Annotated in this window: 29 protein-coding genes, 1 tRNA gene and 1 pseudogene; 25 read left to right on the forward strand and 6 right to left on the reverse strand. The window is 43.7% G+C overall.

Going from position 1 to position 57,671, the window contains the following annotated elements:
- Positions 1–47: 47 nt before the first annotated feature.
- A pseudogene (locus BUE76_RS07795) lies at positions 48–937 on the reverse strand (IS3 family transposase); the annotation flags it as partial.
- A 1,407-nt stretch (positions 938–2,344) separates the two neighbouring features.
- Here BUE76_RS07795 and BUE76_RS07805 point away from each other — a divergent pair.
- The 7 genes from BUE76_RS07805 (at position 2,345) to BUE76_RS07835 (ending at position 17,666) form a co-directional block, all read left to right on the forward strand.
- On the forward strand, positions 2,345–2,986 hold the full coding sequence (locus tag BUE76_RS07805) for a peptidoglycan-binding domain-containing protein (protein ID WP_073043752.1): 642 nt from the start codon (positions 2,345–2,347) through the stop codon (positions 2,984–2,986).
- A gap of 29 nt (positions 2,987–3,015) precedes the next feature.
- Complete coding sequence (locus BUE76_RS07810) at positions 3,016–4,143, forward strand: hypothetical protein (protein ID WP_073043754.1); 1,128 nt, start codon at positions 3,016–3,018, stop codon at positions 4,141–4,143.
- Positions 4,134–4,206: transfer RNA gene (locus BUE76_RS07815), tRNA-OTHER, on the forward strand. The genes BUE76_RS07810 and BUE76_RS07815 overlap by 10 nt, the downstream gene beginning before the upstream one ends.
- Before the next feature lie 110 nt (positions 4,207–4,316).
- On the forward strand, positions 4,317–5,696 hold the full coding sequence (locus tag BUE76_RS07820; protein WP_073043756.1) for a hypothetical protein: 1,380 nt from the start codon (positions 4,317–4,319) through the stop codon (positions 5,694–5,696).
- Entirely contained in the window at positions 5,693–15,049 is a 9,357-nt protein-coding gene (locus BUE76_RS07825) for a hypothetical protein (protein ID WP_073043758.1), read from the forward strand. Before BUE76_RS07820 ends, BUE76_RS07825 begins: the two co-directional genes overlap by 4 nt.
- Positions 15,000–16,037: a hypothetical protein gene (locus BUE76_RS07830; RefSeq protein WP_143157315.1), complete on the forward strand. Its 1,038-nt coding sequence runs from the start codon at positions 15,000–15,002 to the stop codon at positions 16,035–16,037. The genes BUE76_RS07825 and BUE76_RS07830 overlap by 50 nt, the downstream gene beginning before the upstream one ends.
- Before the next feature lie 21 nt (positions 16,038–16,058).
- A complete protein-coding gene (locus tag BUE76_RS07835) occupies positions 16,059–17,666 on the forward strand; it encodes a M35 family metallo-endopeptidase (RefSeq protein WP_073043762.1) in 1,608 nt (535 codons plus the stop codon).
- Positions 17,667–17,937: 271 nt separating this feature from the next.
- Here the strand turns inward: BUE76_RS07835 and BUE76_RS07840 are convergent, their stop codons facing one another.
- Complete coding sequence (locus BUE76_RS07840) at positions 17,938–18,192, reverse strand: hypothetical protein (protein WP_073043764.1); 255 nt, start codon at positions 18,190–18,192, stop codon at positions 17,938–17,940.
- A gap of 451 nt (positions 18,193–18,643) precedes the next feature.
- Between BUE76_RS07840 and BUE76_RS07845 the strand changes: the two genes are divergently transcribed.
- The 6 genes from BUE76_RS07845 to BUE76_RS07870 all read left to right on the forward strand — a co-directional run bounded on the left by BUE76_RS07845 (position 18,644) and on the right by BUE76_RS07870 (position 28,141).
- On the forward strand, positions 18,644–18,922 hold the full coding sequence (locus BUE76_RS07845; protein WP_073043765.1) for a hypothetical protein: 279 nt from the start codon (positions 18,644–18,646) through the stop codon (positions 18,920–18,922).
- 488 nt (positions 18,923–19,410) lie between these two features.
- Positions 19,411–20,964: a M36 family metallopeptidase gene (locus tag BUE76_RS07850; RefSeq protein ID WP_073043767.1), complete on the forward strand. Its 1,554-nt coding sequence runs from the start codon at positions 19,411–19,413 to the stop codon at positions 20,962–20,964.
- 684 nt (positions 20,965–21,648) lie between these two features.
- Positions 21,649–23,016 carry a glycoside hydrolase family 75 protein gene (locus BUE76_RS07855; protein ID WP_083596535.1) on the forward strand — a complete coding sequence of 456 codons (1,368 nt, stop codon included), beginning with the start codon at positions 21,649–21,651 and terminating at the stop codon, positions 23,014–23,016.
- Positions 23,017–23,678: 662 nt separating this feature from the next.
- The gene (locus tag BUE76_RS07860; protein WP_158069939.1) at positions 23,679–24,905 is read left to right on the forward strand and encodes an FAD-dependent oxidoreductase; all 1,227 of its coding nucleotides are present in this window, start codon (positions 23,679–23,681) and stop codon (positions 24,903–24,905) included.
- An 8-nt stretch (positions 24,906–24,913) separates the two neighbouring features.
- Complete coding sequence (locus tag BUE76_RS07865; RefSeq protein ID WP_073043773.1) at positions 24,914–26,650, forward strand: flavin monoamine oxidase family protein; 1,737 nt, start codon at positions 24,914–24,916, stop codon at positions 26,648–26,650.
- A 66-nt stretch (positions 26,651–26,716) separates the two neighbouring features.
- The gene (locus BUE76_RS07870; RefSeq protein ID WP_073043776.1) at positions 26,717–28,141 is read left to right on the forward strand and encodes a M28 family metallopeptidase; all 1,425 of its coding nucleotides are present in this window, start codon (positions 26,717–26,719) and stop codon (positions 28,139–28,141) included.
- Between the two features lie 110 nt (positions 28,142–28,251).
- On the opposite strand, the gene BUE76_RS07875 is transcribed toward BUE76_RS07870, so the two are convergent.
- The 3 genes from BUE76_RS07875 to BUE76_RS07885 all read right to left on the reverse strand — a co-directional run bounded on the left by BUE76_RS07875 (position 28,252) and on the right by BUE76_RS07885 (position 35,672).
- A complete protein-coding gene (locus BUE76_RS07875) occupies positions 28,252–30,147 on the reverse strand; it encodes an AAA family ATPase (RefSeq protein ID WP_073043778.1) in 1,896 nt (631 codons plus the stop codon).
- Positions 30,148–30,169: 22 nt separating this feature from the next.
- Entirely contained in the window at positions 30,170–33,274 is a 3,105-nt protein-coding gene (locus BUE76_RS07880; protein ID WP_073043780.1) for a GmrSD restriction endonuclease domain-containing protein, read from the reverse strand.
- A 1,546-nt stretch (positions 33,275–34,820) separates the two neighbouring features.
- Complete coding sequence (locus BUE76_RS07885) at positions 34,821–35,672, reverse strand: helix-turn-helix transcriptional regulator (protein ID WP_073043782.1); 852 nt, start codon at positions 35,670–35,672, stop codon at positions 34,821–34,823.
- Positions 35,673–35,756: 84 nt separating this feature from the next.
- Between BUE76_RS07885 and BUE76_RS07890 the strand changes: the two genes are divergently transcribed.
- On the forward strand, positions 35,757–36,923 hold the full coding sequence (locus BUE76_RS07890; protein ID WP_073043784.1) for a 3-keto-disaccharide hydrolase: 1,167 nt from the start codon (positions 35,757–35,759) through the stop codon (positions 36,921–36,923).
- A gap of 600 nt (positions 36,924–37,523) precedes the next feature.
- Here the strand turns inward: BUE76_RS07890 and BUE76_RS07895 are convergent.
- Positions 37,524–38,252 (reverse strand): GntR family transcriptional regulator, encoded by a 729-nt coding sequence (locus BUE76_RS07895; RefSeq protein ID WP_073043786.1) that lies wholly within the window; start codon positions 38,250–38,252, stop codon positions 37,524–37,526.
- Between the two features lie 254 nt (positions 38,253–38,506).
- Between BUE76_RS07895 and BUE76_RS07900 the strand changes: the two genes are divergently transcribed.
- The 11 genes from BUE76_RS07900 to BUE76_RS24460 all read left to right on the forward strand — a co-directional run bounded on the left by BUE76_RS07900 (position 38,507) and on the right by BUE76_RS24460 (position 56,877).
- On the forward strand, positions 38,507–40,327 hold the full coding sequence (locus BUE76_RS07900) for a class I mannose-6-phosphate isomerase (protein WP_073043788.1): 1,821 nt from the start codon (positions 38,507–38,509) through the stop codon (positions 40,325–40,327).
- 203 nt (positions 40,328–40,530) lie between these two features.
- Positions 40,531–41,982, forward strand: coding sequence for a sugar porter family MFS transporter (locus BUE76_RS07905; RefSeq protein WP_073043789.1), 1,452 nt, complete (start codon positions 40,531–40,533; stop codon positions 41,980–41,982).
- Between the two features lie 94 nt (positions 41,983–42,076).
- Positions 42,077–45,238 (forward strand): SusC/RagA family TonB-linked outer membrane protein, encoded by a 3,162-nt coding sequence (locus BUE76_RS07910; RefSeq protein ID WP_216820640.1) that lies wholly within the window; start codon positions 42,077–42,079, stop codon positions 45,236–45,238.
- 22 nt (positions 45,239–45,260) lie between these two features.
- A complete protein-coding gene (locus BUE76_RS07915) occupies positions 45,261–46,877 on the forward strand; it encodes a RagB/SusD family nutrient uptake outer membrane protein (protein ID WP_073043793.1) in 1,617 nt (538 codons plus the stop codon).
- 26 nt (positions 46,878–46,903) lie between these two features.
- Positions 46,904–48,028, forward strand: a complete 1,125-nt coding sequence (locus BUE76_RS07920; RefSeq protein WP_073043794.1) for a SusE domain-containing protein — start codon at positions 46,904–46,906, stop codon at positions 48,026–48,028.
- A 45-nt stretch (positions 48,029–48,073) separates the two neighbouring features.
- A complete protein-coding gene (locus BUE76_RS07925; RefSeq protein ID WP_073043796.1) occupies positions 48,074–49,273 on the forward strand; it encodes a glycoside hydrolase family 76 protein in 1,200 nt (399 codons plus the stop codon).
- A gap of 137 nt (positions 49,274–49,410) precedes the next feature.
- Positions 49,411–51,765, forward strand: a complete 2,355-nt coding sequence (locus tag BUE76_RS07930) for a GH92 family glycosyl hydrolase (RefSeq protein WP_073043798.1) — start codon at positions 49,411–49,413, stop codon at positions 51,763–51,765.
- Positions 51,766–51,906: 141 nt separating this feature from the next.
- A complete protein-coding gene (locus tag BUE76_RS07935) occupies positions 51,907–53,091 on the forward strand; it encodes a glycoside hydrolase family 76 protein (protein ID WP_073043800.1) in 1,185 nt (394 codons plus the stop codon).
- 125 nt (positions 53,092–53,216) lie between these two features.
- Positions 53,217–55,385, forward strand: coding sequence for a GH92 family glycosyl hydrolase (locus tag BUE76_RS07940; protein WP_073043802.1), 2,169 nt, complete (start codon positions 53,217–53,219; stop codon positions 55,383–55,385).
- A 3-nt stretch (positions 55,386–55,388) separates the two neighbouring features.
- Positions 55,389–56,252 carry an ROK family protein gene (locus BUE76_RS07945; protein ID WP_073043804.1) on the forward strand — a complete coding sequence of 288 codons (864 nt, stop codon included), beginning with the start codon at positions 55,389–55,391 and terminating at the stop codon, positions 56,250–56,252.
- A 454-nt stretch (positions 56,253–56,706) separates the two neighbouring features.
- Positions 56,707–56,877, forward strand: a complete 171-nt coding sequence (locus BUE76_RS24460) for a hypothetical protein (RefSeq protein ID WP_158069940.1) — start codon at positions 56,707–56,709, stop codon at positions 56,875–56,877.
- The last annotated feature ends 794 nt before the right edge of the window (positions 56,878–57,671 follow it).

Below are 57,671 nucleotides of genomic sequence, written 5' to 3' on the forward strand. Positions count from 1 at the left end.
GTTTGAAGTTACGAAAACCCCAACTGACACACTTTATGTAATACTCTCGGCTTACCTGGCTGGATGTATTGGATGGTGATGCCTCTTTCTTGTGCCCATAGTTCAAAGTCATTGGAGGTAAACTCCGGTCCATTATCAACTCTTACGGCTGCAGGTTTTCCATGCATGTCGATGGTTCTGTTCAGCGTTCTGATGATGCGCTTTGAGGAAAGTGAGGTGTCCACTTCAATGGCCAGCGCTTCCCTGGAGCAATCATCGATAACATTGAAGGTTCTGAACTTTCTGCCGCCTACCATACTATCGCTCATGAAATCCATAGACCAACTTCTATTAACGGCTGTTTGCTGTTGCAAAGGCTGTTTTACACGTGCCGGTAGTCTTCTTTTTCCTTTCCGCCTCTTGTTTAGCTTCAGCAGCTTATAAACCCTGTACACCTTCTTGTGGTTCCAAGTCTTGCCTGACCTGCGCATATAAGCAAAAAGTTTCCGAAAGCCGTACGTGGGGTGCTGAAAGGCAAGCTCCTGCAAGGCTTCTATGACCTGCCGATCATCTTTTGCCGATTGGTAGTAGAACTGGCTGCGTGGCAGCGAAACAAGCTTACAGGCCCTGCTCACAGGTATTTTCCGTTCGCGCACAATCTCTACACTCAGTTGCCTTTTGGTGGCAGGGCCCAACCTTTTTTTGTGAACAGGTCCTGGAGGATCTCATTATCCATTGCCAGGTTAGCGTACATCCGCTTCAGCCTTCCATTTTCTTCTTCCAACTCCTTGAGCCGCTTCACATCCGAGGCTTCCATGCCGCCGTACCTGCTCTTCCAGTTGTAAAAGGTGGCCTCTGAGATGGAGTGCTCCCGGCAAACCTCTTTGGTGGTGCGGCCCCCTTCCTGTTGCTTCAAAAAAGCAACAATCTGTGTTTCGGTAAATCGTGTTTGTTTCATGATAACAGTTTCTGAATTTAAGTAGAAAACTCTAATTCTAAACTGTCCGCTTTTTAGGGGTACTTACAAATGAACTATGTTACGCCGTCGAGAAGCGACATCCAACTGATACTAAATGGTACTTGTTTAAGTGCAACTTTTTTGGTTATACAGATGATTGCAAACCAATCATCAAGATGATATTTCTGTCTAGGTAGAAGTTTAACTGAGCATGTTCTTAATGTGTTTAGTTTGAAGCTTAGATGTTTGATTTAAACTAAGGATGGATGTTTCAAATTAGTCTGACAATTATCTGTAAAAAAGGGATGAGCTTCATGTCGTTCTTCTCTTGATCAAATTCGTTTGATCCAAGTATCTCAGTTGGACTCCTAATCACTCAATTTTGACAATAATGCGAGGCACAATATTGGGAGTGCGTAAATATTTCTTTGAATTTTTCATGCATAGGTTGATCAAATAGAAATTGCCTGAATTGGCCTGTAAACTCTGTTTATATAGTTTTCAATGGGTGCTATTTGATAAGGTGATAGGCAGTTATCAGCGGAAGAATCTCCATAAATGGAAAGAATAGTAAACACAGTCATCTGCTACAAAAACCTTGTTTTCTTTGCCTTCTTCCAAAGGAACTTTTTTGCAAAAACAAAATATCCAATTTGGGGTATTGCAAGTTTTGCTAATTATGCTTTATTTCAAGCTACCAATTGAGTAGAGCACTTGGTTAAAGGTCAACTCTCTCAGTTATTTTAGAGTCTTAGAAAGACAACCGACGGAAAATTCTAAGCAATCGTGAGAACAAACATTTTGCTTCTGTTACCTTACCAAAACAACCTTCCTGCCTTGCCTTTCTAATAAAAGATAGGCAAGTCCTACTGATACACCATTTTTTGTCATGTGTGACTAATGTGGCCTGCAAAACTGATTGGCAGCAGACCAAAGACATCGCTGTTTGGATCGCGTTTGCTAAATCGTCCCTTAGAATGCAGAGGACCCTAGGTTGGTTTACTCGCATTTCTTAACAGGTAGTTGCCAAAAATAGTCCCAAGAAAACAATTAAACGACTAACAGTTATATGCCTGAAATTTTGCCTTTTTCTGTCCTCTTTGCGTTACCTCCCTCCATAGGGAAAATCCGTTTCAGCTGAATCGAGGAAATGCTTATGAAGTGGTGTTAGGTGGAACAGACGAACACTTAGTTTGCTTATCGAAATAATAAGCAAGGAGTGGAAAAAGAATAAATCATTGTGCAAATGCACATTTTAACGCCTCAGGACAGGAAGGAAACTTATAAAAAATCCTACAAAATTATTTCCCCAACTATTAAATCACAAAAGTGCCAACTCCAACCGAACTCTTAACGTACGCAAAAACACACTTAGGTGAAAAATATGATCTCGGTGCAAAAGTGCCAATGGAAAACGCCAATTGGAAAGGCCCCTGGGATTGTGCTGAATTTGTCACCTATTGTGTTAATCGCATCACCGGTAAACTCTACGGTTACCGGGGGATGGAGGGCGGAGGCGCCTATACAGGGTACTGGTATGAAGACGCCCGCAACGGCATCGTTAAAAGCGTTAGTCTTGCAGATGCACTGAAAATTGAAGGTGCGATCCTGTTACGGAAGCCGAAAGTGGTAAATGAGCGGAAGCTAATTGGGCATATCGCCTTTACAGACGGGAAAGGAAAAACTGTCGAAGCAAGAGGAGCGCAGTATGGTGTGATGGAATACGAAGTTGGTCGCGCCAACGAACGCAAATGGGATATCGGCATTCTGGTTCCAGAAATCAGCTGCGTGGCTGGCGCTGAAGGTATCCGAAAACTGAATTTGCATGGGAGTCCCACCTTTGACCGGAGCATTCAAAACAGTTTTTCGGTGGCAAGCCTTCAAAAACTCAAAATTCGACTCTCAGAACTAAACCTTTATCAGGCTGACGATGAAAGTTCAAACGCCGAGCGACTGGAGCTTGCACTATATAACTTTCAGGTCGCTAAGGGACTGGAGCCCTCCGGGATACTAGACAGAGACACCGAAAAGGCCTTGTTTGCCGATTAATTTTTAACCAAATCTAACTCCTCAAGCCAATGAACATTTATCAGGCCCTCTGGTCTGCTGACGAAAACAGATTTTCTGTATCTGGAAAAAATGGTGACAATGGGTTTACAAATCCGGCTGCCGACATCCTGTTGGACGAACAAGTAAGAGCGTCTGGAAAACGAGAGACCGACCTAGCTGCCAACCCTCTATTTGCCAAAGTCAACCTCAAAAAACTCCAAACACCACTCAACGAAGCGTTTATAAAACTGCTCAATAACTATGTTGTCAACTACCGGGCAGAAGAAGCCTATACAACGGAAGAAACCGCAGAAATCTTCGCGTACCTAGAAGCAGTCCAAGAAACAAAAGTTTGGCAACTGGCGATTGATTACATCGAAGGAGAATTAAAAGAGCCGCTCCGTGATGGCTTTACTGAAAAAATGTTCGACCTCTGGTTCCGACTTTACACTAACTGGTACAAGGGAAAGGCCTCACCATACTGCTCCGGCTTTGAGCATGTTTTTGTGGGAGAAGGTAAATATGAAGCACGCAGCAACGGTGACAAAACTTTGGGGGAGGTCGCTGGGTACCACAATTGGATAAAATTCCTACTCGATGAACAAACAGGTCGAGTTAATTTCCTCGGTTATAATTATGGATTAAGCAACAACATGGGTTTTAACAACCTAACGGTAGTAACCCTTCAAATGATGTGGACTCACACGGATCTAAACGGAGATCTCAAAACGTTTTTGTTTAAACCAAAGGGTGGCTTTTTTGTAGGCAGTAGTCCTGAATGTGAGCTTGCCATGGGAACTGTCGCCTTTTTTGAAACCAAAAAAGGTTTGTTTCAAAATGACAGAAGAAAAATTACAATAGATGATGACACGCTGAATTTAGTATTATTCCAGAACGTTACTAAGGAGGGACAAAGAGGTGATCAAATTCGGTCTTTTTTCCCTGAATACGTAAGTGCAGCAACCTTTGCGGCCTCATTGTTAGAAGATGTTACTTCAAAGCCAGTAGTAGTAGAGGACCTTCTTCGTTTAAACAACGCTCTATTTCCGGACTTAGTTTACCAACACTCGCCAACTGCCACAAAACGCAGCATTTTTTCACTGAAGGAAAGCTGGTCTTTTAGTACAAAAAATTGGAAAATGATGGAGGCATCTTAGCTCAGTTGGGAGAGCAACAGAGGTTTACCTCTGGAGACATGGGTTCGACACCCATAGATGCCCAAAATCATAACGATCAATCCTTCTCTTTTGAAAAATTCTAATCACCTTATGGGGATCCTAAAGAAACTTATTAAATCATCAATAACTGACATAATCTTAGAAGCTAGCGTATGATACGAATAAAAATGCTTATTACTGCTCGCCTATTCATCTACTTTCTGCTGACCGCTTGCTATATAGCATTCTTGGTGTATCCACTCAACGCACAAAAGCAATACCGGTTACAGGCCGTGAACATAACGCTAGCAAAAGGAAAGTCCTACACGGCAGAGTTCATGATGCCGCCTCATTCCCGCCTAGGCAAAAAAAATCAAAGATCAATAAACTTCAATCCAAAGTTCAAATACCACCGCGTATTGATCAAAGGTTTAGGCACTGGGTACTTTGCCAACCTTGCCAGTTTAAACAATGCTGTTTATGAATGGGATGACAGGGCTATTCCCCGTGAACGGCTGGACCGCTCTTATTCAATCAACAATGCTGATAAGATTTATGCGGATGTTGATAGCGCAGTGATCATTTATTACAATGCAAAAGATTTTTCAAGCATAGTGATAGAGCTGAATTATCCAAAGCTGTTTGAAGGAACTACTTCAGAGCAAGATCTGACCGAAAAATTTGAGAACCTGCACGCGGATGTGATAATAAAGCTAAGCGGGTTAGAAAACAATGCCGCAAGCGGCTCCTGGGCAAAAACTACTGCCGCAGAAATAAACAAAAAATTAAATGAACTAATGCCTGGGCCGCACAAGGCAGTTATGGGAAGATTTGGATCTAAAACATCAGGCGCCCATTCATTCATAATGTTGAGCCCTGACATGAAATTGAAAGTAGATGCAGTTGAAAAAATTACGGAGGCGGGCAAGTGGGGCTACCGCCTTAAGGGCACGTTTGATATTTCTATCCTCCGTTCCGATGCAGGCCTGGTGGTGCAGAGCCCTTTCATAAAATTCAGTTCAGGCACAATGCCCACGAATTATACAAACAGTGTAAAAGACAGGTCGCTGCAGGCATCCACCGGCGATATTCAATTATCAGAAGCCACCAAAGCTTCCAATTACATTTTTCTCTACCAGGAACAGTTCAAGAGAAATAACAGTGACCCTACAGCCGGCCCCGATCCATGCTTTGCAACCGCTGATGCAGACATAATTCAATGCAATGCTTTTCTTGTTCATACCAATGAACCTGTAAATGTGTACCCCCATTTAGATGGCGGTGATATTGAGAGTCAAACAGCAATAGTAAAATCAGCTTTCGGAACGCGAAACCTCATCTCACCTTACATAACCGTTAAAGTAAACGGGCAAGATGCAGAGCTGATGCTGGCCACTACATTAGCACAATTCGCTCAAAAATATTCGCTGCCGCGAAAATATAATTTAATGAGGTTATACAACGGCCGGTATCGCTCTGTGAAATACAAAGACATTAACCCAAATCAAAGCCCGCTGATACTACCAGGCGATATCATAATCTATAAGCCATGAAATTAACGCAACATCCCACTCTAAAGAATTTTTACCACAATGCAGGTACAAAGCTCGCCGTGTTTTCTGCAAACACCGCTGCAGCCGAGTTTGACCTTGCTACTGCTTTTGATTCAACGGCATTTGATTTCATTGTTTTCTTCTTTAGGACCGATACGCCTGATTTCGATAAAGTGAGGGTTGAATTTTCCAGCGTAGTGGCCGCGGGCATACGAAAAATACTTTGGCTGGACGAGTTTACCTCCGCCGGTGCACGCAATGCTCAGGCAATTAATGTCATGAGTAAGTCGAATGTAGTACAGGGTTATGCCGTGGTATTTGGAAGCACTGACAACCAGGTAGCTATTTCAAGGAATGACAACAAAGCAACCATTAAATTCCTAGACGGCAACTTAAACGTACTCGTTGCCGGTGGTAAAGAACATACTTTCCTTGCGCACAACACAACAGCGCTTGAATCAATGGCCGTTTTCACCAGCGCCGTCATCCCATTATCAAACCTTGCAAAGATCAGCGGCACTAAAACCAGCATCGCGAACAATTTCGGCTCATTATGCTTTACAGCCGCCAAGCCAAAGAACGGCACGCTGGTACAACCCACTATTCCTTTTATACAGGATGATAAGGGAGAAATGAAACTTCGCTCCTATCATTTCTTTGATCATGAAGATTATGGCAAAGATTCACAACTGGTGGTAACACTGTTCCCGTACGATTCGGTTTCCAATGAAAAAGATGATTACTCCAGTTTTATGGAAACCGTGCGTTCCACCCACGTCACCACCAACATACCAAATGAATTTGCACAAAAAACAAAGACAAGCTTTAAAGATGGAAACTTTGTTTCGAGGCTTAGCTTTACCGAGGTGCTTGCCGGCGATAAAAGCACGCGGAACTTCTTTTTCATTCCGGAGGATGCCCAACAATTGCAGATGGCCAATGAAGGTAAAAATACCCTGCTCGGCTTTTCGGGTACTGAACGGGTGGATAACAAGATGATCATCCAGTTCAGGGAATCTGAGAATGTACGGTATGATGATCGCGAAATACAATTTATGCCGCATGGAAATTCCAGGACAGTATTCACAACGCTGGTAAATAGAACAGATTACCATACCGACAGTGAAAAATCTCCGCTGTTTGACAACGTGGAAAAAACCGGCGACTCTCCTACCCTCGAAGTTGCGTACAGCGCCATCCCCGTTAAAAACCTAGAAAATATAGAGCTGCCATTCATTCCCACATTCACTTTCACCGGCCGCCGGGACTTGCTGGAACTGGAAAAAGCATTTTCAAAATACCGGATCAAAAAAGTAAAAGCTGCTGCTTTGCGTCCAGGCCCACGAGAAATTGACACAAAACAATTCGTAACCCCGCAAGGCTTCCTGCGCAATGCAGGAAAGCTTGATTTTATTAAGGGACCCAAAAAGGAGGACGGACTAAAAGCAAAGGATAGAACTGAAGCTAATGACATTCCATTCCAGTTTTCTGTTGACGGGGTAACAGCCACTTCAGACTTCAACCTTTCACTGTGCCGTGAAGACGTGTTCTTTGTGCTGACGCCCCGCATGCTTAAAGGCCAACTGGAAAAAATAATTGTATTTTTTGAACTGAAGAAGTTTAAGATCGACCTGGATGTTTTTACCGCCGCCGCCGACACTGAAGATACCATTATCATTTTCAAATTCAGCAAACGCTCCTTTATTGATCTGCTGAACGACCGTGAAAGCTGGAGCAATTTCGGGAATTATAAACCAGCAGATTATCAAAGGCTGATAGATAGTATTACATCCAAATCAGAGTTTCCAAATACGCCGGATTATGCCTACTTCAATAATACAATTAAGGTAGATCCAAAGTGGAATGGCGTTATTGTGCTCAACATACCATTGAACAATAAGCAGCTTCCAACCATATTTGATGGCCTTTCAGCATCGCAGGTGCTGCAGTCAAGCACCGGAACTGCAAAGCCTGGTGATCAACTGCAATTCAAAACAGGCCTTCGTTTCCAGTACATTGCATTCCCGGTGAACAAAACAGGTATTGAAGATGGCAGCGTTGCCATTCGTTCAACTTCCTTTTATGGCATCATTGATTATGACCTGCTCAATAAACCCGATGGCTCGGTATCTGAAGATTATAAAACCGCATCAAAGCATTTTGAGGATGACAGGGCAAAAATAAAAACCCATAAATTCCTGCTCACCAAATTGCTGGTGCGCTTTGAAAATTCAGAGATCAGGAATTTCAAATCCTTTGCATTCCTGCAGGTGCCAAACCTGTTTGAAAATGATGTGGAATTTGACAAGATAAAGTTTGAGCATGAGATCCCTGCCAGTGATGTGAAGCCCAACCTTATAAGGCTTGAAGGGCAATACCAAAAGAACAGCGCCGGCAACGATGAATTTAATTTTTCCGCAAAGCAGAACCTGGTCATAAAGTTCCGTGATGGCAATTTGCTGGACAACATCACCGTAACAAAAATATCTTTCAGCTTTTCAGAAGGCACCAAAGAATACCGTTTTGATATCGATGCCAAGGCAGGCCTGGGCGCATGGTCAAGAATGGACCTTTTTTCAGTAGATGACCTGCATTTCCAAAACATCGGTTTAAAGTTCTCGCTTGATGGATTAAAGCTGCCATCAATAAAATTTGATCTTTCACGGTTGCTGGTATTTCCTAAAATATCCTTCAACGGCAAGGGCTTGCTGAGCAGCTTTCCTATCAGGTTCAGCCATTTTGAAATATTCAAGCTGAGAAGGAAAAGCAAGAAGGAAATAGAGATCGATTATGACTATTTCACCTTCCCTGACTTTGAAGTGCCCGACATAGATATCGGTTGCTTTGCCAGCATGTTCTCATTCATTTTTGATTTTGATCTCGGCACGCTTGGCAACCTGGGAGCATTGAAAGCGCTGAAAGGAAAATTCTGCCTTGGCTGGACGCTGAAAAAAGGATTTGCAATAGGCATTAAGCTGGATGGTCCCAGCTCAGACGGGCTTCACCTGGACCTGTTTGGCGCATTGAAGCTGGATATTAAGAAGCTGGAGTTCTGCAAGGCAGGTGAGCAATTCCTCATCAGGATATTAGATGCACGCTTAAAAATATTCAGCATAGACCTTCCGCCGGAAGATAAAACTTTCAGCGCCGTGATTTTTGCCCATCCGGGAGAGAAGATAGCCTGGCTTATGTCTTATGTAAAAGGAACAGATCCAAATCCCACCAATAACAAATTGCTGCTGGGCATAGGCCAGCGTGTTGGCCTTGACGGAGTGGAAAATATGCGCCTGGTGAAAGACGGCATAGAGCAGATAAAAAATGTGTTTAATCCTGAGATCAAAGTGTGCGGCCAGGGCGTTCCCCCGGTCTACCGCCCTGAGCGCAACTGGCTCATTGGCTCCGAAGCATTGCTTCCGGAGAAATGGCCGTTGGAACTGCAATTTATCTTCAACGATCCGGTGCTGTATGGCATTCATTTAGGTTTTAAGAACGGCCTGCTGGCCGGCTTCAATATTGATATTCTTTATAAAAAACTTTCCGAGAACCTGGGCGTGTATTCTACCGAAATACAATTGCCAGATGCCATCAGGTCGCACGACACCGGCGGCGCTTATTTCAGGCTGCCCAATATTGGCATCGATATTTATACCAATGGTGATTGGAAAACAGACATTGGCTTTCCACGCACCAGCGATGACTGGTCGCGTTCAGGCTTTTTGCAACTGCGCACCGTTCCACCATTTGTAGGCTGGTTTGGTTTTTATCTCATGCGTTCGCGGACTGCTTCGCTTACACTGTTCAAAGGTTTTATTGATGATGCCTATTCAAGGAAGCATCTCAATATTATCCAGGCAGGCTTTGCCATGCGTGTAGGCTTAGGCGCTTACATTGACGGCGGAATATTTTATGTAGGTGCTTCCATTACCGTGTATGGCATTTTAGAAGGCGCATTTGCATTTGAGAACCAAACAGGACTTGCAACAATGTTCCCTGACCATTTTGCTATCATGGGCAGGGTAGGCGCCATTGCGGAGCTGGTAGGATACGTGGATTTCTTCATCATCAAAGCTTCCATTCGTATTTCATTGCGCGCAGAATTTGGGATGCTGCTGGTCTATTTGAGCAAGCCGGGTAACGTGCTAAATCCTTCAAAGCCAGGCCAGGGCAAGGGCATACAGCCTGTAAAAGTTTACATTGAAGGAGAAGTGAAAGTGCGGGTGTCCATTAAAATAGGTTGTGTAAAAATTCACTTGTCGTTCCGCGCATTTGTAAGATTTGAATATACCATTGGCGGTGGCGGATCATCGCAAAAGCTGGCGCGTAAACAGGCCAACAGGTTCCTGCCTGAAACAAGCGCTTCGCCAATAGAAGTAACGATCAATGGCATTACAGACGTGCCCATGATCTACATGCCCGCATTCTCTAAGATAAATGAAAGCGGCAGTGTGGAACAGTTGCTCATGCTGCATAGTTTTTCCATTCCTTTTTTCGGCCTGAAAAAAGATGGGGATCGCATAGTTTTCTCAAAAAAGAATTTTATCAAGAACAAAGTGCTGCAACCATTCTTCAATAACCTCGTCACGGGTTTGAGTGCACAATCAATTGCAGGCGCAAATACTTATGAAACGCTGCGCGCAGTTCTTATTGGCAACGACGTGAAAGGCACTGCCGGGGCAGACGTCAGAATAAATATCAAGCTTCCTAATTACAGGCCCGTATTTATTAAAGGGATCAATTCAACGGATAAAGCAACTGTTGTGAATATCCTTAAGAATTATTTCCTGCTGGATGACACCGAAATTGATCTTGGCCCCGGCCCTACCTGCAAACCCATAGTAGACAGTTTTGTACATGCACTCATTCCTGCCCCGGTAGTTTGTAAAATAAAAATAGCCGATGCCAATGGAATTTCTATTCATGAAACAACAGAAAAATTCGGGCTTACTGTAAAAGGACTGGTAAGCGGTGATGTGACAAGCACCATCAGGCCCATCATGAAAAAAGAAAGCGACCTGCAGTATATGGAAGCGTTTTATGATGATTACAAAACCCAGTTCCTTGACCGCACCAATAACATAGCAAAGCTGGCAGATCCTGAGCACGATATACGTGAAAATGTAATGGTGCCGGAATTCTTTACACTGGCGGCTCTGCTTACATTGGAAACCTTTTTTAACCAGGTGAATCCCAAACAAAAAAATGGCGAGGCCGTTAACCCTGCAATCAGCATTGATAATGGCGGCATCTTCCATTATGAGTACCAGATCAAGGATGAAAATAGTGAAGAGCAAACAGTGACAGGTACCTGGGACCCGAAAGATTCATTGGAAGACATTATAGGCCAGCTGAATTATTTTTATAACAGCGGCCTGCGCCTGCCTGAAGTAGCTCAGGCGATTGCGACAAAAGCTATTTATGCCGTTCTTGAACAGCAGGAAACTATCACGCCTTTGGCTGCCGGTCCTGATCCCGCAACTGTTAGCATATTGCTGGATGACCAGGATATTACCAATGAAGTATTTGGTGAATCGCCCGCAAGCAGAAGAGACAATATCAGTGATATGGGGAAATTCATTTCCGGGTTTGAAACTGCTGGTTTCCTGGAAAAATTGCGTGACGAGTTTGATGCAGCCGGTCCCAAATTCACCAGTCCATTCTCCTTATTGCCGGTAACGATCGGCGTGCAAACAGGCCGGCTGAACATAGAAAGCAGTGGTGTTGTTGAAGGAAGGTTTTTTGAATTGCCGGCCAGGCTTTCGCAGCACGGCACACTTTCTTCACTTTATTCCTACGCCGTAAAATTTGCAGACGTTAAGCAAACAACCGACGCCGGCGCTGTTACGCTGAACGTTTTCAACTGCCTGAATGTTGAAGTAAAAATAAAGCGCCATACCAACCGCGTAGTAGAAATAGTGAATGTGTATGCAGATGAGCTGAACCTTATATACACGCTGCACCGCGAGCAGTTTGACATAGACGGCATTGACCTGTACTACAAGCCGGTGGAAAATGACCCGAAACAACCTGTGCGCCTGCTGCGGCTTATTAATACGGTTGGCACCATTCTTAAAACCAATTTATCGCCCCGCACCTCACCACCTTTGTTTGAAACGCTGGCCAAGGCGCGCAAAGAAGATGAAAACAACCGCAATTTCTGGGAAGATTCAAACAAAGACCGTAAACATTTCATAAAGCTGTTGTGGGAAGCAGTAACCACCAATACCGGAGGCTACTTTATTGTACTTGACAAGGATTTTGATGCAATGCTGCCTGAAGGAAGCACTGAAGAAACAATGATCGTTTCTTTTTCAACCACCAGCGCCGAAGTGCCGCGCAACTTCAATTGCTTCCGGTTGCCATTCAACCAAACAGTGTTTGACGGGCTGGACCAAAAAACGCACTACCTGTACCTGGACAAAATCCTGCTTGATAAGAAAGCTGTACAGGAATACCATCCCGTTATTCCCGCACACAGCTTGGGCTTTGAAGTGTTCCGCGACCGCACAAAGAACCCAAAGAGCAATTACCTGCAATACCTGCCGCTGGAATTCAATTTACAGGAAAGCGGTGGCAAAGTGATACTGGACAAGCAGCGCATATTGCCCATTATGCCAACGAGTGTATTGGATAAAGATGGCAACCCGGTAACCGATCAATATAAATACGAGCACATTTCTCCATTGAATGTAATGGACCGCACCATAACCGGAGATGATCTGCCGGCATTTTATGCAGAGCTAAACAATGTGAAGCGTTATGAAACAGTAGGAAAGAAATACAAGCTGGAGTATGACATCCGGGATGTGCATGGATACAGGATTGCCGCAAAGGGTGAAAAGCCTATTGGCGCTGCCACGTACACGCATTTCTATTTTGATAAGTTGGTGCCCGTGGAATCGTGGCCGCTTACAAAATTGGGCTATTGGTTTGACAACTGGGAAAAGGAGAAAAATATCCTGTCCTGGAAAGTTTCCTGCAATAGTGATATCCGTGAAGTACTGGACCTGGCGGCGATAGAGCGTACAGGCAAGGATTTCAAATACAAGCTTGGCGATGAAATTGAACGCGAGGATGTTGAAAAGCTGAAGTTGATAATTCCTGGCGTATTAAATAACCTGTACACCATACTGGCGCAGCTTACAGATGCAAGAACAATTGTTACACTCAGCAATTACAAAGGCACAAAAACGGTAAAAGAAGAATTAAGAAAGAAGATAGAAAGCATTACACTGCTGTTGCAAAGCATTATTGAAACCAAACACATGCCTACGGAAAATGTTGTGGCAATTGATGCATTTTCAGTTGAAACAAACCCGGCAGACAGTGTAAAGAACCTGCATGCAATAAGCATCAGCATCAGCAGGCCCCTGGAAAACACATTGGCCGCCAAAGAAGCTGCCGAACTATTTGGCTACGACGAAAAAATAATCAGCGATCCCGACCAGACCTGGGACTTTGCCACCACGCATTCCTGCGAATCTGAAATTGCGCATCTCAATCCCGCAGACAATGCAAGATCATCCGTTCACGATCTAAATGATGCCATAAGGCTGGGTACAAAGCTGAAGTTTGACACAACACATCCCGACGATCCGCAAAAAGTGCAAATGGCCGCATGGTCATTAGGCATCAGCTCCAACAATATTACCCAAAAGCGGGTGTTGTTCGTAATAAATGAAGCGGGGCTTTCACAGTTAAGGGCGGAAAATACAGATGCAGACGGAGCATTCGATGAAAATAAATGCTATTTCGGTATCAGGCCATTCTCCAACAAGTTATTCTCCGGCGAATATTCACCGCGGGTGGCGGGTTTGCCTTCGGAAGTGTTTACCAATATCGATCTTGACAAATCGCTGCGCATAGTGCTGAACAAAATGGATGAGCTGTTGCAGGCCAACTTTATTTCGGCACAGGTGAAAACAGGGCAGGATGCTGAAAAGGATCTTTTTGAACAGTTGATAGCTGTAAAAAGAAAGCTGGCCAAAACCCAACTGAGGGAAAAACTGGATTGGGTAATGCAGGAGCAGGAAGTGGGGGATGCAATTAAAACAGAATTCGGGAACCTGTTGCTGGAGCGGCTGAATAATTTTTATGATTATGATGGGGTCATCAGCACCGCCATCACTACGCCGGTCGATCTCTCAGGCAACCGCCTTACACTTAGCCTAGATACGCAAGCGGGCTACAAGCTGGTATCGTCTAAAATAGATGAGAGTAAGAAATGGTCCGTATTGTTTGACCAGCGGGAGCCAACTGATATCAGCTTTGATGTGCTTCCACGTGTAACTCATATTGAATTTGATATTACCCCTACAACCGGCAGCGAAGAGATAGAGCATTCCACCTGGATACAATTGATAAGGCCGGCGCAATTTGAAAACAGTTATAAGGTAACTGGCTGGCACCGCATCATTCGTGAGTTTCCTGATAAGCCGGTGATATTGCAGCATTCAGCCGATCAGAAGTTCACAGATGGCCAGCCGCAAGCTGCGGAATGGGACATTGAAGCCCTGGGCAAGTGGATCTATCAACTGGAAATAAAGGATACTTATCAAAAGGGCGACCGCATCAAAGGAAATATAACGCTGGCCACCCAAGTTGCAAAATTCCTAATGGCTGCGGCGGGTATTGAAAACTTTATTGCTTACTGGTCTGCCCGTATCATTTCACAGGGAGCAGCGTTTGACTGGAAACCATTTGTAACTGATCTGCACCTGCAATTTTCAACGCTTGCATTTGAAAGTAAGGAAGCTGCAACCAAAACCGCGCAGCATTCATTTGAATTGAGAAAAGTTGCAGCGGCAGAATGGAGCATAGCAGATGAGCATAGCATTCCCGGCGCCACCATCACATTCCATGACGGTGCAGGCAAGCCACACATACAGGTTGGAGATTTCAATGTGTTCAAGGCTGGAGAGAACATCATATCTGTACAGGTGGATGTAAGGGTGGTGAGAAATTCTGATGTGAAAAACGAAGAATTTCTTTACGAAACTGAAAAAGTGGAACCTGCCAGCCCGGCCACTCCACACATCAGGTATTTCAATCGCATTTTGCTGCGCGAAAAAACTTTTGCCGAAAAAGTGTTTACTGATGAGGTGATTGCCAACCCGTACAAATCCACCGCACGATATTATATGGCCACCGGCGATGTGGCTGACCAGGATATGCCTTTGCCTTCACTGCCCCTGCAACAGATTGAATGCACGCAGGGTTCGCGGCCTGCGGTGATAGATGATCTTTTCAAAAAACATAGCAATGGACACGCTTCATTTTCATTAACTGTTTATAATAAATCAACTGATGAAACAGAACTCCCGGTTTTTTATGCCGATACTATCTATAAAAAATAGTTACCGGCGCACAGCAATACTGTTTTTGCTGATGATGGCGATGCTGCAATCATTTTCGCAGCGTGTGTCGTCAGTAGAAATTGATGGAAAGCAAAAGAAGGATTGGCATTTTTACCCTGGCCGCACCAGCTTTGTGACGGTGAAGCTTGACAGTGCTGTGCCGGCTGGAGCGCAATTGTTCGTGATCTATGTTGACAACATCCCTGTCAGGAAAATATATCCTATCGGCCCGGTGGCCGGTACTTCACTAAATTATCGATTCGATTTTTCCACGCAGGCCCAGTTGATGGAATGGAAATCCTTTTTTCACGCAAACGACGGAGCAAACCAGTTAGATGGCAAAATTATCACTGTAGGATTAGAAACTGGCATACTGTTGAATTCGGCGGTTAAAGTTGATGTGCAATTGGTCAAAACCAATGCAACTGGTTGGGCATGGGGTATTGGCTTGATCTTGCTCGCAGCATTTGTGTACGCTCTTTTTTGGACAGAAATATTCAGGGAACCGACCACTATTCCGGGCACTCCCAAGACCAAGTTCAGTTTATCCCGTGTACAATTTGGTGTATGGAACATACTTATTCTTTTCAGCGCCGCATTTATTTATCTCTATACCGGCAGGCTGCTGGCAATTCCGCCTCAGCTGTTAGGATTAATAGGCATCAGCGGTGGCCAGTTTATACTGGGTTGGGCGCTGGCAAGAACACCTTCAGGCGAAACGCTGGCCAAAGAATCTTCCGGTAACGTGGTGGAAGACATTGGTGAAGGCGTGCACCGCTTCCAGAATTTGCTGTGGTCTATTGCGCTGTGGATCTATTTTATCCAGGCGCTGCTGGTAACAGTAGATTATCCGGCAATTGATGCAAACTTATTAATACTAACAGGCTTTACGGTTGGATTATATGCGTTCGGCAAAGCAAAAGAAACCAATACCGAGGCCAGGAAGCTGGCAAAAAGAAAAATTGACGATTCAAACCAAAATATTTAATCACAAAAAAAATGAATTGATATGCCTTCAATACAAACCAGGATCATTGCGCCGCAGCAGGTGAATGCGGACGGTCCGGTAATGGTAACTTTTGAACTCACAAATAATGGTCCAGATGATGCATATGTGCTGAAACGCGATATGCCATTGGAAGGATTGAAAAGCGATTGCCTTGATGTGAGGGTGAACGGCGAAAAGGTGTTGTACGATGGCTACTTCCTGAAAAGAAGTGAAGCCAACATGGAAGATTTTGTGCTGGTGAAAGCAGGGCAAACAATTTCAGAAACATTCGACATCAGCCTGGCATACGATATGTCAACACCCGGAACGTATGAAATTAGATTTGACGGAACCAAGCTGGTGGTGATATCTGCCGAAGCACGCAAGCGTAGTATGCATGAAGCAAAAGCTGCAGCAGCGCTTACCCAGGTAGAAAATGTGCCGGGAGTGCTTTCACAAGAAAGCAACGCGGTTAGGCAAACCATTGGCGCCGCCATGCGTACCGAGGCTAAAAAAAAACGGGTCGGGACTGAAGGCTTTGCTATGGGATTAAGAAAGCCAGCGGTCAAAGGCGCCAATGCAACTCAGAAAACCGAAATAGAAGCAGCCCACAAGGCCGGCTACGATTATACAATCGCGGCAATAGGCCAGGTGGATAATAACAACACCTATAAATTATGGTTCGGTGAATATACTGCAGCACGTGCCGGCATTGTAAAAGATAATTATGCAAAGATTAAGCAGCGCATGGAGACCGTAGAATTCACTTACGACCTTACTGGCAGCGAATGCACAGATGATACTTTTGCATATACAACCATAGGCGGAAGTACCATTTGGCTCTGCGGGCTGTTTTGGGCGGCCCCCCCAACCGGCTTCGATTCAAAAGCAGGAACAGTGGTGCACGAGCACAGCCATGCAAGTGCACGCACAGAGGACCTTATATACCGGCAAGACCCGTGCAAAGAACTTGCTCGCACCAATCCTGCAAAAGCCATTAAGAATGCAGATAACCACGAATATTTTACGGAAGATGTAAATACAATTCCGCTTTCACCCTTTGCCGTAGAAACAATTTTGTCGGAGAACTTCGATTATTTAACCGTTACTCCTAATGAAACCGATGATGAGTATGCACTGGAGGAAATGGAATTCAAAGCAAAAGTCGATGGCTGCATGGAAAATCCCAGACCTTGGTATAACTGGCGACCTGCGGAAAGTATTAAACATTTGTTGGCGCAGTTAAACAATATGGCACCCGGCCGCAGCAAAGAGCATGATGGAACTATTGGTGACTCAGATCATGAGGGCCGCAATTCCGACCACAATCCTTGGGTAAAGGATGAACAATTAGGAATTGGCGTAGTAACAGCTGTTGATATTACCCATGACCCTGCGCATAAATGTGATTGCAATGTGCTTGTAAGCGTTTTTGAAAAAAATAAAGACCCGAGAATTAAGTATGTAATCTGGAACAGAAAGATCATGAACTCTTCTGCAATTGGAGGTAATGAACCTTGGAGGTGGCGGCCGTATTATGGCAAGAATCCACACAATCTGCATATGCATGTGTCTGTGAAGTGTGACAGGCCCAGTTATGATAGCACTGTTGATTGGTTATTGAGTTGATTGCTGATGCGTTTTCTTCAAATAATATTATTGTTAAGTGAAAGATCAAGCGTTGATTCGCTTTATTAGGGAATTCGTCAAAGCCTCATCATGCATAAGAACTTTCGAAAAATTTTGTATCTAATGCTATTAGTGGTGGATTGACAGAAGAATAGAGAGAAAAGATTAAAAGTGTAAGTCAAGCGTTAAAATTAATCCTAACGCTTGAAGAACATTTCGCAGACGATTCTACACTACACTTAAAGTAATTAACTAAATGGGGTTTTAATAACTATAATTCCTCTAGTTCACCTTCTATTTGTGCAACAACACCCTGACTAGTTATTATCCACGGACGAAATTTATCATCCATGGAGCGGATTGCCACTTTGTCGCCTGATTCCAGCGTGCCATCTGGTTTTCGGCCTTGCTGAATGCCAGCACAATAAAAGTTTGTTTTTTCTTTTAACCGGTGGGTGAACTCTGTAGGAGCCTCTACGATTTCACACTGTGGATAGCGTTCTCTAATTAAGTTTGAATTTAGCATAAATAAAATTTTGAAAGAATAAAGTGGAATGATGTAAAAGCGTTTTAGGGATCCACAAGATCATTTTAGTGTTTGTCAGGGCGTATAGTTAACTATGACCTTAAATGTAAATTTAAAATAAACGGAATTTATTAGCGTCTTTTTATTGTTTCTAGGTTTAGTGATAAATGTTTTTTATGGGAAAAACGTCTAAAAATATTGCATATTAAATAAAAATTATGTAATTATTATGATTGATGCCAGATCGCCACATATGCCTTCTGAATGGTGTAGTGTCTGCTTGTCGCAGTCGAAGAAAGTGTTATCTCAATTACAGCTTGTTATCAGGCTTGTTTGAGTTTTTCCTCCACCACAGTCTCGCATCTGTTACTGGGTTCCAGACAGCCGTGAAGCGTCATCCCTAGAATTAAATAACATTTAAACTTTTTTCACATTCACCAAACTAAATCAAATGGGTGCGTTACTTGTCCTGTTAATTTTTGCAGAATTTCTGGCCGGTCTGATTCAATATTTTGACGAGTATCAGGGAATGAAAATATTTGATGGCTCAACAGCTACTGCTGACTACCGCAGTGCAATGGAGGAGGAGCTTTCAACAAGCTGGCGGCAAGGTGTTTTTTTCTCCATTGCTCGCACGGGAATTTTCCTGAAAACTCACTGTTTACTACACTGCTGGCATTGCATAGGTTTACTTCAGAAAAGTAAGTTGAAACATTTCAGTACCAATTAATGTCGGTTCCTGATATGGCTACAAAGGAATTGTAAAAAGAATTTATTAAAATATTTGTTTAATAAATGAAGGATTTTGATATTTATATCGCTCTCTCTATGATAATGCTTTCCGACTCTTATTGAATGCTAATTGCGTCCTTTGATTATTTGTTTATTCGCCCAAATCCATTTTACTTGTTTTTTGTCTTTAGATCATTTCTGTTTTAGTGAATAGTGAGAATGTTTTTGCTGTATAAAATAGGTGAGAAATAAGTTTTTTTATTAAAGAAACTTATTCATGCAATTGTAGAAATCTAAAACTTGATCAGATTGGCCATATGCTCAGAAAATATTGCATGGCTAAGAAAACGGAAATGAGCAAATAAGTTTAATTGTCTTTGGTTAATTGGATTTATAACGTCCTTTCATAAAAGAAGTCTATTCTGCCAATTGTTTTACATAAAGTTTAATTTCCTACAGTTTAAAAAGCAAGCAAAATTGTAACATATGAAAAGTTTAAAAGCCAAAGTAGAAAAACATCCAGAACGCAATGTGCCGCGTCGAATTTATGATATTGATAGTAAAGCCAGCAAAGAAAAGCCGGAAAACGTAGCAGAATCTGTTTTAAAGAGAATTGCTCCCGAACTTAAAATTAAACCCGACTTGTCTCAGTTAAACTTCGAACAAGTAAAAGAGAGCATTTTAGGTAAGCATGTCCTATATCAACAACAATATCAGGGCAAACCGATTTCAGGTGCTTGGATACGGATTGATATTGATAACGACGGAAAGGTTTACAACATCTTAAACGATTTAGTGCCAGAACCGGTTTTGAAAAAAACGGAAAAACTAGAAACTAAAAAGGCTGCAGGCGCGGATTCACCTCCACACCAGCTTACTGCAGATGAGGCTAAAGCCATTGCATTGGACGCAGCGAAGCCTTCAGAATCTAATTTGGATGATATTTTAGATTCAGAGTTAGTTTATTTTCCACACGATGGAATTCCAACATTGGCTTGGAAATTCATAATCAAAGCAAAAAAACCAATTGCCGAGTGGAAGATTTACATTGATGCGCTGACAGGAGCCATTTTAGATAAAGTTGACCTGCTCAAATACATTGACGGACGTGGTAGGGTTTTTGACCCTAATCCCGTCGCGGCTCTAAATGACACTACTCTTGAAGATAACTCCAAGATACCTGACGCGGCTTATTTGGAAGTGACTTTAAAAGATTTAAAGAATACTGGTATGCTTGAGGGCCCTTTTGTAACGACAAGTACTACACCAAATCGCGTTAAAAGGGCTGATTTTACATTTCTCTTTAAAAGGGAAGATAGAGCATTCAAAGAAGTAATGGTTTATTACCATATTGATAGGGTTCAACGCTATATTCAAGAATTAGGTTTCAATAACGTACTTAATAAGCCTATAGAAGTACACATTGACGGCAGGAACGACGACAATTCTCATTATAGCCCTGCAACAAAATCCCTGACGTTTGGTACCGGAGGCGTTGATGATGCCGAAGACGCTGAAATTATCTTACACGAATACGGCCATGCAATTCTTGATAATCAGGTTCCGGGCTTCGGTCCGGATGGTGAGGCAAGGGCAATGGGGGAAGCCTTTGGCGATTACCTGGCTGCCAGCTTCTTTGCGGATAAAAAACCAGCAAACCTTAGACCTACTGTAGGAAATTGGGATGCTGTCTTTTACAGTGGTGCTGAACCGCCATGTCTGAGAAGGCTAGACAGTAACAAAAAATATCCCAAAGACATGACAGGGGAAGAACATAACGACGGCGAAATTTGGTCAGCCTGTCTTTGGGAAATTCGGGCAGCTTTGGGTCGTACAATAGCCGATCGGCTTATTATAGCTCACCACTTTCTTTTAACCCCTAAAGCAAAATTTGAAGAGGCAGCTGATGCGTTAATTACTGCTGATAAAAATTTAAACGATGGGCGCAACGAAAAAATAATACGCGACGTTTTTACAAGGAGGGGCATACTGCCCAACCTAAAGAGAAAAAATAAAAGAGCAGGTGTTCCTTTTGACTGAATGACCACACGGATAAACTAAGGGGTTTTGATAAGGTGATTGAAGCGCTGACTCGTGACTTACAGAAAAGGGTGGACATCATGTTTTTGCTAGCGAAAAAGGGGTTCTATGAGAAAGGCTAAACGAGGGTAAAGGCAGTAAGGTCAGGTCATACATAGGTGCTGGTTGTGTTGTTCTTTCTGTCCCGCTCCAATCTGCAAGCCCTCGTGTATTCCACTTTAATAGGAAAGACTCTGGAGGACGGATTTATCGATGAACTACCAGGAAAACTCATAGGCGGCAGAGTGTACGATAGCACCCCACAGAACGGGCGGACCAAACCAAAAACATAGGATGGCCGCAAATTAAGAAGCTACGGACCAACGTAGAAAGTGGAGCAGTTCTTTGTCTGATTGTTCAAGTACCGGCGCTGCATCGTCCGCGATGAGAACAAAGAATAAAACTTCAAAGCCGTTGTGTTCATCGCTTATGTAATGATCTTTCTGAAATCCTATTTCTATTTATGAGACTACTTCTAATTTATTCACTTTAGACTATAATGTATCGTAGAACGGTGAAAAGAATTTATTGAAACTTATTAAGCCGAAATTTTCGACGACTAGCATGTATGAACATCGAGGAAAGCATTAATACGTGCGAGGTCCTTGTATAATGATTTATAAATAAAACTTAAATGATAAGTTTATGGCATTGACAACAAGTGAAGTTATCAAAAGAGCAAGAACTATGCTCAGCAGAAGAACAATCTACAAGCTCGGCAAAGGTGGCATGAACCCGTCTGCTTTAAGAGCTTCTGATTCGAACAATGAACTTGATTGCAGCGGATTTGTTGCATGGTGTTTGGGTATTAGTAGGCATACGTCAAATTCATTTTATGCAAGCTACAATGGTGATGGGAACAAAGGGTGGTTCGAAACGACCGCCGTATACAGGGATGCCAATCATCACCTTGGACTAGTTACAAGAATTGATAATCCGGTTCGCGGGTGTATCGTTGTGTATGGAGATTCAATTGTTAATGGTCAAAGGCGGCAAGGCCATATAGGTATTGTTACTGAAGTTTCAGAGGCAGGCGTCGCAAGGAAGGTAATTCATTGTTCCAGTTCAGGCTATAGAGATTTTGGAGACGCAATACAGGAGAACAATTTTGCACCATTGCTGAATAACAGTCGTGCCATATATGCCAGGTACGACAACCTTGCGGAATTCAGAGGACTAGAGTCCGCTAATGTTTCACTATTTGACGGTCTAGTTGTAAGCGGCAATGGCTTTCTGGAATCAGTTTCTAAAGATGAAGAAAATAGCTTAGATGTACCGGCTTTTGAGTATTTCAAGAACGGAAAAATAATTTATCAGGCTTGGTCAAGTAAAAATGAATCAGCTTTTTACTTTCAGTCGCATGCAAAAATCTGTGCTGATGGCGCACCGGATGCCTATAAAATAGGAAATAAAGGAACTGACGACCTCCGAAATGCAGGCAAACCACCATCTCCAAATGCATCAACCACAAAAAATCTCGATCGCTGGAGTTGGTGGGCTTTGGTTGTAGACGAGCATAACAATCCTGTTATACAAACCCAAAGTGATTCCAACCCCGGATACTTTGTTTCAACAACAGCTCATGTGAATCCGCAATTCAAAAAAACTGATCCAAGAGCTTATGTAAATGCAAATGAAATTCCCTACATAGTGTTGCCAAAAAAGAATGCAGGTTCCGCTAAGCTTGGAGATTTTGCATATGTTGTTGATCGGAAAACAGGGATTACTTGCCCAGCTATTTACTCAGAAGTAGGTCCAAAAGACGCACTTGGGGAGATTTCTATAAAAGCTGCCGAAATACTTCACATTCCAAGTAATCCTAGAAAGGGAGGCGTGTCCCGTAAGGATATCTTCTATATTGTCTTTCCTGGTAGTGGAAACGGAAAGCCTAGATCATTTGAAGAGATAAAAGATGAGGCAGAAAGGCTATTTAAAGAATGGGGCGGACTAGAAAGGCTAGAAAAAATGACAGCATATGACATCAGCAAGATCCCGCAAGAAGCTATAACTTAAAGGAAACAGTTTTCAACTCTCTTAAAATAGCTAGTTTTAAGTAAGGTGTGGCGTGTCAGAAGAATTGTAACTCGAAAGAAGAGCTTTGTTATGATACACTACCGGGTACAACTCAAGCAATAAGAAGTGGCGTAACTTTCCAAAGAATCGGTATAGGAAAGACTGTTTGGTGAGAATGTAAAGCTAAAGCCTGACCTGAACACCGTGCAGAATGATCCAGCCGCTACGCTGCCGAAAGTATTTGAGAGTCAACTACAGAACATAAGCTGATTGTAAAGCTATAACCAAACTCAAAGTTCAAATTTAGCCTGACAATAAGCAGGTGCAATAACTCTGCTTCATAAGTGCAGGCTAAGTATCAGCAGTCGATGTTAGTGCAGATTAAAAATCTGACTGCTTCTCAATATTGCCATTCAGCAATATCTAGATAAAAGATAAAATTATTTGCGTACATTATTTTTATTTTGTCAACCTAGTACTCTTGTCTGTTTTGTCTATCTACAACTATTTCGTCTCTATTCAAACTCATTCCGTTCCGAAAGCTTGAATGTGCTATTCATAACAGCTTTTTATAAATTGGTATTTAATAAGATGTAAATATGTAGGAATAAATTAAGTTTATTATTAGCAATTTCATATTAGAATACTTTATTTGGATGTTAATGAACACCTTAAAAAATAAAAGCATCTACGATCTTTTGATTATTGGCGCTGGACCTGTTGGTTTGGCAGCCGCACATAAATGTGCCCAAAGAGGGTTGAAAATTATGGTACTTGAACAATACAATTTTTTAAATCAATTTTCAAGTTCTGCTGGCGACACTAGACAGTTTCGACTGCAATATTCAGAAGATTATATGACTAGACTATCTTTAGAATCAATAAAATATTGGGATGAGATTCAAGAGCATAGCAAGGATATTTTAAGGACGAAGGTTGGTAGCCTATGGCTTGGTGTAGACGAATCTAGTTCTAGTGAAGGGCAAATCAAAGAGGCAATTGAAACAATGGATAGATTAAAGGTCCCATTTGAAAAATTGACAAAAAAAGAAATAGAAGCAGTATTTGGCTTCAATAATTTGCCAGACAATTATGATGGTTTTTTTCAAAAAGATGGAGGTACAATTAATGTTCCAGCAACAGTTAATACATTAAAAAAACTTTGCTCTGAATCATCACTTGTAACCTTTCTTTTTGATGAGAAGGTAACAAGTGTTGCTTTAACAGATACAGTTAAAGTAAAAACAGAAAAAGGAGAATATCATTCAGAAAAGCTACTACTTACGACTGGCCCATATATTAATGAATTAATAAATGGTTTTAATCTAGAATTAGAATATGAGGTTTGGCAGATGGTTTCTGCTTATTTCAAACTTAAAGATGGAAGTAGAGATTTGCCATCTTGGTTTATCTATGAGAATGAGTCAGATTCTGATCCGGGGTTCTATTATGGTTTTGAAAACTGTTCCTGGTCCAATCCAGGGTTTCTGAGGATTGCACCGGCTTTTGCAACTGACCGATTCAAAAAGCCTGGTGAACGGAAACCTAAAGCAAACATCAATGATCTAAAATTGACAGTTGATTGGGTAAAAAAAAGGATTCCGTTTGTAGATTGTACACCTCAATATATTAGTACTTGTCTGGCGTCAATTCCAACAAAAACATCGAAAAAGATGTTTTTGGATTTTATCACAACAACGGTAAACCAGAATAAAAATATTTTAGCTTTTTCTAGTGGTTGGGCTTTCAAATTTGTTCCCTTACTTGGAAAGATATGCGCAGATCTCCTAATTGATGGGCAAACCCAGTATGATATAAGTCATTTTAATTTCAATGATAAATTCAAGGATGAGAGATTTCAAATAAATAAAAGACGATTACCTTTTTAAAAATTATTATGCCGAAAAGCTATAAACAAGGATCTATTCAAGGTTTAACGACAGACGTGGCTATAGTTGGAGCAGGTGTCTCTGGACTTTACTCTGGTTGGAGGTTATTATCTGGCTATTTTAAAGAAACACCAGACTATAGAACCTCTAATCCTTCCGTTTCAATTTTTGATATGAGTAACAGAATTGGTGGAAGATTATTTTCTATTAAAAATTATCCAGGTTTAGATGGAGTCGTAGGGGAGCTTGGGGGGATGAGATTTATGGAGCACCAAAAAATTGCAAATAGCTTAATAAATAAAGTTTTAAAACTAACAGTTCTTGATTTCCCTATGGGAGACAAGAATAAGAATTTAATTTATTTAAGGGGTCAGCGTTTTCATGAATCTGACTATGGAAAATCAGGGTTTAAAACAAATTATAACCTTGATAATAAATGGCAAGGCAAACATCCTGATGAAATTTTTACAGCAATAGTGAATGATGTTTTAATAAAAAATGGATATTCTACAGGTGCCCGTAATAGGAAAGAATGGGATGAGATTAAAAGCATTTTATCTTATTACCAAGGCCCAGATAAAGGTCAGACCCTTGAAAATATAGGATTTTGGAACCTTATAAATGATCAAGTCGGAAATGAAGGTTACAATTTTATTTCTGATGCAGGTGCTTACTTTTCTAATACAATTAATTGGAATTCTGCAGAAGCTATGCCATACATGATGGGTGATTTTGTTGGCGATGTAAAATATAAGACCATTGAAGGAGGATTCGACATGATAGCTGAAGGGCTTGCTAAACTTTTCAGTGAGGCTGGCGGTACTATATATAATAGTAAACAGTTATTAAACTTTTCACATAATGATTTAAATTCTTTCAAATATAAGTTGCTAATTAGGGATACGAAGGACAATGATGAATATGAAATTTATTGCAATAGTTTAATCTTAGCTATGCCTAGAAGAGCATTAGAGCTTATAAATGATCATAACTTTTTGTTTAAAGGAGGCGAAGATATCGAGTTGAAAAAAAATATTAGATCTGTTATAGGCGAGCCGTCATTTAAGTTATTAATGGCATTTGATAATGGAAAAAATAGACTTCCATGGTGGAAATCTGAATTAGATATAGATGAAGGACGATCTATAACAGATTTGCCAATGAGGCAATGTTATTATTTTGGTGCGGCTAAAGATAGAAATGCCTCACTTTTATTAGCTAGTTATAATGATATGAGAACGGTTGATTTTTGGAAGCCTTTAGAGTTGCCGGATCAAGGTATGTCGTATAAAAAAAATTCGGTTCATTTTAAGAAAATGATAGACAACAACAGTTTTGTGCCAAAAGCTACCAGCTTTGTCACTAAAGAAGAATTAGAGAAAGTTAGTAAATTTTATAAGCAAGCTCCAAAAAGAATGGTTGATCATTCATTATTTCAACTTAAGGAACTACATGGTGTAGAAAATATTCCAGACCCATTTACAACAATGTATGAAAACTGGAGTGACGACCCTTACGGAGGTGGGTACCATGCATGGAAAGCTAGATATGATGTTGGTTCTGTAATGAGTTACATGAGACGCCCGATGAAAACTGAAAATGTTCATATTTGTGGAGAGGCATATAGTGATCAACAAGGGTGGATTGAAGGGGCTTTTTGTGTAGCTGAGAGAATGTTACAGCAGGAGTTCGCTATGTGCAAACCTTCAGAATGGCTAGACGATGATTATTATTTAGGGAGGTAAATGTTGCGCTTAAATATTGTGGCTTATGTTAATGTGAGTGTAAGTAAAGCATAAACTTTGGATTTTATGAAGATTGTCTTGTTAGAGCTTAATTCTGATTTATTATGGAGAGAAGGGTATAATCCAAAACTCGTTGATACTTTAACAAAACTGCAATTATTGGAAGATTCACATTATGAAAAACCTATATTAGTTGTTATCAGTAATATTTATGAGAATGAGTCTCTTTTGTCTTCGGAAGTATACATGACAAAATTCTTTAACAAACTTAAAGACTTAAAGATCTCAAAGTTTTTTGAGCCATTTCGAGAAAGAATGATCATTAATCCAATTAAGACGGTTATTCCTTACAGTTTATTTAAAACAGCAATAAACAAGCAATTCGAAAATTTTCCACTCCATCATGCAGTATTTGTAAGCACTAATTCAGAGAATATAATGCAGGCAAGAAGTTTAGGAATCACATCTTTACAGATAAAAGGTGATGGTATACAAAATGCAGACACCGAAGAGTTAGAAAATTTTTTATCTGGAATAGAGCGTATTTTATTGTATTCACCCTGTTGCAAAAAGTTGCGGGAAGCAAAGAATTTTTCATACAGCCAAGTAAACAAAAGCAAAAAAATAGATCCTACAATTAAAAAAATTATTAAAAATGTAAATATTGATAATCTATTCAGTTCAATAAAAAGGTTAACAGAGTTTGGTTCACGTTGGTCTAATTCTCCAAACATAAATGAAGTGCCTAAATGGGTTACTAAACAATTTAAAACTATCGGATATTCTGAGGAGAAAGAGATTGACTACCTTTTTTTTAATTTACCCGGCTCCAGTATTAATCCCCATTCAAATATAATATGTAAGAAAATTGGGAAGCGAAAAGAGCAAATATTGATTTGTTGCCATTACGATTCTATTTCTGAAACTCCTATGAGTAAGGCTCCAGGTGCGGATGATAATGCTTCAGGAGTTGCAGCAACCATCGAAATTGCAAGAATTATCAAGGACTTGCCTATGGAACATAGTGTAATTTTTGCCGTTTTTGGTGGAGAAGAGCAGGGGCTTTTTGGTTCAGCAGCTTGCGCGGAACAGGCAGTTTTGGAGAATTGGCCTATTAAATTAGTTATTAATTTGGATATGATTTCTTATCAAGAGCCAGGGATTCCATCTAAGATTATAATTGAGTATGACCAAGGTAACAAAGTGTCGAATAATGATACTAAGGCAAAAGCCTTCGCTATGATTATGGCTCAAGCAGCTGCTGATTATACGGACTTGAAAGTTGCACATACAGATATTTGGAATAGTGATTATATACCATTCGAAGAGAAAGGTTTTAGTTGTATCGGTGTTTATAATGGCACAGATAATCCATTTTATCATACTGTATCTGATACGATAGACAGAGTTGATATGAACCATTTCAAAGAAGTAGTTAGAATGGTTCTTGCCTCAATTATTCAGATAGATAAAGAAGGGATAAATCTATGAAAGTATACTAATTAGTTTAAATGTTAAGACTCTATCTAATACTGTCTGAAAAAAAGGGGCACTTACACGATGCCGTAAAATCCTGTTTCAGTTTGTTACGTTGACAATATCTAAAGCCAAATAATTAGGTTTGCCAACGGTTCCCATCCAGCAGCTCCAAGCCATTCACAATTAGCAATATAGCCATTTGCAGAAATGTTAAAGGCAATAACATTACCACTTAAATACGAATGAATGTTCTTGTAAGCCGATTCTAGTGAATCGTGGTTATGCTTAGGATCTTTCCGTTTCGCTTTCCCTGGTGGATAGCTATTTCCACCATTATTTCCATACCATCGATCCACCACACACTTCGTTGAACATACTACAGGCGTGCTACCTGGCAAATTTTTTATAATAAGGCTAGATTTTATAATTACTTCATAAAAGAAAAAGTGGTTTGCTTGTTGGTCTACGCAGAAACTCATTTTAATTTTCTGGTCTTTACCTAATATGCATCTATAATTATTAGGAATGTCCATCGTAATAAATTGAGTTTCTAGTTGCTGAATGGCTGCTTCTACCTTTGTAAGTTCACTTTTATATACTGGCGAGTTGATTGTATAATGTGAAAGGGGATGAATCAAACCATGTAGAAGTGAACTGATAATATTGATTGCAGACACGCTATTACCAGTTTTTGTCAAAAATTCATTTGTTCTTTTGAGAACTTGTGAAAGCTTATAATTTGGTAGTTGGACACTATCAGTATCTGCAAGTTCATATTTTGGCATGTGTTTCTTTAAAAGGTGCTCCAAAGCTTTTCGAAAATAGTTTGCAGCAGCTGGGTAGTCTGGTTCAGTTCTATGATGCAAATAACGTATTGCTCTATCAAATTCTGTTTTTCCTAGAGTCATAATAGGTTTGTCGAACGAAATACCATTCGAAGTTTCTTTACCAACATAAAACTCTACTGATACCCAACGATTTTCACCAATAATTTCAAAGTATTTTTTTGCAAGTTCGAACCAATGCCGGTCATAAGTAGATATAAATGTTTGATAGCCTTTAAATTCGGAGGTGATTATATCTAATATCGGTAATCTATTACCCGCATCCAATCCAATAAAGATGTCATCCAAATATAAAATTTGAAGGTCGACCTGCGGATTACGTTTCAAGGAAGCAAGATATAGGCATACAGCAAATGCAGAAAGTCGTGCTTCATTCAAAATATCACTATAATCGCCAATAATGACTGCACCGTCCTTTATTACATTTAGTCTCAAGTCAGTAGTACAGTGCCATCCCCATTTACCCAAACCATAATTGAATGTGATTGGAGCCAATTCATATGAGATCTGAATATTCAAATCACTAAAATACTCGTTTAGCATTCGATTAGAATCTGTAAATATTTCGTCTAATGTAGAGGTGAGATGTCCTTCAAATATTGGAAGTTCAGCCAATGCAATTTGATGTAAGCGGTCATTTCGAGTATAAGAGTTCTTTATTAAATCTTCTTGTAGTTGCTTCCATTTGGTACCTAGCCGGTAAGTTCCGCCACTACTTATAGGGATGTGGTTGAATAGCAAATTTAAAACTATGAGATTAAAAAGATTAGGTTTTGGTTCCTTGTGTAGATATACATCTAGTAACTTACTATAATCTAAAAACCCTTTCACCAAAGCTCCATCTTGGATAAATTGAACTTGATTATTCGAGTTCTGAGGGGTAAATTCAAAAGTTTGGTGAGTATTCGGAATTGCAATTATTGGATTGGATGTGAGGTCATTAAACTCAATCTTTATGCTACCAAATTGGGTCTGAGCATACCTATTATTTACGAAACTTACAGGCGTGCGAGAGTTTGTGAAATAATCATTTAATGCTTTATAAAGGGAACTTTTACCGCTTCCGTTTTCACCGTATATTAATAGATTTTCACCATTTGGTAATTTTATATCTTTATAAATTCCATAAAAAGCTCGATAATTTTCTAAATAGACGCTAGTAATTCTTTTCATATAAGTATCGACTAAGCAGAAACTATATTGTACCTTCTATTTGTACAATATATGGAACATTGAATAATTTCAAAAGTGCAATACTGATGGGGTGATAAGGATCACTGATTTTTGCATAGATTTCCAATATGGTTGAAACATCACTGTTTTCTGTATCATTTATTTCAGGTAAATCTTCTAAGTATACTAAAACTTCGCACTTTGCTTCAAGGATTTGCTTTTTGAAGTATAACTCATAGACCATCGCATCTAAAAGCCTTTCAAAAAAGCCTATTATTTTTTTATTGCCTTCAATAACTAAAATATACTCAATTATTTTGACGAATGTAGATTGAGTGCGAAGGGAAATAATTGGTAAAGGTACCTTCCTGAGATTATTTGAGGTGAGGCTATACGCCCCATTTAATGCAGAAGAGTTATAAAACAAAAAGTGAGTTATCAATCTGCTGCCCAACAGACATAATATAAATTTTGGATGGTAACCATATCTGACAACGTTGGTAATTAGAACATTATTATTAAATACTGCTTTATCTGTGTAAATGCCAACGTCCAAATTTGTTGTGAAGCTGTTTATCCTCTTTATTACGATTTTATGTTTGCTGTCAAAGATTTCTTTTAATGAATTATCTTTTTCATCCAGGGAAACCTTGCCGGCTGTTTCAACATTAACTCGATAATCCGAAATAGAAGTTTCTTTGATAAAAATGTAAGGCTCACTTGAAATTGAACTTGAATATTTTTCCAAATTGCTATAATTCAGCCCTTGTTGAATGTTTGCAATACTTCCAAGCGAAACTGGCGCATTTGATTGAATTTTCGATATTACATCTTCGTAGCTATTATCAATGGCATTTTTAAATCTAGTTTTAAACAATGAGACAAAATCGTCGAAGTCAGATTTGCTTTCAATTTTATCCATTAAGCTGAATAGCTTATGCAATTCACTTCTCACATACTCTTTATTGCTGATAATGTTGTGATATGGTAGGTCATACAAGAAATACCACAAGGCATAGAAACTTTGTTGAGTTCGCCTGTTGTTTTCTTTATTGAAAATGTCGTCCAAATTTTGATTAATCGATTGTGTAGAAGTAGCATCATCTGATAATAGTTCCTTTAGCTTTTTCAAGAAGTCAAACTCAAACTGAAAACAAGTAGCGACAAATCCTTCTTTGGCTTCATTATTTTCAAGGACTTTAGTAATATCGTTTTTGGATTTTACACGTAAGTTTATTTTATCCCCAATTTTGTAGATATCTAAGTATCTAGAAATTGTATCTTCTTTAGCTATTCCCTTGGTAATCTGATATTGTAGGTAAATCAATGAGGTGTAGATGTTTTCATCTTCCATCCTTTGATTGTTTTTTCTTAAGTAAAACCAATCTTTGTTATTTCGGTGTATGCTCTTGATTGTTTCAATAATATCTCTTGAAACATAGGAATTCCACATTTCAAACGTGTCTTCCTTTATTGGATACGGTTTGCTATTTAGCCGAATGAACAGATCAATGGATTCAAAGTGCTCATTATTCTTTTCGCTTATTTCTATAATCCATAAATCAAAGTTTTTTATTTTGTCTTTTTGATCTTTAGTTAGTTGTTCAAAGTTTTTTCCATCAAGGCCTTTTAATATGCCGTTCTTAAGGTTAAGTGAATAGCCGTTTTTATCAGAATGGCGTTCTTCATTTTTTTCGTCCAAGTATGGTTTTTTCATAAATCCAAGAATGGATAACAATCGTTGTTGTCCATCTAGAACTTCTGATACATCGTCCTTTCTTTTAAACACGAATATTGGTGGTAATTTGATTCCCATCAATATGCTTTCAATAATTGCTGATGATTTTTTTTTATTTATTACTTCATTCCTTTGATAGGATGGTCTAACCAAAAATCGCTGCCTCATCATTTGTCTACTTATGTCTTCTATAGCAATAGATGATGGTTCGGGTTTGTTAATGCGTAATTCGTCGAAACTTGTAACTTCATTTTCTTTAGGCTTAAGCTTTCTATTTGAAGCCTTAAACTCTGGATTATTTAGAAGATAAGCGGTAAAATCAATACTAAATTTTTTTCTAAAAAATTCAGAAGTTATAAAAAACCTTTCGTTGAGTTCCCTGAAGAAAGAACTCCGTTCCATTTTGAAGACGTCTTTATTATCGCTGATGTATTTTGCGAGTTCCTCCAAGGTTTGAGCGCTGATGGCTGTTAATGACCCAGTTTCAACTTCGATGATTGATAAGCCCCAAAATATGCATTCAAATATCAATCGGTTATAAGCAAAAGCGTTTCTCTTAAAGATATTGCTTAGCTGCTTTAATAGATTTATCTTTTTGATGAACCCCCTATATATTTCTTCAACTTCGCCTGAAGTAATATTAGAAGATAAAAATTCGAAGTACTTAGCAATCACAGAATCTTTTTCAATAGAGTAATATTTTATCGGGATTTTGTGTAGTACCAATAGTTGCCGAACTTTTTTTAGGAGAATCTCTATATTGGAGTTCTCGAAGTGAAGCAACCCCGATATTTCGCCGTGTAAAACTTGATCGCCAACTATTTTATTTTTTAGGTATGAGTTCAAGTCATCATCAATATAAGCTGCTTTATCAATATCTGTTGGTTTAAGTGGGGTTATACCCGAGTTATACCTTTTGAAAATTTCTTTTTTTACGACTTCTTCAATTTCGTCATTAACCAAACTTTTTGAATGAAAGCTAAATTCAATTATGCGTAGTTTTGTATTCCAAAAAAAGTCTTTCAACTTTTCCTCTAAATTTTTAAAATACTTATTTGCTATTCCGATATGTTGTAGCTTTTGTAAGCCGTTTTTTTTAAGCTTAAATTCATTGTTTTTAAACCGCAAAATTGTTTGATATCTTTGTCGGCCATCAATTACTTCTACTTTGTCGGAATTTCGAAAGTAGATCAAAGGGGGAATTTCTGTGCCTAGCAGGATACTTTCAATGAAGTAAGTTGCTTTTTCATCATCCCAGACATAATTTCGTTGATAGAAGGGTTGGTAATTTGTATTGCTCACTCGCTCCTCGTTGTTGAAGAGAGTTTCAATAGACATTACTTTGGGTTCAATCTTTATAAAGTTCTCAAAAATGTCTCTAATTTCCATTGTGACTTGTTTCTAATCCTTCTTTGTATTAAACTACAATGTAGGAGATAAAGTTCTTTTTAGGGCAGCTGAATGAAAAATACTTCCTTAGGACGTTGTGTTTTAATTTTTTTTGTTATTAATTTTCCAAGGCAAGCGTGCGGTAGTTGCTATTGAGAAAGGTATCTGAATGGTTAGCTAGTATTTTAAGTTTTACTGCTGTAGCTTATTCTTCGGCTGCTTAACAAATATGAACGCGCCGATAAGGGTGGTTGGTGTTGACCTACTTTACAGGCTTTTAGGAGTTTCTGATCTAAATTGGGTAACTATGTCAGTCGGCAATTGTGTGTGTTGAGTCAACTTACATTTTTTTTCTTTTATTTTCCTTTAGTTGCTTCAATTTTGTTGCTATTTTGTTGCCCATGCTTCTAAAACCTCGACTGGTAAAGGGTTTTTACTTTGTGTATCGGAAAGTGACAGTATAGTTTCCTTCCCACTTATTATTTGCCCCACGTGATTTGCAGTATTGCAACTTTTTAAAACCACCTATTTAGTATTTTCAAGACCTATGCTTTTTATACATTTGTTTAATGTGACTTACATCCTTAAAGGATAAGAAAATTTAAAAGAATGGTAGGTTATAGGGCGGTATAATTCGTAATTTGAATATATCCAATGGAGTTCTTTACTTAGTGAGCTTTCTGTGAGTTGTTTATATTTCGTGCTTGCAAAAAATTGATTTTCAAGGTGTTGTGGGATTTATTTATCGGGCTGTCTTCCCGACTTAATTAAGCCAATAGTCAATAAATACCGAAGGCCTATTCTTTTTTTATTCCCTCTTTCCTTTTATTGGATTACAGAATGCCTTTTCAGAGAAAAATTGCATTTTTGTAGGGCACGTCGTTTACCAATTATTCCTGCGATATGCTGGTCTATAATTATTCCTGAAAAAAATATGGTGCGCTACCGGCCTGCACTAATCAATGGTCTTCCAGCATCAAAATTCTCAATGTGTTCATGGCCTTGAATTGACCTTTGTTTAAATTCATATATAGTACTGCAACATCATTCCTCCTTAGGTCTACCAAACTAACTACAGCAGCACCCGCTGGCCGTTAGCGCTTTCGATGTAATTTAAGCAGCAGTGTCTTTGTGCGGACATTCAGGTATAAGTTGGGAAGCGAGGAGGAAAAATCAAAGAAAGGAACAGTCCTTTTGCTCAAATGAAAATTCATTCCATTATCAATTGAACGATATGGAGTATACTGAATGGGTGTTAAGGGACTCATGTAAAAGCCTTCCTGAAAATTACCAAATAGTAAATTCTCCAAGTGGTCGCAGGAGTCCGGCTCATTCGTATGGTATTTCAAATACCAGTTTAACAATCAGAAAGTACAAACGAGATTAGGTATTATGAATTTAGTCCGTTTGCAACGCGCCGGTTTTTATAATTTTAAAAGCAAGGGTGCGACAACCAGCTGTATGTTCAATGGGGCTATTGTAAGAATAATTATTGTGTCAGGATAAAACAGTCCTGTGGCTGTCAACAAAGACCTTTTTCATTTTCTCAGAAAGCTTTATCCTTCCTGAAACTACCAGGGGAGCACCCGTAATATTTACGAAAGATTTTGGATAAGTGACTTTCATCCGTGAACCCATATTCAAAGCTTATGGATGATATGGTTTTGTCGCTGTTCTGCAGGGCATTTGCTACCAGGCTCAGTTTGTATTTTACAATGTATTGCTGCAGCGAGTCCCCGACCTGTTTTTTAAAGTAGGTGCTTAAATAAGTAGGGGCATAATTGAATGCTTCCGACAGGCACTCCAGCTTCAACTTTTCCGGGTTGGAAATATTTTGCCGTATATAGATCAGCAACCTGTCAACCAATGGGGCAGGATGAAGTTTTCTGTCCGCAAAGTTGGTTTGCCGGATAAGGTTCCTGGCCAGGATGCTTGATAATGCTTTCATGAGGCTTTCCATGATCACTTCATAAGCCTCGTTATGCTTGTTCCGGTATTCGTAAATAAGTACGGTAAGCAGGTTGTCAAGCACCATTTTTTCTTCTTCGCACTGTACAATACTGCCATTCGACTGGTATCCGGATGTGTATAACGAATCGATCACCTGCTGCCAGTGTTTGTGCTTTGGAATACCGGGTGCTTTGACAAAGCTTTCTGTAAAACGTATGAAGGCAAAAGTTGTGGAGACTTCAATATTGAAATGATGATAATCTTCCGGTCCCAATAAAAAGATGTCCCCTTTCCGGTAGGGCAGGGTGTTGCCGTTCAGCATGTGCCAGCCACTGCCTTCCCGTATGAAAATAATCTCGAAGTAGGTGTGATTATGAGTTGGATGAATCCATTCCGATGCTTCAAAGCAATAGATGTCAAAAGGTTCATATCGGACATAGCGTCTCATAAGGTATGAATCTACCGAAATATGATAGATTTATACCAGTAAGGACCATGGGTCTAAGGATAGCTTTGGCAGAAATATGATTGTATGACTGCTCAAAAACCCTTCACGGATCCCCTTAGGAGCCTTGGAAAGGAAAGCTCCGGGAGGGCTTTTCCTGCCTTTCCGCTTCACGCCCTGATAGTAGCTTTTTTCTGTTTTGTCCTTGCGCCATCCTATGCCCAGCTCCCGGGTGTGGGCCAATGGAAACCACTTTTTAACGGCAGGGACCTGAAGGACTGGGAAACCTACCTTGTGCCTTCTGTGGCTGCTGCAGACCAAACACCCATTGGCCTGAACAAGGATCCGCACGGGGTTTTTACGGTGGTGGACGGAGGGTTGCGGATCTCCGGGCAGGACTGGGGCGGCATTATGACAAAAGAGTCATTTAGCAATTACCACCTGCGGTTCCAGGTTAAATGGGGGGCAAAGAAATGGGCGCCCAGGGAACAGGTGGTGCCCGATGGCGGCCTTTTATTTCACTGCTCTCTCCCGTACGATTATGGCTCCAAATGCTGGATGCGCAGCCTGGAACTACAAATCCAGCAAACAGATATCGGGGATTACCACAATGTAGGTGCAGGTATTCCGGAAATTCAGGTAAGCCCGTCAAAGGATGACGGCGATGTGGTAGACCAGTACGATCCAAACGGACCCTTCAAGCACACGGACAAGCGGGTATACCGGTCCGCAAATTTTGAAAGCCCTGAGGGGCAGTGGACAACCGGCGAGCTGGTGGCCCGTGGTGCTGATGCCGTTTTTATTGTAAATGGATTTGTGGTTAACCGGCTGTACAACATTTATCGGGAAGACCTGCATCAGCAAACCACCGGGGGGCGGATACAGTTCCAGAGTGAAGGAGCGGAGCACTTCCTGAAAAATATCGAATCCAGGCCGATCAACTTTCATCAAAATGGAGTCCCGGTATTAAGCAGTGCTGCAGGAGAACTGGTCTTTAAAAAAGGAGAGCGAAAGGAAATTGTTATCACCAATAAAGGTGATGCAGTGGAAATCATTGCCGCTGAGCTGTTGGGTAAGGATGCCGGCCGCTGGTCACTGAAACTGCCCGTCTTTCCTATAAACATTGAAAAAGGCAAATCCATCACCATTCAGGTGGAGCTGAAGGAGGCAGGGATGGGTGCAGGCGACAATAAGTTGAAACTGGAAACGCTGCTTGGTCCTGTGAAGGATTTTGAGATCCGGCTAAAGGGATAGTTTGCATGTACCAAGTGTGCAAACCCAGGTTTCGTACTTGGAGCTGGGAGCAAAACCGGACAAACATTTTAAAGCCCGCAAAATCCATGATTTGCGGGCTATTCGTTTTATCCCATCGCCCATCAAAGGAATACAACCTTCCGGTGGGCTGTTGGTAGATACAACAGCTTGCTTACATCCGCTAGAACTATGACCTTAACCAGTGGTGCGCAACCTCTTTGTGTTTAGTTGCAACACCAATGGGTAGCAACTAAGGCTATTGTTCAAAAGAAGCAATAAGCCATCTGCTCGGCAGCGGCATAACTTAACAGGACCCTAGAATGATGAAAGATTGCTTGATATAAGATCATTTTCAAAGGATCGACGCGAAGCCATCAAGGTATAGCTTGTATTGGCCGAAGTTTGGATTGTAGCCTTCGATAGATTTTTCCTCTTTTGCTTCCAATGCTTTACTTCAGTATTTATTAGAAGATCATATCCAAAACTGGATAGTTTTAAAATAGGGTGGCACATCTGGCATGTTCCAGTGATAGGTTATTTTTTATAAAGAAATTGGAAGTAGAAACGAAAGGTTCGATTGAAGCATCAGGGGAAAAGACCTCACCGGGTACTCTCCACAGTATAAACAAAGCTGTCCGCTTTATAATATCCCAGGTTGTATTCAATGGGTCTCTCTCCCTGGTCAAATACATAGCGCTTGCGGAAAAGGATCGGGCTGTCAACAGCAATACCTAGTTTTTCCGCAATAAAAGGCTCGGCAGCTTTGGCACTGATCTCTTCTTTCGAAAGGGCTGCAATAACAGAATAATCCGTTTCGAGAATCTCGTACAAAGGCCGTTTAAAATCCTCGTTGCCGGTAAGCCCGATGCGGGGGTGGAAATAAGAAACGAAATAAACAAATGGCTCTTCGGTCTTGCCGCGTACCCGCTCCAGTTTTAAAATCTTACGATCTGTTTTTATTTCAAAAAAATTAGCCAGTGCCTCATCCGGGTACACCCAGGTGATGTGCAGTTCAAAGTTTTTGATGGGGATGCCCCGCACCTTCATTTCCTGTGAAAAGCTTAGCCAATTGTTTGATTTGGAACTCACCGGTGCCGGTGCCACCTTGGTGCCAATCCTTTTCTTGCGTACCAGCAAACCTTCGGAAACCAGGGTATTGATGGCCTGCCGGAGCGTGGTGCGGGAGATCGCCAGTTTTTTTGCCAGTTCTACTTCGTTGGGCAGCAGTTTGCCATTCTGGTACTCTTCTCCGGCGATGATTTCCCGCAACAGGGTTTCGGCCTGTTTGTGCAAAGGATAAGAGCTTTTGTGGTCTATGGCATAGCGCATTTTGGAAGATTGTACTGCAATATTATCAATTTATCCCTATTTGTCTATGCATTTGTTCAGACCTGTTGTAAGAACAACTCAATGATTTATAGTTAATTAGCTTTGATGAGCTGGTTGTCTCTAAAAAAAATTCGGCACAAAAGTTAATATGTATGGACATTACGACATAATTTCACTTCTACAACGATCTGCTACCTGTTTTGGTTCACCCCGCAATACATCGGCGATCGCTCACCACACCATTTGTCGTCCATATGAACAATGACCTGACCAGTACGAATACAGACCGAAAGATGAAGCCGGCTGCCCCCCAATTGCGAAAAACCGCGCAGTACCTGATGCCGGTACAGCTTACCAATAACGAGTTGAAGGATAGTGCATATGATATTTATCCCTTCCATTCAGTAGGCGATCATAAAATTTTCAATGGTTATGATGCACTTGCACAGTGGATCTGCGGGCAAAAAACCGTACTGATAGATGGTTATGTAGGTGTGTATTGGGATAAGGTGCAAGCGGCCCTGCAGCATTGTTTTGATACCGCCGGCCTGTCGGTAAAGTGGGTGCAAACTGACGACTTTTTAAAAGCACCAGCGGTGATAGAGGCCCTGGTGCAGCCTTACCTGGGCACCTATGACTCCGTGTGGGGTTCTAAATGCTCCTTATCCTTAGCTGATTTATACGACCAGCAAGGTTTCAAAGAGGCCACTCCCGAGGGTGAATATAATATCAACATCGTTATAGGTACCGGGGCCGCTTTATGCGGGTGGAAAGCCCCGCTTATTTACATCGACCTTCCCAAGAACGAGATCCAGTTCAGGATGCGTGCCGGGTCGATTTATAACCTCGGAAGCAATGAGGTGAACGAGCCTTTTTATAGTTACAAGCGCTGCTACTTTGTGGATTGGGTGCTTGCCAATAACCATAAAAAAGCTTTGCTAAACCGCATTGCAGTTATTGCCGATGGACAATGGCTCGATGATATCAATTGGATGCATTGGTCGACGCTTATGGAAGGGCTGGACAAGATCAGCAAGTCCCTGTTCCGCGTACGGCCCTGGTTTGAACCCGGCGCCTGGGGCGGGCAGTGGATCAAAAACAAGATTCCCGGCCTGAATAAAGACGTTGTAAACTATGCATGGTCATTCGAACTGATTGTGCCCGAAAACGGGTTGGTATTTGAAAGCAGCGGCTACCTGCTTGAGGTGTCCTTCGACTTCCTGATGTTTGCGGGTAATGAGGCCGTCCTTGGCCGCCATGCCGCAACCTTTGGAGATGAGTTCCCCATCCGCTTTGATTTCCTGGATACGTTCGACGGCGGTAATCTTTCCATTCAATGTCATCCCTCCCGCCAATATATCCAATCGCAGTTTGGTGAAATCATCACGCAGGATGAAACCTATTATATCCTGGATTGCCAGGAAGACGCACAGGTGTACCTGGGTTTCCAGGAGCACATTGATGCAGATGAATTCTACACGGCCCTGCAGGCCAGCCAGGAAGAGGGTATTGAACTGGATATAGAAACCTTCGTACAAAAGCATCCCGCCCAAAAACACGACCTGTTCCTGATTCCCAACCAAACGGTGCACAGTGCAGGCGCCGGAAACCTGGTGCTTGAAATCAGTGCCACGCCCTACATCTTCACCTTCAAAATGTACGACTGGCTGCGGCTGGACCTCGATGGTAAACCCCGCCCCATCAACCTGGAGCATGCATTTAACAACCTTGACTTCAGCAGAAAAGGCGACAGGGTAAAACAGGAACTGCTGTCGAAACCCTATGTGCTGGAGCAGGGCGCAGATTATCAACTGGTACACCTGCCCACCCACGCGGAACATTTTTACGATGTACACCGCATCGAGTTTTCGGGTTCAGTAAATATTGATACGGAAGACCGGTGTCATGTACTGATGCTGGTGGAAGGTAGCGCTGTTGCAGTGCAGACAGCCGATGGCACTGCGCAACAATTTGCCTACGCAGAAACTTTTGTCATCCCGGCTGCGGCACAATCCTATCAACTGGTTAACCGCGGTAAAGGCCTGGCAAAAGTGATCAAAGCATTTTTGAAATAAAACGGAATGCGGCTTTCCATCAAGCTGTTTTCAAATAACTGTTCCGTCTTCAGGTAACCTGTTTTATAAAAACCGGCGCTCTTTATACCCAATCATCAGTCACTGCATAAGTGGTGCCCTGGTGCAAATAAAGTAGCCGCTTCTTAACTGCTGGAAGATAGCAGACGACAAGTTCTGATAAGTACCAACAACTCTTTTAAACCATGCGTACGATTGCTATAGCTAATGAAACAAATGCTTCACACAAGGGATACCTTTTTCTTGTGTCCTTTATTGCAGCATTGGGCGGGTTCCTGTTTGGTTTTGATACGGCTGTCATATCCGGTACCATCAGCCTGGTTACAAACGATTTTAGCCTGAACGCTGTGAGCGAGGGCTGGTTTGTAAGTTGTGCCCTCCTGGGGTGCATTCTGGGTGTGAGCGTTTCCGGTAAGCTGAGTGATGCTTACGGCCGTAAACTCGTGATGATCCTCTCGGCGCTTTTGTTTCTTTTTTCTGCACTTGGCTGTATGCTTGCGGAATCGTTTACAGCGCTGATCCTATTTCGTTTGATCGGTGGTTTGGGCATTGGTGTTGCTTCCATGGTTTGTCCGCTGTATATATCGGAGTTTGCCCCTTCCCGCCTGCGCGGTACGATGGTATCCTTGTACCAACTGGCCCTGACCATTGGTATTGTACTGGCTTATTTTTCCAATGCTTACCTCGCCAACAATGCCGCCAAAACCTTCGGGAGTGCGGCTACCCAAAATATCTTTTCCGACGAAGTGTGGCGGGCCATGCTGGGCCTTGGCGCAGTGCCGGCCATCATATTCCTGGTTTGCCTTTTTATTGTTCCGGAATCACCCCGGTGGTTGCTGTTGAAAGGCAGGGAAGAACAGGCTAAAGCCATTATTACCCGGCTGGACGGCACCGACGCTGCGGCGAAAGAAGTAGCCGCATTTAGAAAAGAAAGCAAGCAGGATGAGACCTCTTTCAGTGAATTGTTCAAACCCGTTTACCGCAAGGCGCTGTTGATTGGGCTGCTCCTGCCTTTTCTATCGCAGGTGTGCGGCATCAACGCAGTGATCTATTACGGCCCACGCATCCTGGAACAGGCAGGGTTTACGCTGAACAGCGCCCTGGGCGGTCAGGTTACCATAGGCCTGGTAAACGTGGTCTTTACCTTCATCGCCATTTTTACCATTGACAAATGGGGACGGCGGCCCTTGCTGTTTGCCGGTGTTGGCGGCGCTGTATTATCCCTGCTCGTTATCGGGGTGCTGTTCGCTTTGGATGTTACCTCCGGCCCTTGGATACTCATCTCCATTCTTGCCTTTATCGCCTGTTTTGCTTTTTCCTTCGGCCCGGTTTGCTGGGTAGTAGTAGGAGAGATCTTCCCGAATGCTGTTCGGGGCAGAGCCGTTGCGCTGGCAACGCTTTCCTTATGGGTCGGTAATTTTTTGGTAGGCCAGTTAACACCAGCCATGCTCGAAGGGCTGGGCTCCGCATGGACCTTTTGGATCTTCGCCCTCTGTTGTTCGCCGGCATTGTGGCTTACCTGGAAACTAATCCCCGAAACCAAGGGCCGCTCACTGGAAAATATCGAAGCATACTGGAAAAATGCGCACCACAAAAAAGCGCCTGGATACACCGCAACATCAACCATAAAACAATAAAAAACGCAACCCTTACCGGCCTGTACAAGTGGTGCCTGCAACACCGAACGGTCTCCTGGAAAAAAGCGCCTAAAAACTTATTTAAAAACGCCATATGAGTCCAAGATTATCAAACACGCAAAGCCAGTTATCCTTGTTGCGTAACAGGCAACTCAAAACAACACTGCTGATGGTGCTGGCCCTTTTCTGCTGGCTGGCCGATGCACAAGCCAAAGACAACTACAAGGAACGGGATCATAAGGGGAATTTTGCAATCCCCATCACGGGCCAGGTTGTTGACAGCAGCGGCCAGCCCCTGCAGGGTGTGAGTGTCAGCATTGCCGGCACCACGGTTGGTACCGTTACCGATGCCAACGGCAGGTACAACCTCAATGTCCCGGATAATTATGCAAGCCGGAGCTTAACCTTTTCCTACACCGGCTATACCAGCCAGGTTATTGCCATTGGTACGCAAAGAGAAATCAATATCACCCTTGCCAATAGCGCAGGCACTTTGCTGAGCGACGTGGTGGTGGTAGGATATGGCACACAGCGTAGGGGATCGCTGACCGGTTCCGTAAACCAGATATCATCGAAAAGCATCGAGAACAAACCCGTAACCAATACCCTGCAGGCATTGCAGGGTGAGTCGCCCAACCTGATCATCCAGCAACGCGATTTCAATCCCGGCAGCGGCGTGAACATCAATATCAGGGGCCTGGGCACCCTGGGTGATAATACACCGCTGATCGTCATTGACGGCATCGTTGGCGGCAATATCAACACCATCAACCCGAACGATATTGAAAGCGTGTCGGTATTGAAAGACGCAGGATCGGCTGCCATTTATGGTTCCCGTGCAGCAAACGGTGTGTTGTTGGTTACTACTAAGTCCGGCCGTAGAAATCAGAAAGCTACCATCGCCTACAATGGCAATGTTGGCCTGCAGGAACCAAGGGTACTGGTAAAAAAAGTGAGTGCCTGGGATAATGCTTATTATAAGAACCTGTCCCTGATCAATTCGGGATTGCAGCCCATTTATACGCCACAGGATATACAGAACCTCAAAGCGCAGGGAAATGGCACCTGGGATATAGAGCACCTGTTGAAGAACGCCCTGTTTCAAACCCATAACCTGAGCATCAGTGGCGGCGGTGAAAACAGTTCCTATTTTATCTCGGGTGGTTACCAGAACCAGGGCAGCAATTTTATCGGTAATGGCGGCAGTGGTGCGGGCTTTGGATACCAGAAGTATAACCTGCGTTTGAACCAGACCACCATTGCGGGCAGGTTCCGGGCTAATGTGATCCTGAACTATACCAAAACACGCAACAAAACCAACAGCGTTGGCGACAACAACATCTTTGCCGACGCCAACAGGGTGCCGCTGAACTACAGCTGGAAAGACTCGGCGGGCAATTACCTCACCAACCCGGTGGCATCGCAGTATAACGAGTACGGTGTGTTGGAAAAAGGTGGTTACAACCAGTCGGATGTGGATGAAATATTTGCCAACCTGAATGGCCAGTTAACCATCACCAAAGACCTCAAGCTCACTGGTGTATTTGGCGGTACCATTTTTAACGGCAATAATTTTTACCGTCGGATACAGGTTGATTTTCTACCCGCGGGTGTATATGGTAATGACCGTGCGGTGTCGGATAACAACTTCAAGAACCTACAGCTCAACACCCAGCTGTATGCAGAGTACACCAAGACTTTGAATCAACACTACTTCAAAGTGTTGCTGGGCGGTTCGAATGAAAACTATACGGGCCGCGGGTTTTCGATTGAAAGAACCCTGACCGACCGGTTCCTGGGAACGCCTACCACCGGCACCCTCATCACCCCGGGCAATTCCAACAACAGTGTGGGGGTGGATGCCACCAGTCTGAGCTCCTTTTTCGGAAGGGTAAACTACTCGTACAAGAACAAGTACTTGCTGGAAGGCAACTTCAGGGAAGATTTCTCTTCCAAGTTCGCCAAGGCAAACAGGGCAGCTTTCTTCCCCTCCATCAGTGCAGGTTGGTTGCTGTCGCAGGAGCCATTCATGGACCGGATCAACAGGAGCGTCAACAACCTGAAGCTGCGTGTTTCGTACGGCTCGCTGGGCAACCAGAGCGTAGGGTCTTATCAGTACCAATCTACCTATTTCAATTACCAGAGCGCCTATGCTTTTGGCGGTAATGTAGTAGGTGGTGCCGGTTTCAGGCAGGGCAACCCGGATATTACCTGGGAAACGGCAACCACCTTCAATGCAGGCCTGGATGCGGGTTTGCTGAATAATAAACTGACCTTTTCTTTCGATTACTTCAATAAGGTAACCGACAATATTCTGCAGCCACGCGAAGATGTGCCAGCTATATATGGTGCCGGCTTCCCTGCCTTCAATATCGCCAAGGTGAAGAACTCGGGTTATGAGTTTACGTTGAACTACAACCTGAATAAGCGAGTAGCCAGTCATATATTCAGCTTCAACTTTGCTGATAACAACAACGAGCTGCTGCGCCTGAATTCGGCAAAGGCCGAAGAGATCAGGAACCAGGATGTGTTCTCGCTTATCAGGAGGGTTGGATCGCCCATCACGCAATACTACGGCTACCAGGTGGCTGGTATTTTCCAAAACACCGAGGAGATCGCAAGATCGGCAAAGCCTGCAGGTGCTGATGTGGCTCCCGGCGACCTCAAATTCAAAGACCTGAACAACGACGGCAGGATCGACGATGGTGATAAAACCGTACTGGGTAATCCTTTTCCGCGGTACACCTTTGGCTTTACCTACCGGCTTGCGGTGAAAGGATTTGACGTGCAGATTTTTGCACAGGGTGTTGGCAAAAGGGACGCCTTCCTGAGGGGCGAACTGGTAGAGCCTTTTCACTACAACTATGGCCAGACCATCTACGAGCACATGACCGATTCCTGGACCCCTGCCAACCCCAATGCCAGGTATCCCAGGTTTGCCAACATCGGGTCGGCGTCCAACAACAACAACTGGCGCACAGGCTCCGACATCTATAAGTATGATGCTGCCTACATACGCCTCAAAAACGTAAACATCGGTTACACCCTGCCTGCAGCCATGACCCAGAAATGGGGCATGCAACGCTTAAGGGCTTCCCTCATCGGGCAGAACCTGCTTACCCTCAGCAAACTCAGTTTCATCGATCCGGAGACTTCCGAGTTTGGTAACGACCTCAATCTCGGTTCCAGCTCCAACAGTGCACGCAGTTACCCGCTGCCCGTGTTTTATGGTGTGGGTCTCGATATTACTTTCTAACGATAACGCAAACAAAGAACAAATGAAATTCTCCAATAAAATATACGCCGTGGCCATTGCTGCCCTGTTGGCAACAGGGTGCCGGAAACTGGACCTGGCACCTACCGATACTTTCTCGGACCTGACCTTTTGGGGTGTCAACGAAAACGTGAACAATGCCCTGAATAACAACTACAGCCTGTTGTACAACAGCGACCTCTATTTTTACAACGAGGCCCTGTCGGACAATGCTTATTCCAATACCGGCGACTACAATGTGATACCTGCTGGTTTGTACACCCCTTCGCTGAGTAAGTTCCGGAACGACTGGTCTTACTACTACAGCACCATCAAATCCTGCAACCTGTTCCTGGAAGGTGTTGACCAGAACAAATCCTTGCCTGCCGCAACCATTGAGCGGATGAAGGCCGAAGTGCGCTTTATCCGGGCCTTTGCCCATTTCAACCTTACCAAATGGTATGGTGATGTGCCGCTGGTAGATCGCAATATCTCACCCGAAGAAGCGCAGCAGATACCCCGTTCGCCCAAGGATGCCGTAGTGAAGTTTATCGTGGATGAACTCACAGCAGTAGCGGCTATCCTTCCTTCAAAGAACGGGTACGACGCCGGCGACCAGGGCCGCATCACCAATGCGGCGGCTGTGGCTTTGCAGGCAAGGGTGTTGTTGTACCAGGGCAACCGTATGGCCGAAGTTGTCACCCTCTGCGAGCAGCTGATGAACAATCCCAATACCTATGGCAGCTATTCGCTTGCCCCTAGCTACAGCGGCCTGTTCAACGATCCTACATTAAACAAAACGAATCCCGAAACCATTCTGGCGCTTCAGTATGCACTGCCTACCCGTACCTGGAACCAGTTCTGGGACTTTGCACCCCGCTCGGTGGGTGGCCGCGTAAGCTCGATGGCGCCCTTGCAGTCGCTGGTGGATAACTACATCATGCTGAATGGAAAATCCATCAATGAAAGCGGTTCGGGTTATGATGAGAACAACCCTTACGCCAACAGGGATCCACGCTTAACAGCTACCGTGGTTTATGACGGTTATCGCTGGACGGGTAATGGCATCACCAAAACCATCTATATCAAGCCTGGTTCCGATCCCGACCGGTCGGCGCTGGATGAGTACAGCCTTACCGGGCAGGGTACCAAAACCGGCTACTACTGGCGTAAGTACTACGATCCCGCTGCACTGGCCAATTTCGTATCGGGCAATAACCTCCACCTGATACGTTTTGCCGAAGTGCTCCTGATGTATGCCGAAGCCAAACAGGCTTTGGGCCAGATGGATGCAGGGGTTTGGGATAAAACTATCAGGGCCTTGCGTGCAAGGGCCGGCTTTACCGATGCTGCTGCCCTGAACTACCCGGGTAATACAAATATGACCAATATCATCAGGCAGGAGCGCAGAACTGAGCTGGCCATGGAAAACCTGCGGACAGACGACATCCGGAGGTGGAAGATCGCTGAAGTGGTGTTGAATGGCTGGGCACGCGGTGCCAGGTTTGGCAGCCCCAGTGTAGACAATGGCTATATCAGGGTTCAGGACCGCAAGTTCGACCCGGCTAAGAACTACCTCTGGCCCATACCCGCTTCAGAACTGAACCTCAATAATAAACTCCAACAAAACCCCGGCTATTAATCCATAGCCTACTTAATAGCTTCTATATGAAAAAGAGTTTGGTATACTTCAGTGTGGCCCTGCTGGCACTGTTCACAATAACATCCTGTACCAAAGAGGTGCGGGACCTGGATACATCGCTCACCCCTGTTGGCCGTTTAAGTGCGCCAACCGATTTGTCGGCCATTAAGCTGGAGCCTGCAACCGGCGCTGATCTTGTTTTTGAATGGACAGCTGCGCAAACTGCAGACAGCGGCCTGATCCTGTACGAGCTTGTTTTCGACAAGGCAGATGGCAATTTTAGCAACCCCATTTACAGAACTGTTTCCGATGGTTCGGGCGTAGAAACCAGGGCATCGCTAACCCAAAAAGACCTGAACAAGGTGGCGGCCCTTGCTGGCGTTGAATCATCCAGTGCAGGCAGGGTTAAATGGGCCGTTATGGCATCCAAGGGCACCAATGCATTGTTGAGTGCGGAAACACGCACCCTGCAGGTGGAGCGGCCAGCCGGCTTTGCCATTGTGCCCGCTACATTGTACCTGTATGGTACGGCCACCGAAGCGGGCAATGACATTACCAAGGCCATCCCCCTGAAGAAAGTGGAAGAAGGCGTGTATGAGTTGTATACTTCATTGCAACCTGGCAGTTACCTGCTTACCGAAAAGCCGGAAGCTGGCGCTGCGCAATATTTTGTTGATGCAACCGGAATGATCAGGGCCGGGACTACTGCTCCGGCACTTAACGAAGCAAAGAAAGTATACCGTTTACGTTTTGATTTCAACGTGGCCACTACCAGTGCTACAGAGATCCAGGGCCTGGGTTTGTTTATGTCGGCATACAACACCGAAATCGGCCAGCTCACTTATGTGGGCAACAGTACCTGGGAAGCTGCACGGATCCCGGTTGAATTCTTCCAGTTTTCCTGGGGTCGTGATGAACGCTACAAGTTCATCTTGCGCACGGCAACAGGCAATGAATACATGGGCAGCCAGAATGCCAACAATGTGCAACCTGCCGGCCAGCCAAGGTCTTATTTCTCGCTTGTTCCGGTAAGCAATAACCAATGGGATAACACGTATAAGTTCGATCCCGCAGCCGACAGGAAAGACGTAAAGGTAAGTGTATCATTCAAAGCCGACGGGCCCTACACCCATACCATTACCGTTCTGTAATTGGTGCATTGGCTTTTCAATAGAACCCTGGTTAAACAAAACAGCATGAAAATTTCATTTTGGCTTATAGGAATGGTGGTGTTGGCGGCTTCGTGCAGTAAGCAGGATGTGGATCCGCCGCCAACCCCGCCGCCCGTTGATACCATTCCCACAACTACTGTTTCCTATCTGCAGCTGGCAAAAGAAACACAGGCATTTGTTGCCGGCAACCTGCTGACGCAGTATGGCAGCTACCGGGCCAACACTACCTCGCATTCAAACGTAGCTTACGAATGGTACAATGTAAGCCAGGTATATGCCGATGCCGCCATGATCGGTGCAGGCGATGCCGCTTACTTAACACCCATGAACAAGACCTTTCAATGGATGGAAAACATGTGGGATAAAGCCGACCCCCGCGGCGGTTATTTTGCCCAGACCAACCTGGATGGCTCCGGTGCCGGTGGCGACAAGTTCGTAGATGATAACGGCCTCACCGGCATGGTGTTTCTCGAAGCCTATGACCTTACTACAGGTGCGGACAAACAGGCTTACCTGGACAAGGCAAAAGCCTGCGGCGATTGGATCATCAGCAGCGGTCTTTGGGATGATACCTATGGCGGTGGCTTCTGGTGGAGCACGGAAAAAACCTTCAAGCCAACACAGGCAAACGGTGTGGCCCTGCAGTTGTTTTTGCGCTTGTATCAAATCACGGGGCAAACCATCTACCGCGACTGGGCCAAACAGGTGGACGCCTGGCTGGTAGCCAGGATGTATGATCCCGCCAAGAAACTTTATATCTGGAAGATCGACGGGCCGGGTGCGGGTACCAAACACATGGAATTGTTTACCTACGACAACGCGGTGATGGTAGAAGCCAACCTGCTGTACAGTACGGTGCTGAGTGATAACAATTACCTCAAAAAAGCGCAGGCATTGGGAGCGGCAATGAATACCACGCTTTGGAACCCTTTGTACAAAATGTACGTGTTCAATACCGACCCGACCCAAAATAGGGTGAACCCCGCTTGGTGTGCCTGGGGCTCGCAGGGCATGATCCGGTTGTACGAAGCGGATAAGGATGCCAAATGGCTCACCTATGCAAAAGGGAATATCGACGGCCTTAATAAGGCCTGCCGCGATGCGGCTACCAAGGGATACTATTTCTTTGCCCGGATGGACGGTGGAGACCGGTCGCCGGAACTGGAAGGTGTGGACCAGGCCTGGATGCAACGGGTGCAGGCGCTAATGTCTAAGTACAGGTAAAAATCAGTGATTGCGTTGGTGGTGTGCTCCTCGGATTGTTGCACGCCGGCATTGCCTTTTATAATTGCTTGTTGCAGGTAGTTCATCGAGTGTGCTTGCTGTAACCACGATACTGCAATAGTTAACCGATCAAGAAGATGAAAAAAATGTTTAGACCATACCTCCTTTTGTGCTCGATTGTATTGGCCTCGCTCACTGCAGCGGCGCAGGATGTATTGAAATATGTGGACCCCAATATTGGAACGGCACACAGCAGGTGGTTCTTTTTTACACCCGCAGCCGTGCCGCATGGCATGGCCAAACTGGCGCCTTCCACCAACGGGTCGTATGGCAACCCGTCGGGATGGGAAGCGGTAGGATACGATGTGCGCCACAACTCCATTGAAAGCTTTGTTCATTTTCACGAATGGCAGGTGGGCGGTGTGGCGGTGATGCCGGCCACGGGCCCGCTGCGGGTAAAGCCCGGCTTGCTTGAGAATACCGACAGCGGGTATCGCTCGCCATTCAACCGGAAGAACGAAACGGCAACGGCCGGGTATTACAAGGTGCTGCTGGATAAATACAACGTAACTGCCGAACTTACTGCAACCACGCATGTAGGCTTTCACCGCTATACCTTTCCGCAAAACAACCAGTCCCGCATTTTGCTGGATATCGGCAACAGGCAGGGCGAGAGCGACGAAGTGGTGGATGCCACGGTACGCATGGTGGACGATACCCATTTCGAAGGCTTTGTAACCACCTATCCCAGGTATGTGAACACTTATGATGCAAAGGGAAAAGTGTCGATGTATTTCTGGGGCGTGGTGAGCAAGAAGCCTGCAAGCGTAGGTTCGTTTACTGCAGCAGGCATCAACCAGCACGCCGATTCGGCGCGGGGAAAAGGAGCGGGGTTGTTCCTGGAGTACCAGACCGCACAGAACGAAGCCATTGAGCTGAAGGTGGGGCTGTCTTATACTTCAACCGAAAATGCACGGCGCAACTTCGAGGCCGAAGCACGCAACCTTTCTTTTGAAGGGGCAAAGAAGCAGGCGCAGGATACCTGGCAAAAAGAACTAAGTAAAATAAACGTATCGGGTGGCGATGAAAAGAGCAAGACTAAGTTTTATACTGGCTTATTTCATGCGCTCCTGGGCCGCGGTGTGGCCAGCGATGTGAACGGGAACTTTCCCAGGCATGATGGCACCATTGGCCAGTTGCCAAAGGACCGGAATGGAAACTTCTCTTACAATTTTTACAACACCGATGCTATCTGGGGCGGTTACTGGAACCTGACCCAATTGTGGGCGCTTTCCTATCCCGAGCGGTACCGCGATTTTGTGCAAACCCAACTCGAAGTATACAAGGAGCGGGGCTGGTTTGGCGATGGTATTGCCAACAGCAATTTCGTATCGGGTGTGGGTACCAACTTCGTGGGGCTGGCCATTGCTGCTGCTTACCAGGCAGGCATCAGGGGTTATGATGTGGCGCTTGCCTATGAGGCCATTAAGCACAACGAGCTGAGTGGCAAGAACAGGCCGGTTGGGTCCGGAAAAATGGATGTGGAAGCCTTCATCAAGCATGGGTTTTCGCCTTACCTCGAAGCGGATAAAACAGATGCAACCGGTTCGCATTTCTCGGCCTCGCATACGCTTGAGTATAGCTATAGTGCATTTGCCGCTGCGCAAATGGCCAGGGCTTTGGGTAAAACCGCCGATTACGGGCAACTGATAAAACTTTCTAATGGCTGGAAGGCTATTTACAATCCTGCGGAGAAACTGGTGCATCCAAAAAATGCCGATGGCAGTTTTATCAAGGATTTTGATCCTGTCCAACCCTGGCGTGGCTTCCAGGAAGGCAATGCCATCCAGTACACCTTTTTTGTGCCGCAAAACCCTGCGGCCCTGATTGCCGCTGTGGGCAAAGACGAATTCAACAACCGCCTGAACAACATTTTCGATACCTCGCAAAAGGCTGCCTTTGGTGGCGGCAAAGAGATCGATGCTTTTGCCGGGATCAAATCGCTGTATAACCACGGCAACCAGCCCAACCTGCACATCAGCTGGCTCTTTAATTATTCGGGCATGCCCTGGCTTACCCAGAAATGGACCCGTGCCATCTGCGATGAGTTTTACGGCACCGAACCCATTCATGGTTATGGCTACGGCCAGGATGAAGACCAGGGCCAGTTAGGCTCCTGGTATGTGATGGCTGCACTGGGTTTGTTTGATGTAAAAGGTTTTACCGATCTCAAGCCTACCATCCAGATCGGCAGCCCCATTTTCCAGCAGGCTTCCATACAGTTGGGTAATGGCAGGAAGCTGTCCATCGAAACAAAAAATAATGCTTCTACCAATGTGTATGTACAATCGGCCCTGTTCAATGGAAAGCCCCTGAACAATGCCTGGCTGTACCGCGACGAACTGATGAAAGGCGGGCGCCTGGTACTAACCATGGGCAGTACACCCAACAAAACCTGGGGTGTAAAGGTGCCACCGCCCTCTGCACAATAATCGTTTTACAGCAGGGGCGCTATGTAGCAAACAGCGCAGCAGTCATGCATCATACTTTGCCGGTAATCTGTCGATACAACCGAAAGAAGATGAGCGGCTTTGTACAAAGGGTCAAACCAAAGTTTCGGGAGGAGATTGCACATGCGTAAGCAAGCATTGTTAGTGATACTGGTAGCCCTTGTTGGTGGTACGGTAAGTGCACAAGGACAGAACCTTTCAGCCGAATACCTGAAACGGGCGGAAACGATCTATGCAAACGTGTGGAAGCACTACCGTGTGCGGGATCATGCTGGGCTTTTTTCAGAAAATTTTCCTTCCGGTAAAAAGGACACCTTAACCTATATGGAAGGTGGGGGCGTGCAGGAAAAAGCCGTGAGTTTTCTCTGGCCCTTTTCCGGGATGCTTTCAGCCACGAATGTTTTATTGCAGGTTCCGGAGGTGCGAAATAAATACAAGCCATACCTGGATACCTGTGTCATTGGTATGGAGCAATACAGGGATACATCGCGTTCACCTGTGGGCTACCAGGCTTACCCGCCCAGGTTCGAAAAGTCGGACCGGTATTATGATGACAACGGCCTGGTAGGTATTGACTACATGGAGAGTTATTTCAACACCAAAAATCCTGTTTACCTGCACCGTGCAGAAGAGGCGTTTGGCTTTATCATCAGCGGCTGGAACAACGACCTGGGCGGTGGTGTTACCTGGCTGGAGGGGCACCTTGATCAGAAGCCCGCCTGCAGTAATGGTACCGCAACCCTGGTGGCTTTGAAGATTTATAAGGGTACCAAAAATCCATATTATTTAAACTGGGGTAAAAAGTTTTATACCTGGATGTATACCAACCTCCGGGATTCGACGGGTGTGTACAGCAACGACAAGAAAAGGAACGGAACGGTCAACAGGACATTTTATACCTACAATTCCGGCTTTATGCTGGAAGCCGCTGTATTGCTGTATCAATTCACCGGTGACCCGCAATACCTGCGGCAGGCACAACAACTGGCGAAAGATGCTTATGTCCATTTCAGCACCGTGCCGCACCACAAGGATCATGCTTTTAAAATAGACCTGCCCTGGTTCGTAACCGTGCTGTTCAGGGGTTATGAAGCACTGTATCACCAGGATAAGAACTACAAGTACTTAGATTTGATTGAGCAGGACCTGAATTATGCCTGGCAGCATGCACGCGATAAGTATGGTTTTGTTACGCGTAGCTGGACACCAAACGCCGATGAATTGGGCAAGCCTAAGTGGTTGCTTGATGAAGGATGTATTGCAGAATTATATGCAAGGTTAAGTGTGCTTAAAAAGGCAAGGCAATAACGAAGCGTTATAATCCATATGCCTTTTGTTGCATTGGTAAGACAAGCGGTACACGGCATTAAGCATTAGCTATTCAGTCCGGTTCTATATCTGTGAAAATTAAGTTTGATAACAAATCCTGGCAAATGATAAGCTGGAACAAATTTATCTCAAGGTTAATAGGGATTACATTACTTGCAATAGGTGCGGTAACGGTTGGTAATAGCCAAGGCACAACACGCTACACGAGTTTTGTCAATACATTCATTGGCACGGCACCGCTTACCGACTCCGCCATTCTTGGGTATAACCTGCCCAAAGGTTGGCGTTCGTGGGCAGGGCTTACATTTCCAGGCAGTTCTTTGCCCAATGCCATGGTGCAGCTAAGCCCGATGACGGAATACGGGTCTGGTGCTGGTTATGAATACGAAGATTCAGTGATCCTGGGCTTTACTCATACCAACAAAGGACACTGGAACCTTTGCAATATTCCCATCCTGCCTTTATCCAACCCGGGTGCTAAATTCGGTTCCCGGTTTTCGCACAAAAAGGAAAAAGCTTCACCCGGTTTTTACCAGGTTTACCTGGATGATTACCAGGTAAACGTAAGTCTGACTTCTACCTTGCGATGTGGTTTTCATCAATATGAATTCCAGGATAACAAGAACCGTCAAATACTATTTGATTTGGGTAAGGCCAACAGCAGGGTCTCTTCCTGGTCTGTTACACAGGTTGGCGATTCTGTTGTACAAGGTTTTCAGGGTGGTGAAAATGTTTACTTCTATGCCCGGCTGAACACGCCCATCTCTAAACTGGATACCATACAGGTAGGCAAGCGCACCGGTTATGCCATTGCGCACCTGGCAAACGGCAGCAGCAAACCGGTTGAATTGAAGATCGGGTTGTCTTTTGTAAGCGTTGAAAACGCAAAGCAAAACCTGGAACAGGAAATCGGCAACAGATCATTTGCACAGGTACGGAATGATGCAAACCAGGTATGGGAAAACCTCCTTTCTGCCATACAGGTAAAAGGCGGGACAGGCAAGCAGCGGCAGATGTTGTATTCCTGTTTGTACCGGTCCCTATTATGGCCCGCGCTGCGCAGCGATGTAAACGGCGAGTTCACCGATGCAAAAAAGACGGTAAGGAAAGCAGCCTTCAACTATTACACCGAGCCTTCCCTGTGGGATACCTACCGGAATAAAGACGTATTGCTGGGCCTTATGAGCTCCGGGGTCACCCTGGATGTAATTAAATCCATGAAGGACGTGGGCGAGCAAACCGGGTTCATTCCTACCTTCTTCCACGGCGATCATGGTGCTTCCTCGATTGCCGGCGCCTACCTCAGGGGAATCGATGATTTCGATATCAAGGGCACTTACAAAATACTATTGCGTAATGCCAATGTAGGTGATGTGCCCCGCCCTGCACGTCCCTATATTGCCGAATACATCCAAAAAGGCTATATCTCCGATCCCCACGTTCCGGATCCTCATGTAGAAACAAAGGCAAAGGCCGGGGTTTCCAAAACACTGGAGTACGCATACGATGATTATTCCCTGGCGCAAATTGCCAAAAAGCTGGGCGATACGGCCAACTACCGCATCCTGATGGCCCGGTCCAAAAACTATAAGAACATGTTTGATCCGGCTACCCGCTTTATGCGGGGAAGGCTGGAAAACGGCGAATGGATCACTCCCTTCAACCCGGAATATCCCTATTACGAGTATATGTACCGCGAAGCCAATGCCTGGCAGGTGTCTTTTTATGCACCGCATGATATGCCGGGTTTAATTGAGCTGTATGGCGGTGCAAAAGGATTTGAATCCAAACTGGATTCGCTGTTTACCGTTCCCTGGAATCCCGCATATATCGCCCGCAATGTGGAGACCATGGTAGGCCAATATTGCCACGGCAACCAGCCGGACCACGAGGCGCCTTTTGCTTATTACTTTATTGGCAAACCAGAGAAATCGCAAAAAATCATCGACTACATTTTGAACAACCTCTATGGCATCAAGGATGGTCTTACCCTTTCAGGAATGGATGACGCCGGCGAGCTATCGGCCTGGTATGTACTCAGTGCTTTGGGCTTGTACACCTTTTCGGCCACCGATCCCGAGTACCTGGTTACCGTTCCGCTTTTTGATGAAGTAAAATGGAAAACGGGTACGGGTAAATGGTTAACCTTGAAAAAATCAGGGGCGAGCAGGAACCTGACAGCCATCAAGGTAAATGGAAAAGAAAACAAAGGCTATTTCGTGCCGCACGACCTGTTTAGGAACGGCGGAACCATTGAAGTGATAACCAGGTAATACATGAACAAGAATATTGTACTGGGTATTGATATTGGTGGCTCGCATATTACTGCCGCCCTTGTCGACCTGCAGGCGCAGGCCATCATCCACCATTCACTGACACGATACCCTGTGAACGCAAAAGGCGACCAGGACGAAATTCTGCAGCAATGGACAGCTGCAATTGCCGATTGTACCGCAAAGCATCCTGTACAACCAGGAAAGATGGGCATCGCCATGCCCGGGCCATTTGATTACCCAAATGGTATTTCATTCATCAGGGGGCAGGATAAATACGAAGCCCTGTACCAGCTGAATGTAAAGGACTTACTGGCCAAGAAACTGCAAATGGATGCCCGTGCTATTTTCATGATGAACGATGCCAGTTGTTTTTTGAAAGGTGAAGTTTTTGGTGGCGCCGCAAAGGGCAGTACCCATGTGGTGGGCATCACGCTGGGTACCGGGCTTGGGTCAGCTGTACTCATGGATGGTGTGCTCCATGACGGGGATCTTTTTTGTATGCCATTCAAAGAGGCCGTTGCAGAAGATTATGTTTCGACCCGGTGGTTTATAAAAACCTATAAAGAGCATACAGGGATAGCAGTAAAAAATGTCAAAGAGTTGTACGACCGTGTGCCCGGTGATGACATTGCCATTTCATTATTTGCCGAATTCGGCAGAAACCTGGGTGAAGCTTTAGCGGCTTATATAAAAGGATGGGAGGTCCAAACCGTGGTAGTTGGTGGCAATATCATCAATGCCTGGGATTTATTTATGCCGGAAACCATCAAGGTTTTACAGGACCATGCTATTAAAGCTTTACCGGTGAAAGCAAAGCTGGGAGAGGAGGCTGCTTTGTTGGGCGCCGGCAGCTTATGCCTGTGATTCCAAAGGGCTGGTGCTTATCTCACTGTCGTACCAGGGAGCAATTGATTTGTACGATCCTATTCATTTTTGATATGCAGCGCCTTTTTTAGGATAACCCCAAGCTTGGCTCATTCGTAAACTTGAGGAGCATACATGCGGAGGGAGCGTGGCTACCGGCCAGACCAACATAAGCGTTCACCAAAAACCCTCCCTACCAGCTTTCGTCAACCAACAATAGCAGGGTAGTTAGCTGGGAGGTTGCTGAACTATCGGGGTTTTTTGCAGGAATATTTGGGTAGTTTGCTGTTTAAGCTAAGGCGCTGACTGAATTACTGTTGAACAATTACAACAGATTGGTGTGATAATTGTTGAACAGTTTTTTATGAAGAAGGTGATGCTTGTTTTCCCTGATCTTGATCATTTGAATGATTATATTTTTAGTGAAAGACCCAAACATGCTTTTACAAAACGGATGAACCTTTCGGTAGTCACCTTCCTGGACGATGATGCCATCTTTTTAGCCGGCACTAAATACCAGGCGGAAATAACCTTTCTGGATCTTGGCCTTAAAAGCACCTATTTGGCGGACCGTTTTGTTCCGTTTTGTACCATTTACCCGCAAATCTGGGGTCAGGCTGTTTAAGAATTCTGCTCACTTTATTTTTTGATCGCACACCTGCTTGTACCGGCTGCATTTGTACAGCAACCAGGCTTTATTGTTTTTATCGCGGAGTACATGCTGCAGGTGCATGATCTGGACAAATCACTTAACATAAAGCAAAGTGTAGAAAAATAGAAACGATTTTCCCTGGTCAGCCTCGACTGGAATTTGCCTTTTCAGGCCTGCTGCGTCCTTTTTAGTCCCACTACCGCTGCTTGTCATTTCGACGCCTTGTTCTTCAGCAATTTTCCCGGTTATAAGCCACCGCTGCCTGATCATACTTCCCGCTCCACTTTTAAGCCTCTATGTGTTTCCCACAGCCTGCCACCACGGTTAATCCCTGTACCCAACCAAGGTTCCACCGTGCTTTGCCAAAATATTTTTAAGCACCCTGGCCTTTTGATTTGGCAGTCTCCGGTGCCTGCCATCATAGGCAGGTACAGCAACAGGGCTACCAATCTTCCCGGTCGCTCTTACCGATACAGCTGATAGGGGATGAGTTTTCCGGCCGCTCTGTAATGAAGTGTGGTGATTGTTTTTTTTAAAAATTACCGTTGTTGTGTAGGCCCTTCTTAACGGTAGCTACCGTGTCGGTGATGGATTGGCTTTAGAAATCATATAAGATAACGGTAAGGAACAGTTGAATTCATGCACATATCCGGCAGTACACTGTTTATGTTATAATGCTTTAATAAGTAAAATCATTTATCTATTAATCAGCATGGTTTAGGAAACCTCTCAGCAATCATTAAGATTTTCCCTTAGTCGGTCAGATT

It is taken from the genome of Cnuella takakiae (assembly GCF_001953305.1).
In the GTDB taxonomy this organism is placed as follows: domain Bacteria; phylum Bacteroidota; class Bacteroidia; order Chitinophagales; family Chitinophagaceae; genus Flavisolibacter; species Flavisolibacter takakiae.

Excerpts from the sequence above, each read along its gene's own strand:
- BUE76_RS07835 (WP_073043762.1), top strand. The coding sequence starts at position 16,059 with ATGCCTTCAATACAAACCAGGATCATTGCGCCGCAGCAGGTGAATGCG.
- BUE76_RS07805 (WP_073043752.1), top strand. The coding sequence starts at position 2,345 with ATGGAAAACGCCAATTGGAAAGGCCCCTGGGATTGTGCTGAATTTGTC.
- BUE76_RS07875 (WP_073043778.1), bottom strand. The coding sequence starts at position 30,147 with ATGAAAAGAATTACTAGCGTCTATTTAGAAAATTATCGAGCTTTTTAT.
- BUE76_RS07895 (WP_073043786.1), bottom strand. The coding sequence starts at position 38,252 with ATGCGCTATGCCATAGACCACAAAAGCTCTTATCCTTTGCACAAACAG.
- BUE76_RS07935 (WP_073043800.1), top strand. The coding sequence starts at position 51,907 with ATGCGTAAGCAAGCATTGTTAGTGATACTGGTAGCCCTTGTTGGTGGT.
- BUE76_RS07820 (WP_073043756.1), top strand. The coding sequence starts at position 4,317 with ATGATACGAATAAAAATGCTTATTACTGCTCGCCTATTCATCTACTTT.
- BUE76_RS07915 (WP_073043793.1), top strand. The coding sequence starts at position 45,261 with ATGAAATTCTCCAATAAAATATACGCCGTGGCCATTGCTGCCCTGTTG.
- BUE76_RS07940 (WP_073043802.1), top strand. The coding sequence starts at position 53,217 with ATGATAAGCTGGAACAAATTTATCTCAAGGTTAATAGGGATTACATTA.
- BUE76_RS07920 (WP_073043794.1), top strand. The coding sequence starts at position 46,904 with ATGAAAAAGAGTTTGGTATACTTCAGTGTGGCCCTGCTGGCACTGTTC.
- BUE76_RS07860 (WP_158069939.1), top strand. The coding sequence starts at position 23,679 with ATGAACACCTTAAAAAATAAAAGCATCTACGATCTTTTGATTATTGGC.
- BUE76_RS07890 (WP_073043784.1), top strand. The coding sequence starts at position 35,757 with ATGACTGCTCAAAAACCCTTCACGGATCCCCTTAGGAGCCTTGGAAAG.
- BUE76_RS07925 (WP_073043796.1), top strand. The coding sequence starts at position 48,074 with ATGAAAATTTCATTTTGGCTTATAGGAATGGTGGTGTTGGCGGCTTCG.
- BUE76_RS24460 (WP_158069940.1), top strand. The coding sequence starts at position 56,707 with ATGAACCTTTCGGTAGTCACCTTCCTGGACGATGATGCCATCTTTTTA.
- BUE76_RS07840 (WP_073043764.1), bottom strand. The coding sequence starts at position 18,192 with ATGCTAAATTCAAACTTAATTAGAGAACGCTATCCACAGTGTGAAATC.
- BUE76_RS07845 (WP_073043765.1), top strand. The coding sequence starts at position 18,644 with ATGGGTGCGTTACTTGTCCTGTTAATTTTTGCAGAATTTCTGGCCGGT.
- BUE76_RS07880 (WP_073043780.1), bottom strand. The coding sequence starts at position 33,274 with ATGGAAATTAGAGACATTTTTGAGAACTTTATAAAGATTGAACCCAAA.
- BUE76_RS07810 (WP_073043754.1), top strand. The coding sequence starts at position 3,016 with ATGAACATTTATCAGGCCCTCTGGTCTGCTGACGAAAACAGATTTTCT.
- BUE76_RS07930 (WP_073043798.1), top strand. The coding sequence starts at position 49,411 with ATGAAAAAAATGTTTAGACCATACCTCCTTTTGTGCTCGATTGTATTG.
- BUE76_RS07905 (WP_073043789.1), top strand. The coding sequence starts at position 40,531 with ATGCGTACGATTGCTATAGCTAATGAAACAAATGCTTCACACAAGGGA.
- BUE76_RS07865 (WP_073043773.1), top strand. The coding sequence starts at position 24,914 with ATGCCGAAAAGCTATAAACAAGGATCTATTCAAGGTTTAACGACAGAC.
- BUE76_RS07830 (WP_143157315.1), top strand. The coding sequence starts at position 15,000 with ATGAAACAGAACTCCCGGTTTTTTATGCCGATACTATCTATAAAAAAT.
- BUE76_RS07900 (WP_073043788.1), top strand. The coding sequence starts at position 38,507 with ATGAACAATGACCTGACCAGTACGAATACAGACCGAAAGATGAAGCCG.
- BUE76_RS07850 (WP_073043767.1), top strand. The coding sequence starts at position 19,411 with ATGAAAAGTTTAAAAGCCAAAGTAGAAAAACATCCAGAACGCAATGTG.
- BUE76_RS07825 (WP_073043758.1), top strand. The coding sequence starts at position 5,693 with ATGAAATTAACGCAACATCCCACTCTAAAGAATTTTTACCACAATGCA.
- BUE76_RS07870 (WP_073043776.1), top strand. The coding sequence starts at position 26,717 with ATGAAGATTGTCTTGTTAGAGCTTAATTCTGATTTATTATGGAGAGAA.
- BUE76_RS07910 (WP_216820640.1), top strand. The coding sequence starts at position 42,077 with ATGAGTCCAAGATTATCAAACACGCAAAGCCAGTTATCCTTGTTGCGT.
- BUE76_RS07885 (WP_073043782.1), bottom strand. The coding sequence starts at position 35,672 with ATGAGACGCTATGTCCGATATGAACCTTTTGACATCTATTGCTTTGAA.
- BUE76_RS07945 (WP_073043804.1), top strand. The coding sequence starts at position 55,389 with ATGAACAAGAATATTGTACTGGGTATTGATATTGGTGGCTCGCATATT.
- BUE76_RS07855 (WP_083596535.1), top strand. The coding sequence starts at position 21,649 with ATGGCATTGACAACAAGTGAAGTTATCAAAAGAGCAAGAACTATGCTC.